Origin of the sequence: Streptomyces sp. NPDC057136 (assembly GCF_042670885.1) — a bacterium.
Classification (GTDB): domain Bacteria; phylum Actinomycetota; class Actinomycetes; order Streptomycetales; family Streptomycetaceae; genus Streptomyces.
In genome coordinates this window covers 1-57671 of sequence record NZ_JBHUUV010000003.1, presented here as the reverse complement: position 1 = coordinate 57671, position 57671 = coordinate 1, and the positions used below count along the sequence as shown (strand labels likewise).

Sequence of the window (57671 nt, the reverse complement as noted above, 5' to 3'; positions counted from 1 at the left end):
CATCCCTCGCGGCGTTGCCAAAACGCCTGAATAGCTCCGCTATTAAGACGCTTCGGCGCCTTGCGATGCACCGCGCCAGACGACGCCGCGTCCTATCCGACCCTGATCCGCCGGCCAGGCCCTGGACCGTCTCGTCGAAGGGCTCGGTGAAGGGCTCGATTCCACCGCCCGGACCAGCTTCAGATAACGGTCCCAGTCCCAGTGCGGTCCGGGGTCCGTATGGTCCGTGCCCGGGACCTCCACGTGCCCGATGATGTGCTCGCGGTCCACGGGGATCCCGTACCGCTCGCATATCGCGGCCGTCAGGCGTGCCGACGAGGCGTACATCTCCGGTGTGAGGTCGCGCGGGCGGTCCACGAAGCCCTCGTGCTCGATGCCGATGCTGCGCTCGTTGTACGAGCGGTTCCCCGCGTGGAACGCCACATCCAGCTCGCGGATCATCTGCGCCACCCGGCCGTCCTGGCCCACCACGTAGTGCGCCGCCGCACCGTGCCCCGGGTCCTGGAAGACCTTGACCGCACTGCGGAAGCTGCCCTGGGTGACGTGGATGATCACCCGGTCTATTCCGTAGTCGTCGGGGCGGTCCGCCATCCGCCAGTTCGCATCCGAGGCCGCCACCCACTGGGCACCCGCGAAATCCAGCTCACCCGGCTTACGGGGCTTCCGTACGCCCGGCACCCGCCACCAGACGCGCTTCAGCTCGTCCCGTGCCAGTGCGGCCGTCCCCACGGCCGTCACCGCGCCGCCGATCAGTACAGCGCGCCGGCCGATGCCGTGCGCGGGCTTCGTGCCCTGCGCTCCGGCGGTCCCTTTGGTCCCCATGTGATCGACAACGCTTATCCGTGAGCATTCGGTTCCCGGCGCCCCGTACCCTGGTGAGGCTATGACTCAGACTTCCCAGCGCCCCCTCCGTGTCCTCGCCGCCATGTCCGGCGGTGTCGACTCCGCCGTCGCCGCGGCCCGCGCCGCCGAGGCGGGGCACGACGTGACCGGTGTGCACCTCGCCCTCTCCGCGAACCCGCAGTCCTTCCGTACCGGGGCGCGAGGCTGTTGCACCATCGAGGACTCCCGTGACGCCCGCCGCGCGGCGGACGTCATCGGCATCCCCTTCTACGTCTGGGACCTGGCGGAACGCTTCCGCGAGGACGTCGTGGAGGACTTCGTCGCCGAGTACGAGGCGGGCCGCACCCCCAACCCGTGCCTGCGCTGCAACGAGAAGATCAAGTTCGCCGCGCTCCTCGACAAGGCCCTGGCCCTGGGCTTCGACGCCGTCTGCACCGGCCACTACGCCACGGTCGTGCTGAACGAGGACGGCAGCCGCGAGCTGCACCGCGCATCGGACATGGCCAAGGACCAGAGCTATGTGCTGGGCGTCCTGGACGAGAAGCAGCTCGCCCACGCGATGTTCCCGCTCGGTGACACCCTCACCACCAAGGACGAGATCCGCGCGGAGGCCGAGCGCCGCGGTCTGGCCGTCGCGAAGAAGCCCGACAGCCACGACATCTGCTTCATCGCCGACGGTGACACACAGGGCTTCCTCGCCGACCGCCTTGGCGGCAAGGCGGAGGGCGACATCCTCGACGAGGCGGGCGCCAAGCTCGGGACGCACGACGGCGCCTTCGGCTTCACCATCGGCCAGCGCAAGGGCCTGCGCATCGGACACCCCGCCGCCGACGGCAAGCCGCGCTACGTCCTGGACATCTCCCCGGTGAACAACACCGTGACGGTGGGCCCGGTCGAGGCCCTCGACGTCACCGCGCTCACCGCCATCAGGCCCCGCTGGTGCGGCACGCCCCCTGAGGGCCCCGGAACGTACACCGCACAGCTCCGCGCCCACGGCGGCGAGACCGAGGCCGGCGCCGAGCTGATCGACGGCACGCTGCACGTCTCCTTCACCGAGCCGGTACGGGGCGTGGCCCCCGGCCAGGCGGTCGTGCTGTACGACGGGACCCGGGTGGTCGGTTCGGCCACCATCGCGACGACGGTGCGCCGGGAGACCGCCCCGGCGAGCTGATCGCCCACCGGGCTACGAGGCCTGGCGCAGGGACATGTCCTTCGCGAAGAAGTCCGCGAGGACCGGGGCGATCACCTGGGGTGCCAGATCGCGTGTCTGGCCTGTCAGCGTGCGATGGCGGCCACGCGGTACCGCGTCCGCGAGGGCTTGGGTCGTAGCACGGACCCGGGCGGGACTGAAACCGCCGCAGATCACCAGGGTGCGGGCCGTGACGGACGCGAGCCGTTCCGCAGGGACGGTGCCGTTGCCGAGCAGGGCGTCGTCGTACGCGAGGGTGTGCGCCACCGACTCCAGGCCGTGCCACAGCGGTGCGTGCCGCATCCGGCCGATCGTCTCGTCCTGGACTCCCGTCATGGACAGGAACAGTTGCACGGCCCCGCCCCGGTCGCCCGCCGACAGGAGGCGGTGCAACCGCGTCGTGCATCGGGCCTTGTACAGCAGGCCGCCGGGTCCCGGCGTGTACGGCGGCTCGTACACCGCGAGCAGATCGACGGGCAGACCCGCGGCCTGGGCCTCCAGGGCCAGCGCCCCGCCGGAGAGCATGCCGAAGACCGAGGCGGCGCCGCCCGCTTCGCCGATCACCGCCGCCAGGTCCTCGATCTCGCGCCCCATCGCGTACGGCCCGCCGTCACCGCTGGAGCCGCGTCCCCGGCGGTCGTACGTGACGACCGTGAAGTGCGGCGCCAGCAGGGCCGCCAGCGGAGCCTCGGTCGCCGCGGTGCTCAGCGCTCCGCCGACCAGGATCAGCGGCGGCCCCCCGCCCTGGCGGCGGTACGCGATCGTGGTGCCGTCGCGCGAGAGAGTCTTGTCCATGTGAGGGTGGACTGCGGCGCCCCGGGAAACTCATCGCTGCGGCCAGTGGTTTTTGAGGAACTTCAATTCCCATGGTCGAATGGGGTGCTGACGATCATTCGGTGACGACCTCGGTGTCGTAGAAGCAGAAGTGGTCCTTGATCGCGGCGACTTCGGCCCTGGGCTCCGGGTAGGTCCACACCAGGTCCGCGGCGCCGGGGCGCGACCAGTAGGAGGCATCTCCCTTGAACGGACAGTGCGTACGGGAGTCCGAAGGCGTCAGCAGATCCGTACGGACGTCCTCCGGCGGCAGGTAGTAGCGGACCGGGCAGCCCGTCTCGCGCAGCACGAGCGGGCGCCGGCTCTCGGCAAGCACCTGTCCGTCGCGCACCGCCCGCACATGCTCGGAGCCGGGCTCGACGGTGATGCGGTGTCCTCGCAGGGAAGTCATGCAGGTATCAGCGGCAAAACCGGCCGGATTCTTCCCCTGCTCGCACCCCACCCCTGTGGAGTGTCAGCGGCGGCTCGTACCGTGAGCGCATGAACATCTGTGTCTTCCTCTCCGCCGCCGATCTCGACGCCCGCTACACCCGGCCCGCCCGGGAATTCGCCGAACTGCTCGGCAAGGGAGGACACACCCTGGTCTGGGGAGGCTCCGAGAGCGGACTGATGAAGGTCGTCGCCGACGGAGTGCAGGAGTCCGGCGGGCGGCTCGTCGGCGTCTCGGTGGACTTCCTGGCCGCCAAGGCGCGCACGAACGCCGACGAGATGGTGATCGCGCGCGATCTGGCCGAGCGCAAGGCGCTGCTCCTGGAGAAGTCCGACGCCGTCGTGATCATGGTCGGCGGGACCGGGACCCTCGACGAGGCCACGGAGATCCTGGAGCTCAAGAAGCACGGCAAGCACACCAAGCCCGTGGTCCTGCTGAACACGGCCGGCTTCTACGACGGTCTGAAGGAGCAGTTCCGGCGCATGGAGAACGAGGGCTTCCTGCCGATGCCCCTCACCGACCTGGTCTTCTTCGCGGAGGACGGCGTGGGCGCGCTCGCCTACCTGGAGGAGTCCGCCGGAGTGCGGTGATGGGAGCATGGGGGCATGCCTACTCATCTCATCACCGGTGCCGGTTCCGGCATCGGGGCAGCCGTCGCCCGCCGTCTCCACGAGCGCGGTGACGAACTCTGGCTGCTGGCCCGCGACGCGGGCCGCGCCAAGGAGCTGGCCGCCCTCCACCCCGGGGCACACACGCTCGTCGGAGACCTCGGCAACCCCGACAGGCTCTCCTGGGCGTTCGGGCAGCAGACCATGCCGGACCGGCTCGACTCGCTCCTGCACATCGCGGGCGTCGTCGAGCTCGGCCGGATCGGCGACCTCACCCCCAAGGCGTGGCACTTCCAGCTCAACGCCAACCTGGTCGCCCCCGCCGAGATCACCCGCCTCCTGCTGCCGCAGCTCCGCGTCGCCCACGGCCACGTCCTCTTCGTGAACTCGGGCGCCGGGCTCAACGCGCACGCCGAGTGGGGTGCGTACGCCGCGAGCAAGCACGGTCTGAAGGCCCTCGCCGACTCGCTGCGCCACGAGGAGCACGAGAACGGGGTACGGGTGACCTCCGTCTATCCGGGGCGCACGGCCAGCCCCATGCAGGCCAAGGTCCACCAGCAGGAGGGCAAGGAGTACGACGCCTCCCGCTGGATCGACCCGCAGTCGATGGCCACCACGATCCTGATGGCGCTCGACCTGCCGCGCGACGCCGAGGTCAACGACCTGACGGTCCGCCCGGGCCGCTGACGGGGCGGCTCACGCGGACACCTGCCGGCCCGTGCCCGCCGGGCCGTAGGCTTCCGGCGTGAGCGAGAAGAGCAAGTTCAGCGGGTGTCCGGCCACCGGAATCGGGTCCATGCCGGGCGGAGACGCCCGGGAGGCGGCGAAGACCGTCGCCGGGTCCTTCGCCGACGGCCAGGGCATGCCGTATCTGGCGGAGCTGCCCGCCCGCGGGCCGGGCGCGGACATGACCGGGCGGACCATCGGGATGCTCGTCGAGATGTTCGGCCATGTCGAGCCCAGCGGCTGGCGGATCAGTGACCGGCCGGGCCGCGACACCCGCCGGGCCCGGTCCTGGCTCGGCGAGGACCTCGACGCGCTGGAGGAGTTCACCCAGGGTTACGAGGGGCTGATCAAGGTCCAGGCCGTGGGCCCCTGGACGCTGGCCGCCGGACTGGAACTGCGGGGCGGCGAGGCCATGCTCGGGGACCCGGGCGCCTGCCGCGACCTGGCGGGTTCGCTGGCCGAGGGACTGCGCGGACACCTCGCCGAGGTACGGCGCAGAGTGCCCGGCGCCGAGGTAGTGCTCCAGCTCGACGAGCCCTCCCTGACCGCCGTGCTGCTCGGGCGGGTCAGGTCGGCGAGCGGCTACCGCACCTACCGGGCCGTGGACCGGCAGGTCGTCGAGGCGGGTTTGCGCGACGTGCTGGCCGTGAACGGCGACGGGCCGACCGTGGTCCACTCGTGCGCGCCCGAGGTGCCCTTCGCCCTGCTGCGCCGGGCCGGTGCCGACGCCGTTTCGTTCGACTTCTCGCTGCTCACCGAGCGTGAGGAGGAGACGATCGGGGAAGCCGTCGAGGGCGGCACCCAGCTGTTCCTCGGAGTGGTGCCCGGCACCGACGCGGCCTCGGACGGATTGTCAGACCCTGGCGGTAGCGTCATGGGTGTCAGGACGCTGTGGAGCAGGCTGGGGCTGAATCCGGGGACTCTTACCGAGTCCGTCGTGGTCACCCCGTCGTGCGGGCTCGCGGGGGCTTCGCCCGCGTACGCGCGTGCCGCGCTCGCCCACTGCGCCCGGGCCGCGAGATCGCTCGCAGACAACCCTGAGTAACGGGGCACGGGTCAACGGGAGGACAGGACGATGGCCGGCGAACAGCAGGCGCAGCAGATCGCGGTGCCGGCGCAGGCACAGGAGCGGCACGCACTCCTTGCCGAGCAGGTCGAGGAGCACCGCTTCCGGTACTACGTGAAGGACCAGCCGGTCGTCAGCGACGCCGAGTTCGACCGGCAGATGCGCGAGCTGGAAGCACTCGAGGAGCAGTATCCGCAGCTGCGTACGCCGGATTCGCCGACCCAGAAGGTCGCCGGGCCGTACCGGACGGAGTTCACCTCCGTCGAGCACCGCGAACGCATGCTCTCCCTGGACAACGCCTTCGACGACCTGGAGCTGGCGGCCTGGGCCGAGCGCGTCGCCAAGGACGTAGGCAGCAGCGGCTACCACTTCCTGTGCGAGCTCAAGGTGGACGGCCTCGCCGTGAACCTCACCTACGAGCACGGCAGGCTGACCCGCGCGGCGACCCGGGGCGACGGCCGCACCGGCGAGGACATCACGCCCAACGTCCGTACGATCGCCGAGATCCCGCACCGGCTGAAGGGCGAGCGGATTCCCGAGCTGGTCGAGATCCGCGGCGAGGTGTTCTTCCCGATGGAGGCCTTCGAGGGGCTCAACGCCCGGCTGGTGGAGGCCGGCGACAAGCCCTTCGCCAATCCCCGCAATGCCGCGGCGGGTTCCCTCCGCCAGAAGGAACCCAAGGTCACCGCCACCCGCCCGCTGCACATGGTGGTGCACGGCATCGGAGCCCGCGAGGGCTTCGACATCGACCGTCTCTCGCAGGCCTACGAGCTGCTGCGCGAGTGGGGCCTGCCCACCGCGAAGTACAACAGGGTCGTGGACTCCATCGACGGCGTACGGGAGTTCATCGCCTACTTCGGCGAGCACCGGCACTCCGTGGAGCACGAGATCGACGGCGTCGTCGTCAAGCTCGACGAGATCCCGCTCCAGGGCAGGCTGGGCTCCACCTCGCGCGCTCCGCGCTGGGCGATCGCCTGGAAGTACGCGCCGGAGGAGGTCAACACCAAGCTGGTGAACATCCGGGTCGGCGTCGGACGTACCGGCAGAGTCACCCCGTACGCCCAGGTCGAGCCCGTCGAAGTGGCGGGCTCCGAGGTCGAGTTCGCCACCCTGCACAACCAGAACGTGGTGAAGGCGAAGGGCGTCCTCATCGGCGACACGGTGGTGCTGCGCAAGGCGGGCGACGTCATCCCGGAGATTCTGGGACCGGTGGTCGATCTGCGTGACGGCAGCGAGCGGCCGTTCGTGATGCCGTCCGAGTGCCCCGAGTGCGGGACCGCGCTGCGCCCCATGAAGGAGGCCGACATCGACCTCCGCTGCCCCAACGCCCGTTCCTGCCCAGCCCAGTTGCGTGAGCGCGTCGCCTATCTCGCGGGCCGCAAGTGCCTGGACATCGACCACTTCGGCTATGTGGCGGCAGCCGCCCTGACCAAGCCGCTGGAGCCGGCCGAACCGCCCCTGCTGGACGAGGGCGACCTCTTCGGCCTGACGGTCGAGCAGCTGTTGCCGATCCGGGCCTATGTCCTGGACCAGGACAGCGGACTGCCCAAGCGTGACCCGAAGACCGGCGAGGAGAAGATCGCGACGGTCTTCGCCAACCAGCAGGGCGAGCCGAAGAAGAACGCCCTGGCGATGCTGGAGGGGATCGCCGCGGCCAAGGCGGCGCCGCTGGCCCGCATTCTCACCGGGCTCTCGATCCGGCACGTGGGACCGGTCGCCGCCGAGGAGCTGGCCCGTCAGTTCCGTTCCATCGACCGGATCGACGAGGCGTCCGAGGAGGAGCTGGCCGCTGCCGACGGGGTCGGTCCCATCATCGCCGCCTCGGTCAAGGAGTGGTTCGCGCAGGACTGGCACCGCGAGATCCTGCGCAAGTGGCGGGAGTCCGGGGTCCGGATGGAGGACGAGGGTGCGGGCGAGGACCAGGGGCCCCGCCCGCTGGAGGGGCTCACCTTCGTCGTCACCGGCACGCTGGCCTCCCACACCAGGGACGGCGCGAAAGAGGCGCTCCAGACCCGCGGGGCGAAGGTCACCGGGTCCGTTTCGAAGAAGACCTCCTTCGTGGTGGTGGGCGACAACCCGGGCTCGAAGTACGACAAGGCGATGCAGCTGAAGGTGCCCGTGCTCGACGAGGACGGCTTCGCCGTCCTGCTCGAACAGGGCCCCGACGCGGCGCGCGAGGCAGCCGTTCCGGCCGAGGGCTAGGGCCTCTCGTTTGGATCATGCCGGGCTCGCGGGGTCCGGCACGCGCTCCGCCGAGCTCTCGGCTTCTTCCCCAAGCTCTCAACTTCGTTCGAGCAGGGGAGACCCCATTGAGCAGGGAGGGGCCCCCTCCGGCGTTGTCGTCAGTCACCAACTCCCCCGAGGCCTTAAGGGCCAGGGGGGACCCCCTTCGCGTTGCCTCAATCCTCCGCCTTGCAGCTGCACGCACCGGAACCCGCTCCCTGATCCGGCCTGATCCACACGAAAGGCCCTAGCCGGAACGGATATCCGGTCGGATTCGGGGGCCGATCGATATGTCATCGACATGCCGTCAGGGAGTGGCCCCGGGGGGAGAGGGGAAGAAAGCGGACAAGAGGGCGCGAGTGGTCCTGCCTGTCGGCCGATGTCACCCGTTCGGCGCATAGCGGAGGCTGACGGGTCGCCGGTTCGCATTCGGGCAAGAGCTGTAGAGCGCTGCCCGTGGAGGCCTTCGGCGGCCTACTGTTGAACGTGCACCTGCCGAGCACGGCTGCGTGGTGGGAAATGGGTCGTAGCGGCATGACAGCGGCGGCCATGGTGTGACATCTGCACTGCCGGCTGTGAGAGGGACGGAATGAAACCGACCGAGAGCGCCGCACCGGTGTCGCGGCTACAAGGTTTCGTCGGCCTCACGCCCCGGGTGGGAGCCGTCGTTGTGGCGGTCGCGACCCTTCAGCTCGCGACCGGGTTCTACCGGACGGTGCACGACGATCACGCACTCTTCCCGAACGGCACGGCGGGCTGGTCGCTCGCCCTGCTCACCGGAATCATCGTCGGCCATCTGGTCGCGCTCGGACGCGACCGCTGGTGGGGCGGCACCGGTTCCGGGGCCGCCCTCACCCTGGCCGTGCTGCTCGTCTACGGCTGGGTGCCCGCGGGCCTGGTCAGCCTGGTCGTCGTGGTGCTCGTCGGGACGGCCCGCCGCCACCGCTGGTGGCAGGGGATGATCCACGGCGCCGTCGACATACTGGGCATCGGCGCCGCCGCGCTCGTCCTCGCCGCCTTAGGCGAGGTGCCGACCGTCGAAAGGCCCTGGCGGCCACTCGACTGGGGCATCGACGCCCTGCCGGAAGTCCTGCTCGCCGCCTCCACCTATCTCCTCGTCACCCGCGTCCTGCTGTGGTATGCCAGGGCTCCGCAGGGCGGCGGGCTGCCGACGATCGCCCGTACGGCACTGCTCCGCCAGGGGCTCGTGGCGGTCGCCGTGCTCGGGATCGCCCCGCTGATCTGCGTCGTCGCGGTGGCCATGCCCGTACTGCTGCCGCTCTTCGCGGTTCCGCTGATCGCCCTGGACTCCACGCTCTGGATCGCCCGCGCACGGGCCGAGGAGCAGCTGCGGGACCCGCTGACCGGACTGCCCAACCGCCAGTGGCTCCTCGAAAGGACCTGGACGGCACTGGAGGAGGCCGAGAGCATCGGCGCCAGGTCCGCACTCGTCCTGATCGACCTCGACCGGTTCCGTGCCGTCAACGACACCCTCGGCCATCTGGCCGGGGACCGGCTGCTCCTGCAGATAGCGGACCGGCTACGGCTCGCCCTGCCCCGGGGTGCGGAGGTCGCGCGACTGGGCGGCGACGAGTTCGCCGTACTGCTGCCGGCCGCGGACTCCACGACGAGTGCCCAGCGGATCGCCCGTCACCTGGTCGCGGAGCTGTCGTCGCCGCTCGACCTCGACGGCCTCACGCTGGTGCTCGAGGCGAGCGCCGGGGTCGCCGTCTACCCCGATCACGCGCTGGACGCCGAAGGGCTGCTCAGACGCGCGGACGTGGCGATGTACCAGGCCAAGCGGGACCGTACGGGCGTCGAGGTGTACGAGTCGAAGCGGGACAGCAACACCCCGGACCGGCTCGGCCTGCTCGGCGACCTGCGCCGCGCCCTGGACGCGGGCGAGGTGGAGCTGCACTACCAGCCCAAGGTGCGCTTCGACGGCCAGGTCGCCGGTCTGGAGGCCCTGGTCCGCTGGGTGCACCCGGAGCGAGGGCGGGTCCCCCCGGACGAGTTCATCGCGATCGCCGAGTCCTCCGGCCTGATGCCGCACCTCACCGAGTACGTCCTGGAGACGGCGCTGGCCCAGGTCGCCCGCTGGCGGGCCCAGGGGCTGTTCGTCCCGGTCGCGGTCAACGTCTCCCCGCGCGACGTCCACACCCCCGGCTTCGCGGGGAGCGTCGCCGCCCGGCTCGCCCGGCACGGCGTCCCGGCCGGCGCCCTTCAGCTGGAGATAACGGAACATGTCCTCCTGGAGGACCCGCAGCGCGCCGCCGACACCCTCGCCGGGCTGACCGCGCACGGCGTGAAGATGTCCCTGGACGACTTCGGCACCGGCTACTCCTCGCTGGTCCATCTCCGGAAGCTGCCGGTCAGCGAGCTCAAGATCGACCGCTCGTTCGTCGCCCGGCTGGCCATCGACAACGAGGACGCGGAGATCGTCCGCTGCACCATCGACCTGGCCCATTCGCTCGGCCTGCTGGTCGTGGCGGAGGGCGTCGAGGACGACGAGACCTGGGAGCGGTTGCGGGATCTGCACTGCGACGCCGTGCAGGGCTGGCTGGTGGCGGCCGCGATGCCGCCGCAGGAGACGACGGCCTGGCTGCGGGCGCGCGGCGAGCACGGCTGGCGGCGTCCGGCGGAGCTGGAGGCCGCGGCCAGGGCCGCGGCGGCGGCCGGTGCGGCCGGCGCCGCGACCGGGGTTCCCGAGCTGGAGCACCGCCCCACGGGGCGCGCGGTGTCGGGCCCGGCGACAGCCTGAGCGGTGGGCGGGGCGGGTCCTGCGGGGGTGGACCGGGCACACTCGGTGGCCGTTTTGTCCTCAATCTCCGGACGGGCTCGAATGGGTGCGGACCGGCATGCTCCGCCGAAGGCCGACCGGGGTGTTCCACGGGTGGCGGTAGTGGATGCGGGTGACCCCATAGGATTGGGCCAAAACCACACACCAAACCCTGAGGATCGCTGCATGCCTGGCATCACGCGCGAGGAGGTCGCCCACCTCGCCCGGCTGGCGCGTCTGGAGCTGAAGGGCGAAGAGCTCGATCACTTCGCCGGTCAGCTCGACGACATCATCGGCGCGGTCGCCCGCGTCTCCGAGGTCGCCGACCAAGACGTACCGCCGACCTCCCACCCGCTGCCGCTGACCAACGTCATGCGCGCGGACGAGGTCCGTCCGTCGCTCACCCCCGCGCAGGCGCTCTCCGGCGCCCCGGCCCAGGAGCAGCAGCGTTTCAAGGTGCCGCAGATCCTGGGGGAGGACTAAAAGTCATGACGGACATCAGCACCATCATCAAGCTGACCGCCGCCGAGATCGCCGCGAAGATCGCTTCCGGTGAGCTCACGGCCGTCGAGGTCACCGAGGCCCACCTGGCCCGGATCGACGCGATCGACGAGAAGGTCCACGCGTTCCTGCACGTCGACCGCGAGGGGGCGCTCGCGCAGGCCCGCGCCGTCGATGCGAAGAGGGCCGCGGGCGAGAAGCTCGGCCCGCTGGCCGGCGTCCCGCTCGCGCTGAAGGACATCTTCACCACGAAGGACATGCCGACCACCGTCGGATCGAAGATCCTCGAGGGCTGGATTCCGCCGTACGACGCGACGCTGACGCAGAAGCTCAGGGCCGCCGACGTCGTCATCCTCGGCAAGACCAACATGGACGAGTTCGCCATGGGGTCCTCCACCGAGAACAGCGCCTACGGACCGACCGGCAACCCGTGGGACCTCACCCGGATTCCGGGCGGCTCGGGCGGCGGCTCCTCGGCCGCGCTCGCCTCGTACGAGGCCCCGCTCGCCATCGGTACGGACACCGGCGGTTCCATCCGCCAGCCCGCGTCCGTCACCGGCACCGTCGGCGTCAAGCCCACTTACGGCGGCGTCTCCCGGTACGGCATGGTGGCGTTCTCCAGCTCCCTCGACCAGGGCGGCCCCTGCGCCCGTACGGTCCTGGACGCGGCCCTGCTCCACGAGGTCATCGCCGGACACGACCCGATGGACTCGACGTCCATCGACGCCCCGGTCCCGCCGGTCGTCGAGGCCGCGCGCAACGGCTCCGTGGAGGGCATGCGGGTCGGCGTCGTCAAGCAGTTCGCGGGCGAGGGCTACCAGGCCGGTGTCGTCCAGCGCTTCAACGAGTCGGTCGAGCTGCTGAAGCGGCTCGGTGCCACGATCGTCGAGCTTGACTGCCCGTCCTTCGACCTGGCCCTGTCGGCGTACTACCTGATCGCGCCGTCCGAGTGCTCCTCGAACCTGGCCCGCTTCGACGCCATGCGCTACGGCCTGCGGGTCGGCGACGACGGCACGAAGTCCGCCGAGGACGTCACCGCGCTCACCCGCGAGGCCGGCTTCGGCGACGAGGTCAAGCGCCGCATCATCCTCGGTACGTACGCGCTCAGCTCCGGCTACTACGACGCGTACTACGGCTCGGCGCAGAAGGTCCGCACCCTCATCACGCAGGACTTCGAGAAGGCGTTCGAGCAGGTGGACGTCATCGTCTCGCCGACGACGCCCACCACCGCCTTCCCGATCGGCGAGCGCGCCGACGACCCGATGGCGATGTACCTCGCGGACCTGTGCACCATTCCGACCAACCTCGCCGGCAACTCCGCCATGTCGCTGCCCTGCGGCCTGGCCCCGGAGGACGGCCTGCCGGTCGGACTGCAGATCATCGCCCCCGCCATGAAGGACGACCGGCTGTACAAGGTCGGAGCCGCCGTCGAGGCCGCCTTCGTGGAACAGTGGGGACACCCGCTGCTTGAGGAGGCTCCGTCGCTGTGAGTGCCATGGCAAAGAAGGCCAAGAACTTCAAGAAGTCGAAGACCGGGCTGTACGTATCGCTCGGCAGCACTGCGTTCGGTGCGATCAGCGTCGCCAAGCAGGCGAAGCTCGCGCGCAACGACAACGACGTGCTGCGGCTGATCGACGCCGCGGTGTCCGCCGCGGCCATCGTCACCGGCCTCGCGATCCTCTATCGCGAACTGAAGCGTCTCGGCGACGACGACGTCCTGCTGGGCTGAGAGGGAAAGTTTCACCGTGACTGTCATTGACCTGGAGTCGTACGAGGACGCCCTCGCGACGTACGACCCCGTCATGGGCCTCGAAGTCCATGTCGAGCTCGGCACCAAGACCAAGATGTTCTGCGGCTGCTCCACGGAGCTCAAGCAGGACGCCAACTCGCAGACCTGCCCGGTCTGTCTCGGGCTGCCCGGCGCGTTGCCGGTCGTCAACGAGATCGGCGTCGAGTCCGCGATCAAGATCGGCCTCGCGCTGAACTGCGAGATCGCCGAGTGGTGCCGCTTCGCCCGGAAGAACTACTTCTATCCGGACATGCCGAAGAACTTCCAGACCTCCCAGTACGACGAGCCGATCGCCTTCAACGGCTATCTGGACGTCCAGCTGGAGGACGGCGAGATCTTCCGTGTGCAGATCGAGCGCGCCCACATGGAGGAGGACACCGGCAAGTCGACGCACGTCGGCGGTGCCACCGGCCGTATCCACGGCGCGTCCCACTCCCTGCTCGACTACAACCGCGCGGGCATCCCGCTCATCGAGATCGTCACCAAGCCGATCGAGGGTGCCGGCGCACGCGCTCCCGAGGTCGCCAAGGCGTACGTCGCCGAGCTCCGCGAGCTCATCAAGGCGCTCGGTGTCTCGGAAGCCCGCATGGAAATGGGGCAGATGCGCTGCGACGTGAACCTGTCGCTGCGGCCCCACGGCCGGGAGGCGTTCGGTACGCGCTCCGAGACGAAGAACGTGAACTCCCTGCGTTCCGTCGAGCGTGCCGCCCGCTTCGAGATCCAGCGCCACGCCGCGGTGCTGAACTCCGGCGGAACGATCGTGCAGGAGACCCGGCACTTCCACGAGGAGGACGGCTCCACCACGGCCGGCCGCATCAAGGACAACGCCGAGGACTACCGCTACTTCCCGGAGCCGGACCTGGTGCCCGTCGCCCCGGCCCGTGAATGGGTCGAGGAGCTCCGCAAGGGCCTCCCCGAGCTGCCGCGGCTGCGCCGCGCGCGGCTCAAGGAACAGTGGGGCGTCTCCGAGCACGACATGCAGTCCATCCTCAACGCAGGCGCGGTCGACCTGATCGTCGCCACGACCGAGGTGGGCGCTCCGGCGGACCAGGCCCGCAAGTGGTGGATGGGCGAGCTCGCCCGTAACGCCAACGAGACCGGCCGCGCCCTCGACGAGCTGGGTGTCACTCCCGCGCAGGTCGCCAGGGTCGCCGAGCTCGTCGCCAGGGGTGACCTCAACGACAAGCTGGCACGCCAGGTCCTCGAGGGTGTCCTCGCGGGCGAGGGCGACCCGGACGCAGTCGTCGAGAAGCGCGGCCTGAAGGTCGTGTCGGACGAGGGCGCGCTGGGCACGGCCGTGGACGAGGCCATCGCAGCCAACGCGGCCATCGCGGACAAGATCCGCGGCGGCAAGGTCGCGGCGGCGGGCGCGCTCGTCGGCGCGGTCATGAAGGCCACGCGCGGCCAGGCGGACGCGGCGCGCGTGCGCGAGCTGATCCTGGAGAAGCTCGGCGTCGAAGGCTGACCCGTCGGCGTACTGAGGTACGCGAAGGGGCGGTGCACCCGGATTTCCGGGCGTACCGCCCCTTCGCGCGTCCGTGACGCCGAGCCTGCGAGCGTCCCGTGACGCGGCTCCTGCGAACGTGCCGAACCCGGGGCGGACCTGGACTTTCGGGGTGGCCTGTTGGACGTTCACCGCTCTGCCGTACGGCGGTCTTCCGGCCGCCACCTCGTTTGACTAGCTTCCCGCTGTACGACCGATTCGGGAGGCTCACTTGACCACGGACATTTCACGGCGACGGCTCTTCGCCCTCGGGGGCGGCGCGCTCGGCGCAGCGGCGGCCGGATCGTTCCTGCCGCCATCGCTCCAGGCCGCCATCGCTGCGCAGCCCGCCCGCCCGGCGGGGTCCGGTGGCGGGCTCGACGAGATCAGGCATGTGGTGATCCTGATGCAGGAGAACCGGTCCTTCGACCACTACTTCGGGATGCTGCGCGGTGTACGCGGCTTCGGCGACCGCAATGCCGTCGAACTCCCCTCGGGGAAGCCCGTCTTCGAGCAGCCGGGCCCGCTGGGCACGTCCGTGCTGCCGTTCCCGGTGCGCGAGGCCGCCGAGACGCAGAAGAAGGATCTCCAGTACATCGGCGCACTGGACCACTCCTGGAGCGGCGGCGGCCGGGCCTGGGCCGGTGGGTGGATGAGCGGCTGGGTCACCACGAAGACGGCCGCCACGATGGCGTACTACGACCGCCGTGACATCCCGCTGCACTACGAACTGGCCGACACCTTCACGGTGTGCGACGCCTACCACTCCTCGATCCACACCTCGACCAGTCCCAACCGCAACCACCTGTGGAGCGGGAAGACGGGCTTCGAGGCGAACGGCAAGCGGGCCGTCGGCAACGACGCGTACAACGAGGGCACGCACCCCGGGTACGACTGGAGCACCTACGCGGAGCGGCTGGAGGCCGCGGGGCACAGCTGGCAGACGTACACGGAGTGGGAGAACTTCACCGACAACCAGAGCGAGTTCTTCGCCACCTTCAAGGCGATCGCCCGCAAGGCCCTCGCGAAGACCGGCGGGCACACGTTCATGGAGTCCTTCTACGCGGTCGTCCGTGACACGGACGACGCGAGCGAGCGGGAGCGTCTGCTCGGTCTGCTGGAGGAGGGTGTCGCGACCCTGTCCGAGGCAGAGCGGAGCCTCTTCGAGCGGGGGCTGCGGCGGGTGGAGACGGGCACGCTGGCCGACCGGTTCGCCGAGGACGTGGCGGCGGGGACGCTGCCCGAGGTCTCCTACCTGGTGCCGTCGGCCGTGGACTCCGAGCACCCGAGCGTCTCCTCCCCGGTCCACAGCGCGACGATCCTCTACAAGGTGCTCGACGCGCTGGGCAGCCACCCCGATGTGTGGCGGCACACCGCGGTCCTCATCAACTACGACGAGAACGACGGCTTCTTCGACCACGTCCCGCCGCCGGTCGCGCCGCCCGAGGTGACCGAGGAGCACTGGGACGGCAAGCCCACCGGTCTCGGGGTGCGGGTGCCGATGCTGGTCGTCTCGCCGTGGACCATCGGCGGCTACGTCTGTTCCGAGGTCTTCGACCACACCTCCGTGATCCGCTTCCTGGAGCGGTGGACCGGGGTGAAGGAGCCGAACATCGGCGACTGGCGGCGCACGGTCACCGGCGATCTCACCTCTGCCTTCGACTTCTCGCGGGGCGGGCGGCAGCCGGAGGTGGACCGGCCGGCGGCCATTCCGGCCTTCAGCGGACGCTGGCAGCCGAAGCCGCCGGCCGTCCAGCGGATGCCCGTACAGGAGCCCGGGACGCGACCTGCCAGGGCGCTGCCCTACCAGCCGGACGCGCAGGCGTGGGTCACGGACGGGGCGGTGCAGGTGGGCCTCAGCAACACGGGGCGCTCGTCGGCGCACTTCACGCTCTATCCGTACGCCGGTGAGTTCCCCGCCCCGCAGCACCGCGATGTAAGGGGCACGGCGCAATGGACGGTGCCCCTTACCGGGGACGCCTACCGGTTCACGGTCACCGGGCCGAACGGCTTCCGTCGTGAGTTCGAGGGCACGGCCGGGGGCGACGCGGAGGTCGGCACGCGGCTCGACGCCCGCGAGCGCGATCTCTATCTCACGCTGCGCAACACGGGACAGCGGACGCTGGCCTTCACCGTGCGGCCTCTCGGGTACGTCGACGAGGAGGACCTGCGCGGCTGGACCCGGCGCATCACGGTGAAGCCCGGACGCAGCCGTACGGTCGTGCACTCGGCGGCCGACGCGCGCGGCTGGTACGACCTGGCGGTCACGGTCGACGGGGATACGGCCTTCCGGCGGCGGCTGATGGGCCACATCGAGAACGGCAGGGCGAGCGTCTCGGGCTGAGGCGAAACCACTCAGTGGGCGGGCACCGAATCGGTGCCCGCCCACTGGTGTCCCCGAGGGGCTGATGGGACCGGTGGGGCGTGTAGGGGAAATATCAAGCCCTGTGAGCATGGCCACGAAAGGGGCAAAGGATCAAGTTTGGCTGTCAGAGTGACGGTTCAGGTCATGAGTTCTTTAACGGGAAGTTCCGGTTATCTCCCGACAAAGATCCACGAACCCTCAGGGAGCATGTCCGTTGGCTGCTATCGCCCGCTGGTGTCTCAGGCACCGGCTCGTCGCCGTCCTCATCTGGCTGTTCGCCCTCGGCGGCGCGGCCACCGCAGCGGGCTTCGCGGGTTCGGCCTACTCCAACGACTACGAGGTGCCCGGCACCGAGTCCGGTCGTGCCACCGCACTCCTCCAGCAGGGCTTCAAGGATCTCGGCGGTGACACCGACACCGTGGTCTGGCACACCAGCGGCTCCAGCGTCCGGGCCACCGACGTCGAACAGACGATGACCAGGACCCTCCACGCGATCGAGGAGCTGCCCGGAATCGGCGGCGTCACCGGCCCCTACGGCTCGGCAGGCGCCGGACAGATCAGCGCGGACGGCAACACCGCGTACGCCACGGTCACCTTCGACCAGCAGGCCGACGACATACCGCCGGAGCAGGCACAGGCCCTCGTCGACACCGCGAAGGCGGCGGAGAGCGACGGACTCCAGGTCGAGCTCGGCGGCACGGCCGTCGCCCTCACCGAAGCGCCCTCGGTCCACCTCAGCGAGGCCATCGGGGTGGTCGTCGCCGCGGTCGTCCTCTTCCTGGCCTTCGGCTCGCTCGCCGCGAGCATGCTGCCCATCGCCACCGCACTCGTCTCCGTCGGCACGGCCTACGCGGGCATCGTCCTGCTCGGCCATGTGATGACGGTGGCCGACTTCGCACCGATGCTGGGCATGCTGATCGGGCTCGGCGTCGGCATCGACTACGCGCTGTTCATCGTCACCCGGCACCGCAGAGGACTGCGGCGCGGCCTGTCGGTCACCGACGCGGCGCAGAACGCCGTAGCGACGACCGGGCGCGCCGTCGTCTTCGCCGGGGCCACCGTCTGTATCGCGCTCCTCGGCATGCTCATCCTGCGGCTCGGATTCCTCAACGGTGTCGCGATCGCCGCCTCGCTCACCGTCGTACTGACCGTCGCCGCCTCCGTGACCCTGCTGCCCGCGCTGCTCTCCTTCATCGGGATGCGTGCGCTGAGCCGGCGCGAGCGCAGGCAGCTGGCCGAGAAGGGGCCGCAGCCCGAGCTGACCACCGGCTTCGCCGCCCGCTGGTCCGCGTTCGTCGAACGGCACCCCAAGCTGCTCGGGGCGGTCGCCGCCGTTGTGATGCTGGTCCTGGCCCTGCCCACCTTCGGGCTGCATCTGGGCACATCCGACCAGGGAAACAACCCCGCCACGGCCACCACCCGGCAGGCGTACGACCTGCTGGGCGAGGGCTTCGGGCCCGGGGTCAACGGACCGCTGACGATCGCCGCGCAGCTGGACGGCGCCGACGACCGGCTCGCCCTGGACGCGCTGCCCGCCACGCTGCGGGACACCGAGGGCGTCGCATCGGTCAGCCATGTGGCGTACAACAGCAGCGGCGATACGGCGTTCGTCACCGTCGTTCCGGACTCGGCGCCGCAGTCGCAGCAGACCAGTGAACTGGTCGACCGGCTGCGGGCAGAGGTGCTGCCCGAGGCGGTGGACAACACCTCGCTCCAGGCGCATGTGGGCGGTGTGACAGCCAGTTACGACGACTTCGCCGAGATCATCATCGGCAAACTGCCCCTCTTCGTCGGTGTGGTCATCGGGCTCGGCTGTCTGCTCCTGCTGCTGGCCTTCCGCTCCCTCGGCATTCCACTGAAGGCCGCCGCGATGAACGTGGCCGCCGTCGCCTCCTCCTTCGGCGTCGTGGTCGCGGTCTTCCAGTGGGGATGGGGGAGCGAACTGCTGGGGCTCGGCAGCGCGGGCCCGATCGAGCCCTTCCTGCCGGTGATCATGGTCTCGGTGCTCTTCGGACTCTCGATGGACTACCAGGTCTTCCTGGTCGGCAGGATGTACGAGGAGTGGCTGGAGACCGGCGACAACCGGCGGGCCGTCCGCGTCGGCCTCGCCGAGACCAGCCGGGTGATCAACTCGGCCGCGGTGATCATGATCTCGGTCTTCCTCGCCTTCGTGCTCAGCGGTGACCGCGTCATCGCGATGTTCGGCATCGCGCTCGCCGCGGCGGTCGCGCTGGACGCGTTCGTCCTGCGCACGCTGCTCGTGCCCGCCCTGATGCACATGCTGGGCGGTGCGAACTGGTGGCTGCCGGGCTGGCTGGACCGGCGGCTGCCGCGCATCAGCATCGAGCCGCCCGACTGTGGCGTGGGTCATGCGACGATCCCGGGGATGCGTTCGAGGGGGGAGGGCGAACCGGTGCCCGGGCCCGTCAGGCCCGAGCCCGTCGAGCCCGTTCACTGATGCCGAAGGAGCACGATGTTCGCGATATCCCTGGGTGACGACGGGGCGGAGCTGCGTCCGCTGGAGACCTGGCAGGCGCAGGAGTTCCTGAGCCATGTGGACCGGGCGCGCGAGCTCGTGGATCCGTGGATTCCGTTCGCCGCGGCCGCCACCGACCTCGATTCGGCGCGGGCCCTGCTCCAGCGGTACGCGGACAGCCAGGCGGCGGACACCGGCCGGCTCTACGGCATCTGGCTGGACGGCACGCTGGTCGGCGGCGTCCTGTTCCGGACCTTCGAGGCCGGGAGCGGCAACTGCGAGGTCGGCTGCTGGCTCGAAGCGGCAGGGGAGGGGCGCGGCCTGGTGACCCGGGCGATGCGCAAGCTGATCGACTGGGCTGTCGACGTGCGGGGCATGCACCGGGTGGAGTGGGTCGCCTCCTCGGCCAACACGCGCAGTGTCGCGGTCGCGAAGCGGCTCGGGATGACGCGCGACGGGGTGATGCGCGAGAGCTACCTCTACCGGGGGAAGCGGCACGATTCGGAGATCTGGTCCGTCCTGGCGCCGGAATGGCGTGCTCAGCGCGGCTGAGCGCCGGACGGGGGCCAAACGTTAAGAGGGTTCTCATCCTGGACACCTAGCGTGCCGCGCATGAACACCTCCACCTCCAAGACCTCCACCGCTCCCGCCGTCGACGACGACCGCGAGGAGAAGACGCCGACGGACAAGAGTGCCGTGAAGGACACGAATGACCCGAAGGGCACGGCCGAGGCCTCCGGCACCGGCACGGCCGTGAACGACGACGTGATCGATGACGAGGCCGCCGATGACGCGGCCGCCGCCGACGACGCGGACGCCGACGCGGACCTGGAGCTCGACGCGTACGACGAGGCCGAGGCGGCATCCGCTTCCGGTCTCGGCGCCGGCGCCGCGGCCGTCGTCGCGGCCGGGCTCGGCATCGTCTCGCTCACCGGCGCCTGGACCGGCCGGGTCGCCGCCGAGCGGGAGACCCTGATCGGCCAGATCAAGACCTCCGGCGGCGGCAGCGCGGCCCAGCAGATCTCCGAGATCTACGCGGACGCATGGCACACCACCGCCCTGGTCAACGGTCTGTTCGCCCTGCTCGCCCTGTTGGTCGGCGTCTTCGTCCTCGTACGCCCCGCCTTCGGTGCGCCCGCCGAACGCCCGCAGCCCGGCTGGATCCGCGCCGTCGCCCTGGCCGGTGTCGTGCTCGGCGTACTCGGTGTATTCATCTCCGCCGGCATGTACTTCGACCTGTTCGTCTCGCTGCCCAGCGCGGCCGCCACGACCGGCGGCTGACGCCTGCCCTTGAGGCACCGGCCGGAGCCGAGGTCCGGCCCCGCGTCCGGTGTCCTGGTACGCGACCGCTGCCCGAGATCTCCCGGGGACGACTCTTCGCGCTATCGTCGATGGTTGACATCGATGTGAGGGTCGAGCCGGGATCTCGGGGCGGCCGGCCGGTAAGCGAAGGGTGATCACATGCGCATCGGGGAGCTCGCCGCCCTCACGGGCACGCCCACGCGATCGTTGCGCTACTACGAGGAGCAGGGTCTCCTGGTACCCAGGCGGATGCCGAACGGCTACCGCGAGTACGACGACTACCTCGTCGACCGGGTCGTCCAGATCCGCGGACTTCTCGACGCCGGGCTGCCGACGCGGATCATCAAGCAGATCCTGCCGTGCCTGGACAAGCCGCGCACGATCCACTTCAGCGACGCCACTCCGGAGATGATCTCCACCCTGGAGACCGAGCGCGACCGGATGAGCGAGCGCATCGGGTGCCTCACCCGAAACCGTGATGCGATCAGCGACTACCTCGAAGCCGTGAAGTGAGCGGCACCCTCCGGTGTTGACATTGACATTAATGTGAAGGTACGAGCATGAGCGGGACGCCCTGTCCGCCCTCGTGAAAGTGCTCTCATGACACTGTTCGATCCTCGTGACCGCATCGACCCCCAGGTCCGTACCGGCCTCGATGCCATGCTCGAAGCCACCGGCCCCGGCGGCTACCGGAACCACCCGCTCCACACCCGGCGAGAGATGTACGAGGCAGGGAACGCCGCAGCGCTCGCGGCGACGCCCGTCGATGACACGGTCCAGCAGCGGGACGAGTGGATTCCCGGCCACCGGGGCGACTCGATCCGGGTACGGGTCTACGAGCCCAGGAACCGACGCGCGAACGAACTGCCCGTCATCCTCTACCTCCACGGCGGCGGACTGAACCACGGAAGCATCGCGACCGACGAGCGCCAGGCCCGCCCGCTGATCCGCGCGGGGGAGGACGGGGCCGTCGTGGTCTCGGTCGACTACCGGCTCGCGCCGGAGCATCCGCATCCCTACCCGGTCGAGGACTGCTACGCGGCGCTGATCTGGGTCGCCGACCATGCCGTCGAACTGGGCATCGACCTCTCCCGGATCGTCCTCTACGGCGGAAGCGCGGGCGGCGGCCTCGCGGCGGGCGTGAGCCTGCTCGCCCGGGACCGGGGTGGCCCGGCCATCGCCTACCAGATGCTGCTGTACCCCATGCTCGATGACACGAACGAGACGCCGAGCAGCCGGCTCATCACCGACGTCGGCATCTGGGACCGCGACCTCAACATCGAGGCGTGGCGCTTCCTCCTCGGGAACGCCGCCGACGCCGACGAGATCAGTGAGTACGCGGCTCCGTCGCGGGCCCGGAACGTGGAGGGGCTGCCGCCGACCTATATCGACGTCGGTGAACTCGACCTCTTCCGCGACGAGGACATCCGGTTCGCCGCGCGGCTGCTCGAATCCGGCGTCCCGGTGGAGCTGCATGTCTACCCGGGCGGCATCCACGCGAGCGAACTCCTCGCACCCGACGCCGAACTCAGCCGGCGCATAGGGCGCTACCGCGACGAGGCCCTTGAGCGCGCGCTCGGCGCGCACCGGCCGAAGACTCCTGTGCCGGACCAGCGGTGAGGCCGACGCGCGCAGCCCTCCCGGAACCTTTCTAGGGCATCTGCCCCGGGTCCCCGGTGCTGCATACGGCATCGGCCGTGCCTGCCTAAGGCCCCCGCCCCGCAGAGATGCGGCACTCGCCCGATGCGGCGACACCCCCTGGCGAACGACAGTTGGTGCACGGCCGGAACCGGCCCCCGGCCACCGGCCGGACAGGCCCTCACGGGCCGTCACCACCAGGGAGAGAGCCATGTACGCGTACGAACTCCACCAGATCCAGTCGGCCGAACTGATCCGCCGGGCCGAGGCGCAGCGCACCGTGCGGCAGGCGGTGCTCGCCCGTCGCGCGGCGCGGCGTACCGGACGGAACGACGCCGAAGGGCGGGTGAGCGCGGACCCGAGCCACTTCGTCCACGCCGCATAGCGGTGGCGGCCCGCTTTCCGGCTGCCGTGGCATCGGACTTGTGTGCGATGCTCGGCGACGTGGAGACCAAGTCCGTCAGCCCCGTGTTCATCGGCCGCGCCGACGAGCTCGCCCTGCTCACAGACGCGCTCGTACGGGCCTCGGACGGCGAGCCGCAGGCGCTGCTCATCGGGGGAGAGGCGGGCGTCGGCAAGACCCGTCTGGTCGAGGAGTTCCTCGCGGTGGCCGACCGCCGCGAGGCCGTCGTGGCCATCGGCGGCTGCGTCGAAATCGGGGCGGACGGGCTGCCGTTCGCCCCGTTCTCCACGGCGCTGCGCGCCCTGCACCGCACCCTGCCGGACGAGCTGACCGAGGCACTGGCCGGCCAGGAGGGCGAGTTGGCCCGCCTGCTGCCCGAACTCGGCGAAACCGGCCGCGAGTCGAACGACGAGCACGGCACCGCCCGCCTCTTCGAACTCACCGCCCGGCTCCTTGAACGCCTCTCCGCCGAGCGCACCCTCGTCCTCGTACTGGAGGACCTGCACTGGGCCGACGCCTCCACCCGGCACCTCCTCGCCTACCTCTTCCGCACCCTGCGCAGCGGCCGGATCACGGTTATCGGCACCTACCGCGCCGACGACATCCACCGCCGCCACCCCCTGCGCCCGCTCCTCGCGGAAATGGACCGGCTCCGCGCCGTACACCGCATCGAACTCGCCCGCTTCACCCGGGGCGAGGTCCGCCGCCAGCTCACCGGCATCCTCGCGGCCACCCCCGAGGCCGCCCTCGTCGACGAGATCTTCGACCGCTCCGACGGAAACGCCTTCTTCGTCGAGGAGCTCGCCCGCAGCCTCGAATGCTGCGGCGACAGCTCCGGACTCTCCGACTCCTTGCGTGACCTGCTCCTCGTACGGGTCGAAGCCCTGTCCGACGACGCCCAGAAGATCGCGAGGATCGTCGCCGAAGGCGGCTCCACCGTCGAGCACGAACTGCTCGCCGCTGTCGCCGGACTGGCCGATGACGACCTGATCGAGGCACTGCGCACCGCCGTCGGTGCCAATCTGCTGCTCCCCGCCCCGGACACCGGCGGATACCGCTTCCGGCACTCCCTGGTCCGCGAGGCCGTCAGCGACGACCTGCTGCCCGGCGAGCGCTCCCGCCTCAACCGCCGTTACGCCGAGGCCCTGGAAGCCGACCCCACCCTCGTCCGCGACGACGAACGCGCCACCCGCCTCGCCAGCTACTGGTACGCCGCCCGCGACGCCGCCAAGGCACTGCCCGCCGTGCTCAAGGCCTCCGTCCAAGCCCGCCGCCGCTACGCCCACTCCGAACAGTTCCGTCTGCTGGAACGGGCCATGGAGCTCTGGGACGACGTCCCCGAAGACGTACGCCGCACCCTGCGCCCGCTCGACTACGCGGAGGCCTACCCGGCCTGTGGATGCGACCCCGAGACCACCCCGCTCCGCTATCTGGACCTGATGGCGGAAGCCACCGTCGCCGCCCGCTTCGGGGGCGACCGCGAAAGGGCCCTGGCCATCTCGAAGAAGGCCGTGCGGGTGCTGGACGGCGAGGACGACCCGCTGCGCGCCGCCTGGTTCTGGGTGCAGCGCTCCCGCCTGATGCAGGACCTCACCCGCGGCGACGGCCGCCAGGAACTGGCCATCGCCCAGGACCTGGTCCGTGGCCTGCCCCCGTCCGCCGTGCACGCCGACGTCCTCACCAGCGTCGCCAGCTGGGGAGCCCTGCACCGGCCGGGCGCCGAGACACTCGCCGCCGCCGACCGCGCCGTGGAGTACGCGCGGCTCGTCGGTGACGAACACATCGAGCTGTACGCCCGCCTCACCCGCGGCTGGCTCATCGCCGACGCCGGCAGCGTCGACGAAGGCATCGCCGAGCTGTACGCCGTCCGCGACCGTGCCGAGGAACTGCACCTCGTCGGGATCATGGGCCGGGCGAGCATCAACCTCCCCTCCACCCTCGAGTCCATGGGCCGCTCCGTCGAAGCCGTGGCCGCCGCCGACCACGGAATCGAGGTCTGCCACAGCCACGGCATCGCCGATACCGAAGCCTGGGTCCGCTCCAACCAGTCGCAGTCCCTCTTCTCCCTCGGGCACTGGGACGAGAGCGCCAGAGCCGCCGACGCGGCCGCCCTGGTCGCCCGCTCCCGCAAGGCCCGCGGTCTCGTCGCCGCCCGCCGTACCGAACTGGCACTCGCCCGCGGCGACTACGCCGAAGCGGACATACAACTGGCCCTCACCCGACGTCATTTCGGTCACCTCGATCCGCAGCCCCAGCACCTGATCACCCCCGCCCGTCAGACCATGGCCCTTGCCGCACAGCAGGGCCGCCTCCCCGAGGCACGGGCCGCATTCCACGCGCAGGCCGAACTCGGCTTCCCGCCGGGCACCCAGCGCTACGCCCTGCCGCTGCTCCAGGTCGCCGCGGCGACGGAGGCCGACGCACGCGGCCTGCCCGCCGCCGACCCCGGTCGCCCCGCGATCCTGGAACTGATCCGCACCCACCTCAAACGACTGCCGATGCTCGTCCCCGTATGGGCCGCCTACGGTGTGCTCGTCGAAGCCGAACTGGCCCGCGCCGAAGGGTCCGACACCCCCGGCCACTGGTCCCGCGCAGCGACCGCGTTCGCTCCGCTCCAGCGGCCCTACGAACTGGCCCAGATCCGCCACCGCTGGGCGGAAGCCCTCCTCACCGTCCAGGGCGACCGCCCTTCCGCGACCCCGCTGCTGCGCGAGGCCCACGCTGCCGCGCTGCGGCTCGGAGCACGGCCGCTCACCGAGACCATCGAGCTGCTGGCCGGCCGCGCCCGCATCACGCTCACCGCTCCCGAGCGGACCCCCGAGCCGCAGATCCACCCCGCCGTCCTCGTCCCGGCCGCCGACGGAGCCACCGGCACGGACCGGGCCGACGCCGACGCCGTGGCCACGGAGGAGCAGGACCCCGCGGCCGCCGCCGTCGAATCCTTCGGGCTGACCCCGCGCGAGCGGGACGTGCACGAGCTGGTGGCCGCCGGTCACACCAACCGAAAGATCGCCGAGGAGTTGTACATCTCGCCCAAGACCGCGAGCGTGCACGTCTCCAACATCCTCGCCAAGCTGGGCGTATCCAGCCGGGGCGAGGCAGCCGCCCTCGCCCACCGCCTCCGCCTCTACCCCGTGCGCAGCACGCCGTAGCGCGGCGCCAGGGCCGCGGTACCCGCCGACCATCTGTCCGGTGGTGCTAGCGCACCTCCAGCAGCAGAATCCTGTCGTCTCCCGGCTTCGGGGTGGCACGGCCGTCCGTATTGCTGGTGACCAGCCACACTCTGTCGCCGCCCGCAGCGAGCACGGTCCGCAGCCGGCCGTACTTCCCGTCGAGGAACGACTGCGGTGCCGCCAGCGGTTCCTGGCCGGCCTTGCCCGAGAGCGGAATGCGCCACAGCCGCTCACCGCGCAGCCCCGCCATCCAGATCGATCCGCCGGCGAACGCGATCCCGCTCGGCGAGGCCTCCGCGGTCTCCCACTGGGCCACCGGGTCGACGAATCCCTTCTCGCCCTTCTTGCCCTCCACATCGGGCCAGCCGTAGTTCCTGCCCGGCTCGATCAGGTTCAGCTCGTCCCAGGTGTCCTGGCCGAACTCGGCCGCCCAGAGCCGCTTCTGCCCGTCCCAGGCCAGCCCCTGCACATTGCGGTGCCCGTACGAATACACCACCGAATCGGCCTCGGGGTTGCCATGCACGGGCTCGCCGTCGGGCGTCATCCGCAGGATCTTGCCGCCCAGCGACTCCTTGTCCTGGGCCAGCCCCGTATCCCCGGTCTCGCCGGTGCCCGCGTACAGCATGCGGTCCGGGCCGAACGCGATACGGCCGCCGTTGTGGACGGTGCCCTTCGGGATGCCCCGCAGGATCGTGTCCGGGGCGCCCAGCTGTTGCCCGGCCGGCTTCCGCTCCTCGTACAGCATGCGGGCGATGCGGTTGTCGGACGCGGTGGTGAAGTACGCGTACACCAGACCGTCCGCGCCGAACGTCGCCGAGACGGCGAGGCCGAGCAGCCCGCCCTCACCGCCGGGCGACACCCCCGGCACGGAGCCCAGCAGCGTCTTCTTCCCGCTCCTGCCGTCGATCCGGGTGATCGTGCCGTCGTCGCGGGAGGCCACCAACAGGTCGCCGCCGGGCAGCGCCGCCAGGCCCCACGGACTCGCCAGCCCCTCCGTGAGCGTGGAGACGACCTTCACCGACCCCTTGGCGGGCGGCAGCTCCGAGGCCGCCGCGGAAGCGGAGGCAGCGGACGAGGGGGCGGACGAGGAGGCGGACGGCGGCGACGAGTCGCCCTCCCGGCCCCCCGTACTCCCCGAGCCGTCCTCGGACGTGCAGGCCGCGGACACCATCAGCGAGGCCGCGGCCAGCGCGGCCACCACCCCTTTACGCACAGCGGGGGAGAGAGCAGATCCGAACACAGCAACGATCCTTTCGACGGCCGCATGACTACTGTTCCTACACCGCAGCCCCGCCCCAGGTTCCCGATCCCCGCCAATTCTCTCGCGGCGCCCTCGGTCCCACGACCCGCAGGCACCCTCGGTCCTACGCCCGCAGGCACCTCAGTCCCACGACCCGCGCGCCCGCGGCAGCCCCGCGATCTCCGCCAGATCCGCGTTGTCGAGCTCCAACCGCGCGGCGCCCGCGTTCTCCACCGCCCACTCCTCCCGCTTCGCGCCCGGTACGGGCACCACGTGCGGCCCCTGCCGCAGCACCCATGCCAGCGCCACCTGCGCCGGAGTGGCGCCATGGCGTTCCGCGATCCGCCGGAGCCCGGACACCACCGGCTGGTTCGCCGCCATCATCTCGGCCGTGAACCGCGGGTGCCTGGCCCGCGGATCGTCCGGCTCGAAGCCCTGCCCCGGCGTCAGCGTCCCCGTCAGATAGCCGTTCCCGAGCGGCATCGCAGCCAGCAGTCCCACCCCGCGCGCCGTGCACCACGGCAGCAACGATTCCAGCGCCTCCGGCGACCACACCGAAAGCTCTGCCTCGACCGCGCTGACCGGAAAGACCTGCTGTACGCGCTCCAGTTGACGGATCGTTCCGTCATGCAGCCGCGAGCCCGGCCTGCGCGAGGCGCGCGCCCCCACGGCGCACAGTCCGAGCGCCCGCACCTTCCCCGCCGCAACCAGATCCGCCATCGCCCCCCAGGTCTCCTCCACCGGCACCTCGGGGTCGGCCCTGTGCAGTTGGTACAGGTCGATCACATCGGTCTGCAGCCGCCGCAGCGAGGCATCGCAGGCCCGCCGCACATAGCCGGGACGCCCGTTGGCGACGATGTGCTGATCACCCACCAGCAGCCCGCACTTGGTGGAGAGGAAGGCCTCGCTCCGCCGCCCCTTGAGAGCCCTCCCCACGAGCAGCTCGTTGGTGAAGGGGCCGTACATGTCCGCCGTGTCGAGCAGCTGGACGCCCGCTTCGAGCGCCGCGTGCACCGTCCGCACCGAGCGGTCGCCGCGCTGCTGCGACGTGCTGTATGCCCAGCTCATCGGCATACAGCCCAGCCCGACCGCACCCACGGCGAGCGCCGCCGCACCGATAGTCCTGCGCTCCAACTCCCCGAACCCTCCCTCGGTCCCGCGGTCACGGGACCACACCGCACCCCAAAAGTAGCCTCTGCCCCCACGGAGCCGCCGAGCAGCCGTCGCCTAGCCTCCTGAGCATGACTTCGAAGAACACCACCGACGTATGGCTGCCGATTCCGGCCGATGAGATCGACGGGCTCCCAGAGGGTCTCGACTACCACTTCTGGGACGGCGGCCAGGACTTCCCCGCCGACCCCGCGGACTGCGCCTTCTACGCCGTTCCCTATATGAAGGGCCCGCAGGTCGCGACCCGTCCGCTCGACGCCATGAGCGCGGTACAGGTCGTGCAGACGCTCTCCGCGGGCATCGACCACGTGGAGCCCGGCCTCGGCCTGCTCCCCGCCGGCGTACGGCTCTGCAACGCCAAGGGGGTGCACGAGGCATCCACCGCCGAGCTGGCCCTCGCCCTGATCCTCGCCTCGCTGCGGGGGTTCCCCGGCTTCGTGCACGGCCAGGACAAGGAGGAGTGGCGGGCCGGGTTCTATCCCGCGCTCGCCGACAAGTCGGTGCTCATCGTCGGATACGGATCGATCGGTTCGGCCATCGAGGACCGGCTCGAACCCTTCGAGTGCGCGCGGGTGGCGCGCGTCGCGCGCTCTGCGCGGACGACAGCACGCGGCCCCGTACACACGCTCGACGACCTGCCCGCGCTGCTGCCCCAGGCCGACATCGTCATTCTGTCCACCCCGCTGAACGCGTCCACACAGGGCCTGGTGGGGGCGGAGTTCCTCGAGGCGATGCGGGACGGTGCGCTCCTCGTCAACGTGGCGAGGGGGCAAGTCGTGGACACCCAGGCCCTGTTGTCCGAACTGGAGAGCGGTCGGCTGCGCGCCGCACTCGATGTCACCGACCCGGAACCGCTCCCCGCAGGACACCCTCTCTGGCATGCTCCCCATGTCCTGATCACCCCTCATGTGGGCGGCAGTACCTCGGCGTTCCTGCCCAGGGCCAAGCGTCTGCTGGCAGGGCAGCTCACCCGCTTCGCCGCGGGCGAGCCGGTGCGAAACGTCGTACTCACCACCGACTGAACACGCTCCGGAGTACGTTCGTCGCAGTGGGTTCCCGCAACGCCCGCAGATCGTCACGGAGAGTAGACGAACTATGTCCCTGAGTGACGGGTCTGGTGTATCGTCCAGAACGGGGGGCTGCGTCGTGGAAGCGGCGGCGCGGGGGAGGAAGTAGAACGCGAGGGGGCGACGGGCGATGTGCGGCCAATGGAGAGACGATCCGACGCGGCAGGGCGAGCGACGGCGGTCATCGGTACTGACGCCGGACAGGTCTCGGCCCCGACCACACCCACGGCGAGCAGCGGGCCGAACCCCGGGGGTGCCGTACGCGACCCGGGGAGTTCCACGGTGAGCGCCGTCGGGGCCCCGCTCTCCCGGCAGTCGGTCACCGGCGAGGGCTCGGGCCTGCGCTCCCAGATCACCCTGGCGACGGTCTGCGCCGGGTACACCCTCGGTGCGGCCGTCGGCTGGGGCTCGCCGCAAGTGGCCCTGTTCATGGGTGACTTCGGGCTCAGCATCGCCGCCCTGGCCGCGGCGCTCTCCTGCTTCCTGTACGCGCGGGGCGACGTTTGCCGGTTCCGGCCCGCCTGGCTGCTCTTCTCGCTCTCCTCCCTCATGGCCGCCTGCGGCAACGCGGTCTGGGGGTGGTACGAGGTGGTGCTGGACCTCCCCGTACCCACGCCGTCCCTCGCCGATCTCTTCTTCCTCTGCTTCGCGCCGCCCGCCATCGTCGGGCTGCTCGTCCTCGCCAAGCGCCCCGTCACCCGGGCCGGCTGGGTGTGCCTGGCGCTGGACTCCTGGCTGATCGGCGGATCGCTGCTGACGCTCTCCTGGAGCCTCGCCCTCGCCCACACCGCCCACGCCGCCGACCCGGAAGGCGAGAGCGTGGCCAGGGCCGCGCTCTCCGTCGCCTATCCGCTGCTCGACATCGTCCTGGTCTCCATGGTGCTCGCGCTGCACTTCCGGCGGTCCAGCATCAACCGCTCCGCGGTGAACACGGCCGTCGCCGCGCTCGCCCTGACCGTCCTGTGCGACACCGTGTTCACCTCGCCGCTGCTCCGCTCGACGTACCACTCCGGCCAGCTGCTCGACGCGGGCTGGTTCACCGGTTCGCTCCTCCTCGCGTACGCCCCCTGGAGCGCCCGGTGCCGCGATACCGACGCCCTGCGGCCAGGTTCCACGGCGATGCGCACTACCAGCCGCCCCATCGCCGGCTCACTGGCCGCGCTGACGCCCTATCTGGCCGCGGCGGTCTGCACCCTGGGCATCCTGTACAACGTGGTCGAGGGCCGCAGAGTCGACCGGGTGGTGATCTTCACCGGATGCACGGTCGTGCTCGCCCTGGTCGTCCGGCAGGGCATCATGCTCCTCGACAACATCTCGCTCACCCAGGAGCTGGCGCAGAAGGAGAACCACTTCCGCTCGCTGGTGCAGGGATCGAGCGACGTCATCATGATCGCCGCCCCCACCGGCATACTGCGCTACGTGAGCCCCGCGGCGGCCGGGGTGTACGGGCGCGAGGCGGACGATCTCGTCGGCTCCGAGCTGGCCTCGATCATCCATCCCGAAGACCTCGGCAGGGTGGTCCATGAGGTACGGCGCTTCCTGGCGGCATCGCCCCACGAAGAACCCACCACCCGCATCGAGTGCCGCTTCAGTTCGGGCGCGGGTGACTGGCTCAACGTGGAGTCCACCGTCAACCGGCATCAGGGCGGCCTGCTCCTCAACAGCCGGGACGTGACCGAACGGGTCCGGCTCCAGGCCCAGCTGCAGCACAACGCCGAACACGACCCGCTCACCGATCTGCCCAACCGCGCGCTGTTCACCGACCGGGTCCGCCGCGTGCTCGGCGGCCGGCGCTCGGGCGACTCGGGCACCGCCGTCCTCTTCGTCGATCTCGACGGCTTCAAAGCGGTCAACGACACCATCGGTCACCAGGCCGGCGACGAACTCCTCATCCAGGCCGCCCGCCGCCTCGCGGACTCCGTGCGGACCGGGGACACCGCGGCCCGTCTCGGCGGCGACGAATTCGCCGCGCTCATCGTCGGCGACGGCACCCGCGACCAGGGCGCCCGTGAGTACCAGGTGCACGAGATCGCCGACCGGCTGCGCCTCACGCTCTCCCAGCCGTACCGCATCGGGGCCAGCGAGGTCCGGGTGGCCGCCTCCATCGGCGTCGCGTTCGCGGAGCCCGGCATCACCCCCACCGACCTCATGCGCAACGCGGACCTCGCCATGTACCGCGCCAAGGCGGGCGGCAAGGACCGGGTCGAGCTGTACGCCCCGCAGATGCAGGCCGATGTCGTACGCCGTTCCGAGCTGGCCGCCCGGCTGCGTACGGCCCTGCGGGACGGTGAATTCGCGCTGCTGCACCAGCCGGTCGTCCATCTCGGCAGCGGCACCGTCGCTGCCGTCGCGGCGCAGGCGCGCTGGCGCTCGGCGCAGGGCATCCTCTTCACCCCCGCCGAATTCCTCCGGGTTTCCGACGACAGCGACCGCACCGCCGAGCTCGGCCGCTGGCTCCTGGAAGCAGCCGTCGAGCAGGCCGCCGAGCGCGCCAGGGCCGGACACCCGGTCTCCGTCTCCGTGCGTCTGTCCGCCGGCCGGCTGCTCGACCAGGCACTGCCCTTCGGTTCCATCGAAGCGCTCCTGACCCGGCACGGGCTGCCCTCCGGCGCTCTGATGATCGAAGTCGCCGACAGCGACCCCCGGATCTCCTTCGACGACCTGGAGCAGCGGCTGGTCGCACTGCGCCGCCTCGGTGTACGGATCGCGCTCGACGGCTTCGGCAGCGGTTACGCGGCGATCAACGCCCTGCGCCGGCTCCCCATCGACGTACTGAAACTGGACCGCGGTCTCGTCGAGGGAGTGGTGGAGTCCGCCCGGCTGCACAAGATCACCAGCGGGCTGCTCCGTATCGCCTGCGATCTCGGCATGCAGTCCGTGGCCGACGGCGTCGACGTACCGGAACAGGTCCTCGCGCTCCGCGCCATGGGCTGTACGCACGGCCAGGGGATGGCCTTCTCCGGGCCGCTCGACGAGTACCGGCTGCGCCGCGCCCTGGTGCGGGGAGAGTTCCCCGTACCAGGCAGTCCGGCCGCCCAGCCCGTCCTGGCGGGCGGCTCGATTCCGCTCCTCAGCGGCTCACATGCTGAGACGCCCATCCCACCTACTTGACACCGTACGCGTGCCGGAGAGAGGGTCAATGCCATGCGCACCCGAATTCTCGTACTTGGAAAGCGCGTCGGCTGAAGCAGAGTTCCTCGTTGACACTCTGCAGACCGCACCGGCGCGCTCCCCTCGCTTGCCTCACGGCACGAGGGGTTTTTTGTTGCACTGACACTTCCCAAAACCCCGCAAAAACCCTCAGCTTCGAGAAGAGAATGCCGATGACCGAGCAGGCCACCGGGGCCCACCACCCGCAGCCGCGGGCCCGTCACAACGGACCGTCGTCCGCCACCGTCGAGCACGTCACGGGCGCCCAGTCCCTCATCCGTTCTCTTGAGGAAGTCGGGGCCGACACCGTATTCGGCATTCCCGGCGGTGCGATCCTTCCGGCGTACGACCCGATGATGGACTCCACCCGGGTGCGCCACGTTCTGGTCCGGCACGAGCAGGGCGCGGGCCACGCGGCCACGGGCTACGCCCAGGCCACCGGCAAGGTCGGTGTCTGCATGGCCACATCGGGGCCCGGTGCGACCAACCTCGTCACGCCGATCGCCGACGCTCACATGGACTCGGTGCCGCTGGTCGCGATCACCGGCCAGGTCGCCTCCAAGGCGATCGGCACGGACGCCTTCCAGGAAGCCGACATCTGCGGCATCACGATGCCGATCACGAAGCACAACTTCCTGGTCACCAAGGCCGAGGACATCCCGCACACCATCGCCGAGGCGTTCCACATCGCGTCCACCGGCCGCCCCGGCCCCGTCCTCGTCGACATCGCCAAGGACGCCCTCCAGGCGCGGACGACCTTCAGCTGGCCGCCCACCCAGGACCTGCCCGGCTACCGGCCGGTCACCAAGCCGCACGCCAAGCAGATCCGCGAGGCGGCCAAGCTCATCACGCAGGCCAAGCGCCCCGTGCTGTACGTCGGCGGAGGCGTCATCAAGGCGGGGGCCACCGCCGAACTCAAGGTCCTCGCAGAGCTCACCGGAGCGCCCGTCACCACCACACTGATGGCGCTCGGCGCATTCCCCGACAGCCACCCGCTGCACGTGGGAATGCCGGGCATGCACGGTGCGGTCACCGCCGTCACCGCGCTGCAGAAGGCCGACCTGATCGTCGCCCTCGGAGCCCGCTTCGACGACCGGGTCACCGGCAAGCTGGACAGCTTCGCGCCGTACGCGAAGATCGTCCACGCCGACATCGACCCGGCCGAGATCGGCAAGAACCGTACCGCCGACGTCCCGATCGTCGGGGACGCCCGCGAGGTCCTGGCCGACCTCGTCCAGGCCGTCCAGGCCGAGCACACCGAGGGTAATACCGGCGACTACGAGGCGTGGTGGAAGGACCTCAACCGCTGGCGCGACACCTACCCGCTCGGGTACGACCTGCCGGAGGACGGCAGCCTCTCCCCGCAGCAGGTCATCCAGCGAGTCGGTCAGCTCGCCCCCGAGGGCACGATCTTCGCGGCGGGCGTCGGCCAGCACCAGATGTGGGCCGCCCATTTCATCGACTACGAGAAGCCCGCCACCTGGCTGAACAGCGGCGGCGCCGGAACCATGGGATACGCGGTCCCGGCCGCGATGGGCGCCAAGGCCGGCATGCCCGACCGCACGGTCTGGGCCATCGACGGCGACGGCTGCTTCCAGATGACCAACCAGGAACTCACCACCTGCGCGCTCAACAACATCCCGATCAAGGTCGCGATCATCAACAACGGCGCCCTCGGGATGGTCCGCCAGTGGCAGACCCTCTTCTACAACCAGCGGTACTCCAACACCGTGCTGCACTCCGGCGCCGACACCGAGGGCACTCCGGCGAAGGGCACCCGGGTGCCGGACTTCGTCAAGCTGTCCGAGGCCATGGGCTGCTACGCGATCCGCTGCGAGAGCCCTGCCGACCTGGACAAGGTCATCGAAGAGGCCAACTCCATCAACGACCGCCCCGTCGTGATCGACTTCATCGTCCACGAGGACGCCATGGTGTACCCCATGGTCGCCGCCGGCACCTCCAACGACGAGGTCATGGCCGCCCGCGGTGTCCGCCCCGACTTCGGCGACAACGAAGACGACTGAGAGACAGAGAGAGACCGACTCCATGTCCACCAAGCACACACTCTCCGTCCTGGTCGAGAACAAGCCGGGTGTCCTCGCCCGGATCACGGCTCTGTTCTCCCGGCGCGGCTTCAATATCGACTCACTTGCGGTCGGTACCACCGAGCACCCCGACATCTCCCGCATCACCATCGTCGTGAATGTCGAGGACCTGCCCCTGGAGCAGGTGACCAAGCAGCTCAATAAGCTGGTCAACGTCCTGAAGATCGTCGAACTCGAGCCCGCCGCTGCGATCCAGCGCGAGCTCGTCCTGGTGAAGGTCCGCGCCGACAACGAGACCCGCTCCCAGATCGTCGAGATCGTTCAGCTGTTCCGCGCCAAGACCGTGGACGTCTCCCCGGAGGCCGTCACGATCGAGGCGACCGGCGGAGCCGACAAGCTGGAGGCCATGCTCAAGATGCTGGAGCAGTTCGGCATCAAGGAGCTCGTCCAGTCCGGCACCATCGCCATAGGGCGGGGCTCGCGGTCGATCACCGACCGCTCCCTGCGCGCGCTCGACCGCTCGGCGTAGGAACCGGCGGCTCCGCCGCTCGCATGGCGAGACCTGACAACGCATTCGACGCACCCCGCCGTACGGTGGGACGCAACACCTGCACACCAAGGAGAAGACCCAGTGGCCGAGCTGTTCTACGACGACGATGCCGACCTGTCCATCATCCAGGGCCGCAAGGTCGCGGTCATCGGCTACGGCAGCCAGGGCCACGCCCACGCGCTGTCGCTCCGTGACTCCGGCGTCGACGTCCGCGTCGGTCTGCACGAGGGCTCGAAGTCCAAGGCCAAGGCCGAGGAGCAGGGCCTGCGTGTGGTGACGCCTTCCGAGGCCGCCGCCGAGGCCGACGTCATCATGATCCTCGTCCCGGACCCGATCCAGGCCCAGGTCTACGAGGAGTCCATCAAGGACAACCTCAAGGACGGCGACGCGCTCTTCTTCGGCCACGGACTGAACATCCGCTTCGGCTTCATCAAGCCGCCGGCCAACGTCGACGTCTGCATGGTCGCCCCCAAGGGCCCGGGCCACCTGGTCCGCCGTCAGTACGAGGAGGGCCGCGGCGTCCCGTGCATCGTGGCCGTCGAGCAGGACGCCACCGGTAAGGGCCTGGCCCTCGCCCTCTCGTACGCGAAGGGCATCGGCGGCACCCGCGCCGGCGTCATCAAGACGACCTTCACCGAGGAGACCGAGACCGACCTGTTCGGTGAGCAGGCCGTCCTCTGTGGTGGCACCGCCGCCCTGGTCAAGGCCGGTTTCGAGACCCTGACCGAGGCCGGTTACCAGCCGGAGATCGCGTACTTCGAGTGCCTCCACGAGCTGAAGCTCATCGTGGACCTCATGTACGAGGGCGGCCTGGAGAAGATGCGCTGGTCCATCTCGGAGACCGCCGAGTGGGGCGACTACGTCACCGGCCCGCGGATCATCACGGACGCCACCAAGGCCGAGATGAAGAAGGTCCTCACCGAGATCCAGGACGGCACCTTCGCCAACGCCTGGATGGCCGAGTACCACAACGGTCTGCCCAAGTACAACGAGTACAAGAAGGCCGACAGCGACCACCTGCTGGAGACCACGGGCCGTGAGCTGCGCAAGCTCATGAGCTGGGTGAACGACGAGGACGCGTAGGTCATCCGCCGCGGGGGCGGGCCCATGGCCCGCCCTCGCGGAACACCGCCCGTCTCGGCTTCCGTGTCACTGCGGACAGAAGAGGTGGAAGCGGCTGCATCGAATGTGTGTACAAGTCGTCCACCCTCGTGTGGGTGATCCTTCCACCGGGGCGCATTACGTGTCCCGTTGCATGACTACACTTCTCAACACATACACGCGTCAGGGCCCACAGTGTCGTGCGTCTCCACGCGGCTAGCCCCTCCACCGCCTGCGGCCGTCGGGACGGCCGTCCGCACTGGACATGTGAGGACTCTCGTGAGCTCGAAACCTGTCGTACTCATCGCTGAAGAGCTGTCGCCCGCCACGGTCGACGCTCTGGGTCCGGATTTCGAGATCCGGCACTGCAACGGCGCGGACCGCGCCGAACTTCTCCCCGCGATCGTCGATGCCGACGCCATCCTGGTGCGCTCCGCCACCAAGGTCGACGCCGAAGCCATCGCCGCGGCCAAGAAGCTGCGGGTCGTCGCCCGCGCCGGTGTCGGTCTGGACAACGTCGACGTCTCCTCGGCCACCAAGGCCGGCGTGATGGTCGTCAACGCCCCGACCTCCAACATCGTCACCGCCGCCGAGCTCGCCTGCGGCCTGCTCGTCGCCACGGCGCGCAACATCCCCCAGGCCAACACCGCCCTGAAGAACGGCGAGTGGAAGCGCTCCAAGTACACCGGCGTCGAGCTCAGCGAGAAGGTCCTCGGCGTCGTCGGCCTCGGCCGTATCGGTGTCCTTGTCGCGCAGCGCATGTCGGCCTTCGGCATGAAGATCGTCGCGTACGACCCCTATGTGCAGCCCGCGCGTGCCGCGCAGATGGGTGTCAAGCTCCTCACCCTCGACGAGCTGCTCGAGGTCGCCGACTTCATCACGGTGCACCTGCCCAAGACGCCGGAGACCCTCGGTCTGATCGGCGACGACGCGCTGCACAAGGTGAAGCCCTCGGTGCGCATCGTCAACGCCGCCCGCGGTGGCATCGTCGACGAGGAGGCGCTCGCCTCCGCCCTCAAGGAGGGCCGTGTCGCCGGCGCCGGTCTGGACGTGTACACGAAGGAGCCCTGCACGGACTCCCCGCTGTTCCAGTTCGACCAGGTCGTCTGCACCCCGCACCTCGGCGCCTCCACCGACGAGGCCCAGGAGAAGGCGGGCATCGCGGTCGCCAGGTCCGTGCGTCTGGCCCTCGCCGGTGAGCTCGTACCGGACGCGGTCAACGTCCAGGGCGGCGTTATCGCCGAGGACGTCCGCCCCGGGCTGCCGCTCGCCGAGAAGCTCGGCCGGATCTTCACCGCGCTCGCGGGCGAGGTCGCGGCCCGGCTCGACGTCGAGGTGTACGGCGAGATCACCCAGCACGACGTGAAGGTGCTCGAACTCTCCGCGCTCAAGGGCGTGTTCGAGGACGTCGTCGACGAGACCGTGAGCTACGTCAACGCCCCGCTCTTCGCGCAGGAGCGCGGTGTCGAGGTGCGCCTCACCACCAGCTCCGAGTCGCCGGACCACCGCAACGTGGTGACCGTCCGCGGCACGCTGTCGAGCGGCGAGGAGGTCGCGGTCTCGGGCACCCTGGCCGGCCCCAAGCACCTCCAGAAGATCGTGGCCATCGGCGACTACGACGTCGACCTGGCGCTCGCCGACCACATGGCCGTGCTGCGCTACCAGGACCGTCCCGGCGTCGTCGGCGCGGTCGGCCGCATCCTCGGCGAGGCGGGCCTCAACATCGCGGGCATGCAGGTCTCGCGGGCGGACGCGGGCGGCGAGGCGCTGGTCGTGCTCACCGTCGACGACACCGTTCCGCAGTCGGTGCTGACCGAGATCTCCGACGAGATCGGCGCCACCTCGGCCCGTTCGGTGAACCTCACCGACTGATCCTCCGCTGCTCGGACCACGTACCCGGCATATAGACACCCGTCTTACACAGGTGTCTGCATGCCGGGTACGCTGCGTTTATGGGACATCGTGAGGATCTGCTCGAAGGCGCCAAGCGCTGCCTGCTGGAAAAGGGGTACGCGCGGACGACGGCACGCGACATCGTGGCCGCGTCCGGCACCAACCTCGCCTCCATCGGCTACCACTACGGCTCCAAGGAGGCCCTGCTCAATCTGGCCTTCCTCAAGGTGACGGAGGAGTGGGGCGACGTCATCACGGACGCTCCGGACCGGACCGAGGCGGAGCCCGGGGACGCTCCGCAGGACGCCTTCGAACAGTTCCGTGAGGTCTGGGAGCGGGTCATCGGTTCCTACGGAGAGACCCGCTCCGTCTGGCAGCTCCAGATGGAGGTCATCTCGCGGATCGACACCGACCCCAAGCTCCAGAAGGCCCTGGCGGGTCCGCAGGGCGATGCGCGCAACGGGCTCGCCCAGAACATGCTGGGCATCGACCCTGAAACCGATCCGGAGAAGGCGCGGGTGGCGGGTCTGTTCTGTCAGGCGCTGCTCGCCGGCGTGATGGTCCAGTGGATGATCGACGGGGAGTCCGCACCGTCCGCGCAGGACCTGACGGACGGCCTCAGGGCCGTACTGGAGGGCCGGGTCTCCTAGGACGCTTCACGTGTGGGCGGCGCGGTTCGCGCGTCGGCGGCGGGGGCCGTGACCCAGCCCGTCTACGAAGAGGGCCGTCGGACCATCGACCCGGTCATCCAGGGCAACGACCTGACGTACACCCGCGTCGTCACGCGCAAGACCTCGGTGGACAACGGTCAGGTCACCGTGGTGGCACGCGGTCCGGGCGACCGGCGTGAGCCCGATGTCGCACCCTCACCACCTGCGCGTGAAGACAACCACTGTTCCATGACCGGCCGGGCCGGGTCCGTCGCTCCATGACGGGCCCGGCCCGCAGTGCGTGGCCGGCGGGTATGGGCCCTTGGTTGGGCCCTGGGGCCCACGACTGCGCACCGGGTCCGGGCCTAGCGTGAGAGATCCTCATTTCGCTTACTGGCTGCACTGGTTGGGGTCACGCATGTCTGCGATCGGTGGCATACCCGCACAGGGCGGCGCCGTCCCCGCGCCGGGGTCGGGGCGGCGCGAGATGCCGCGTGCGCTGGGCGCGGCCCGCATGCTGGTCCATGTCCTCCTCGCCGCGACGGCGCTGGGCGGGTTCGGCCTGCTCGCCTCCGCGCTGGCCGCCGACGCGATGGGTGCCCGGCTCTTCGGTATAGCCGTGTACGCGGCGGTGCCCGGGGTGGCCGGCTGGCTGCTCTCGCGGCGCGCCTGGAGCGGCGGCAGGCGTGTGTGGTGGGGCCTGGTCGCCGTACAGGTGTGGCTGTTGCTCGGCGGTGTCGCCAACATCGGTGACGGGTCGGCGCACGGCTTCACCCAGCTGTTCCTGCCGATCCTGATCCTGGTCTTCCTCTCTCGGCCGCAGAGCCGGGAGTGGTTCCGTCTGCCGGTGCGGGAGCGCGCGGACAAGCCGGAGTTCTCGCTGCCGCACATGATCACCTGGCGGCGCGACCGGGGGCAGTCGGCGGTGGAGTACGTCGGGCTGGTCATGCTGGTCGCCGCCATTGTCGTGGCCCTTCTGGTCACGGGTGTCGGCGGCTCCATGGCGGACGGCTTCCGGTCGGCGATCTGCTCGGTCACGGGCACGGCGTGCCCGGCGGACGGCGACGGCAGCGGCACGGTGGAGGCGGGCCGGGGCCAGGACGGCGGCGCCACGGGGGGCGCGGACGAGGGCTCGACGGTGACGGGCGGCACCGGTTCCGGTTCCGGTTCCGGTTCGGGTTCCGGCGCGGGGGGCGCTGACGGTGGGGCCACGGGGGCCACGGGGGCCGGGGGTGCCGACGGGGCGTCCAGTGGCACGGGTGGCGCTGGGGCAGGGGGTTCGACAGGTACGGGTGGTGCTGACGGAGGTTCCACCGGCACGGGAGGTTCCACCGGCACCGGGGGTGCCGACGGTGGGTCCGGGGGCGATACGACGGGCGGGCCCGACGGCGCCGGCGACGACACCTACCCCGAGACCAGCGACGAGCCCGAGGCGACGTACGACGACATCCCCGCATCGGACGAGGGTGACGACGGCGAAGGCGACGGCGACGACAAGGCCGAGGAGGAGGACTGCGGAGGCTGGGGCTTCTTCGGCTGCGCCTGGGACCGCACCACACAGGTCGTCAAGGGCGTGTTCGTCGACGGCATCTGGGGCGACGTCACCGGCATCATCGACCTCTTCAAGCCCGAGACCTGGACCGGTATCGCCGACTACGGCAAGCAGCTGGGCGACCAGTGGGTGGAGGACTCCAAGGACGCCGCGGACAAGTGGAGCGACGGCGACTACCTCGGCGCGCTCGGTGACTGGGGCGGAGCGTCGCTCAACACCGTGATCAAGGTCGGCGACGACGTGTTCGTCGGTGACGAGGTGCGGGAGCGCTGGAACAACGGCGAGAAGACCCGGGCCGTCACCGATGTGATCTGGAACGTCGGTTCGCTCTTCATCCCCGGCTACGACGTCGCGAAGGTCATCGGCAAGGTCGGGAAACTCGGCAAGATCGGCAAGGTCGCGGAAGAGGTGGCCGAGGCCGCGTCCGACGCGGGCGATGCGGCCCGCCGCGCCCGCAAGGCAGCCGAGGCCGGGGACATCGACGGAGTCCGGCAGGCGGCGAAGGAGGCCGACGAGGCGGCGGACGCGGCCGAGGACGCGGCCCGGAAGACCGGCTGCACCATCGCCTTCGGCCCCGGGGTGCGCTACGGCGGCACCGGCGGAGTGGCCGGGTCCGGTACCGGAGTACTGGCATCGGGACCGCCGGACCGGGTGATCCTCGCCGACAGCGGCTGCGACGAAGCGGCCAAGGCCAAGGCGAAGGAGGCCCGCGACCAGGAGCGGGCCGCCCACCTGGAACAGAAGCGGGCCGAGGAGCCCGAGCGTGCGCGCCAGGCCGAGCTGAAGAAGAAGCAGTACCCGGAGCCCCAGCGGAACGACACATCCGACCCGCGCAACTACAACCCGCCGGACTGGGCCGAGGACCTCGACACGCCTACGCTCGGCGACGCCGACCTCGGTGACGGCTACTGGGCGAGCCGCGACCGCAACCCCCCGCCCAACTGGGAGAACGAGTCCTGGCTCCGTTACCAGGAACAGATCACCGGCACCAACCGAGGCAGCGAGTACGTCGTGCCGCATCCCGACGACGGTGTGCCGGCCGTGGAGTACGACGGCTGGGACTCCGGCCGGCAGACATTCCTCGAAGCGAAGAACGGTTACGACAGCTATCTGTCCAAGAGCGATCCGGGCACGCTCACCGAGTCGGGCCGCAAGAAGTTCATCGACGAGGCGCAGCGCCAGGTCGACGCGTCCGGCGGCCGGGCCATCGAGTGGCACTTCTCCAACCCGGACGTGGCCCAGGCCGCGCGCAAGGCGTTCCGTGACGCGGGGCTTCCGATCAAGGTCATACCCACCCCGCAGAAGAAGGCGGGCGGGCCGCGGAATCCCGAGGCATTCGACCCGAAGCCGAACTGAGCGGTAGCCGGGAACGACAGGCCCTAGGGTGACAGCGGCTGGACCTGAGGAAGAGAGCGGCACGAGGTACGGAGGCAGGACATGCGGCGTGTGGTGCGGGGATTCTGGGGTCCCAGGCAGGAGTCCGCGGAGGCGCTGGCCCGGCGGTGGAAGCAGACGCTCGACCGGCTCGCCGGACTGCTGCCCGAGGTGTGCGCGGTGGCGGGGAACGAAGGGACCTGGCGGAACGTGCCGGGTTCCGGTCCTGCCACCGCCCTGCGGCCGGACGAGGAGTCCCTGCTCGCCGCCGTTCGCGCGGCGCAGGCCGCGGACGGCTGGTCGGACCGTACGGGCAGCAGCATGCAGTTTGCCGCGGCGGGGGCGCCCGGGTGGAAGGTCGACGTCAGCGGGCGGACTGGCGGCACCTCGGAGTACCTGCTCCAGACGGTCGTCATCGGTATCCGGCAGCCGGACGGTGCCGAGGTGCCCGATGCCGCACTTCTGGCGGCCGTAGCCGAGGTGTGGGAGGCGGACTTCGGGGGCGTGAGCAACGACGACGTGCTCGACGCCCTGGAGGACGACGGGGGATTCGCCCCCGACGAGCCGTCCGTCGGCTGGATCGGCTACCTCTCCTCGGCCCGCGCCGCCCTGCTGCCCGACGACGTCACGGCCGCCCGCAGGGAAGTGGGCTCCCAGGGCGTGCTCCTGGACATCGCCGCACCCGGTGACGCCGCGACGGTGCTCCGGGCCAACCTGCGGCTGCGCGAGGCGGGGGCGCTCCAGGCGCTGCCGCGCCCGATGGACCGGGCCGCGCTGTGACTGCCAGGGCGGGGGAGGAGTTCGACGCCGCACGCGCGGTCGCCGACGTCGACGTGCTGCTGGCCGGGCCGGTGCCTGCGGCCGGGCCGACCGTCGCCGAGGGTGATCCGGCCACGGGGGAGTGGACCACCACAGGCGGCGAGGGCTTCCGGGTCGTCCCGCTGTGGGAGGGTGACTCGCTCACCGGGGTGTACGAGCCCGAATGGAACGAGGCCGTGGGCGCCGCCGAGGCCCACCTCGCCATGCTGGTACGGGAGTTGGACGACCGCTGGGGTGCGCACCGGCGGGTGGCAATGCATGTGCCGCTGTTCCGGAAACAGCGGGGAGCACCTTTGCCGCCGCTGTTCGACGCCCTGCTGGCGGAGGACTGCTACGGAGATCTGACGGTGTGGGGGCCCGTGACCGTCGAGGGGCCCGGGGCCGTGCAGCGGTGGGTGGCGGTGAGCGCCGGGCACAGCCACGGCGACGCGCCCGTGGTCATGGCGGCCGCCGTCAGCGACCGGCCGATCGTCGAGCTGCCGGAGGAAGACGTCTAGGGTGCGAAGCCGAGAGCTTGGGGGCGCGCGTGCCAGGCCCCGCGAGCCCGGCATGATCCAAACGAGAGGCCCCAGGGCGCGCTCGTCACAGCCGCGCCGCCTTCAACGCCATATGCAGCAGCAGCCTGTCCTCGCCGTCGTTCAGATCGAGTCCCGTGAGCTGGTGGACGCGGGAGAGCCGGTAGTAGAGCGTCTGGCGGTGGATGCCCAGCTCGGCGGCCGTCCGGCCGGCCTGGCCCGCGCAGTCGAGGAACACCTCGGCGGTGCGGGCCAGTTCGCTGTGCGGCGGGGTCAGCAGGGTGCGCACCGCATGGTCCGGAGCGGCGTCCGCGGACCGGGGGAGCGAGGTCAGCAGCCGGTACGGGCCGATGGCCCGCCAGTCGGCGACCCTGCCGAAGCGGGTCTCGGCCGTGGCGGCGCGGGACGCCGACACGGCCTCGTGCCAGGAGACGGCCAGCTCCGCCAGGCCCCGGCGCGGGACCGCGATCCCGGCGGTGGCGGCCGGGCCCGCGGCGGAGCGCAGCCGGTCCGCGGCCGTCGTCGCGGGGTCAAGCACGTCGGACGAGCGCAGCCTGACCAGGGCGGCCAGTGACACGGTGCCCGAGCCGGGCGGGGGCTCTCCCGTCGACGAGACCGCTGACGAGACCGCTGACGAGCCCGCCGACGAGACCGCCGCCCCGGCCGCGTACGCGACCGTGGACAGGGCCGCCGCCGACGGCACCGTACGTACAGAGGGGGTCTCATCGGCCCACGGGGTCACGCATACGACCGTGTGCAGGCCGTCCGCGTCCGGGCCGAGCGCCTCGCGCAGCGCGGCCACCGCCATATCGCGCTGCCAGCCGCGCGCCGCCGTGAGGACCGCACCGAATTCCCGGGACAGGTCCGTCCCCGCCCGTGCCTCGTCGGAGAGCAGCGCCCCGATCCGGGACGCCACGTCCATCGCCGCCGTCAGCTGGTCGTCGGTCGGGCCGGGGTCCGCGTCGAGCAGCCACACGTAACCGAGCACGACACCCCGATGGCGTACCGGAAGGCAGATCCGGCCCCGGAAGACACCGGCCTCCGGGGCGGCCGGAATGCGGACAGGGCCGGTCGCCCGGGCGATGCCGAAGCCCTCGAACCAGGCCCGGACCGCCGGTGTGGACCGCCGGGTCAGGATCGACCGGGTGCGGACCGGGTCCATCGCCATGTCGTCGTCGCTGTCGTGGGCCCCGAATGCGACCAGACCGAAGTCCCGGTTCTCCAGGGTCGCCGGAGCGCCGAGGAGTGCGGAGATTTCGTCTACCAGCTCCTGGTAATCGCCTTTCACCCACTCATTCTCGCACCCCTTCAGACATATGTCTGAGGTGGCGGCCACAGATGCGTGACAGGTGTCGATGGCACAGGATCGGAGAGATCCTTAGATTTCACGGTGGTTCTCCGTGCTGTACCGGTCCGTGTCACTTCGTGCCTCTACAGCCTCGTTCGTTCATTCCGTGGAGGTGCCCCGTGCTGGGTCCCGTGATTCTCGCCGCGTCCCGCAGCGACAAGATGCGTCGTTTCATCTCGGCAGCGCCGGGCACGAAGCAGGTCGTCGACCGGTTCATCGCCGGTGAGACCGTCGAGCAGGTCGTCCCGATCGTCAAGGACGCCACAGGCAAGGGCCTGGAGGTCACCCTCGACGTGGTGGGCGAGGACATCACCACGCCCGAGCAGGCCTCCGCCGCGCGCGACGCCTACCTGGAGCTGATCGGCCGGCTCAAGGAGCTGGGCCTCGGCACCAAGGCCGAGATGTCCGTCAAGCTGTCGATGTTCGGCCAAGCGCTGGACGGAGGCCACGAGCTGGCCCTCGCCAATGTGCGCCCCGTCGTCGAGGCTGCCGCCGCGATCGGCACCACGGTCACGCTGGACGCCGAGGACCACACCACACTCGACTCGATGTTCGCCATCCACGAGGAACTGCGGATGGACTTCCCGCAGACCGGCTGTGTGATCCAGGCGTACCTGTTCCGCACCGAGGACGACGCCCGCCGCCTGGCCGCCGTCGGCAGCCGCGTGCGCATCGTGAAGGGCGCCTACAAGGAGCCCGCCTCCGTCGCGTACCAGGACAAGGCCGAGATCGACAAGGCGTTCGTCCGCATCATCAAGATCCTGATGGACGGCGAGGGCTACCCGATGATCGGGTCCCACGACCCGCGCCTCATCGCCATCACCCAGGAGCTCGCCCGCAAGGCCGGGCGCAAACTGGACGAGTACGAGTTCCAGATGCTGTACGGCATCCGCAGCGACGAGCAGATCCGGCTCGCGGCCGAGGGCCACCGGATGCGCGTCTACACGGCGTACGGCACCGACTGGTACGGCTACTTCATGCGTCGTCTCGCGGAGAAGCCGGCCAACCTGCTGTTCTTCGGCCGCTCCATCCTCACCAAGGGCTAGGGCCGGTGCGGCGAGGTGCCGCACCAGACGCCGTGACCCCGGCCATGATCCGTCGCACAGGCCCTGGCCTGCCCGGCTGACCCCCACCCCGTGACACAAGGAGACAAGGCACTCATGGACGCTGTTACCCAGGTCCCCGCGCCGGTCAACGAGCCGGTCCGTTCCTACGCCCCCGGTTCGCCCGAGCGCGCCCGCCTCGAAGTGAAGCTCAAGGAGCTCGCCGAGAACCCGATCGACCTGCCGATGACCATCGGTGGCGAGAAGCGGATGGGTGGCGGCGAGCGTTTCGACGTCGTGCAGCCGCACAACCACAAGGCCGTCCTCGGTACCTTCGCCGGTGCCACGCAGCAGGACGCGCAGGACGCGATCGACGCCGCACTCGCCGCCGCCCCGGCGTGGCGCGCGATGGCCTTCGACGACCGCGCCGCGATCATCCTGCGCGCCGCCGAGCTGCTCGCCGGCCCCTGGCGCGAGACGCTGGCCGCCTCCACGATGCTCGGCCAGTCGAAGACCGCGCAGCAGGCCGAGATCGACACCCCCTGTGAGCTCGTCGACTTCTGGCGCTTCAACGTGCACTACGCACGCCAGATCCTCGCCGAGCAGCCCCCGGCCAACTCGCCCGGCGTGTGGAACCGCATGGACCACCGCCCGCTCGAAGGCTTCGTCTACGCGATCACCCCGTTCAACTTCACCGCCATCGCGGGCAACCTGCCCACCGCCCCCGCCCTCATGGGCAACGTGGTGGTCTGGAAGCCGTCCCCCACGCAGACCCACGCCGCCGTGCTGCTGATGCAGCTCCTGGAAGAGGCCGGTCTGCCGAAGGGCGTCATCAACCTGGTGACCGGTGACGGCATCGCCGTCTCCGAGGTGGCGCTGAACCACCGTGATCTGGCCGGTATCCACTTCACCGGTTCGACCCCGACCTTCCAGCACCTGTGGAAGACGGTCGGCAACAACATCGCCAAGTACCGGACGTATCCCCGTCTGGTCGGCGAGACCGGCGGCAAGGACTTCGTCGTCGCCCACCCGAGCGCCGACCCGGCCATCCTGAAGACCGCGCTGACCCGTGGCTCCTTCGAGTACCAGGGCCAGAAGTGCTCGGCGTCCTCGCGTGCGTACGTCCCGGCCTCCATCTGGAACTCCGGTTTCAAGGAGGCGTTCGCGGCCGAGGTGGACGGCATCACCATGGGTGACGTCACCGACCTGACGAACTTCATCGGCGCCGTGATCGACGAGCGTTCCTTCGCGAAGAACAAGGCCGCGATCGACCGTGCCAAGGCCGACCCGACGTGCACGATCGTCGCGGGCGGTACGTACGACGACTCGGTCGGCTACTTCGTCCGCCCGACGGTCATCGCGTGCTCGGACCCGTCGAACGAGGTCTTCACGACCGAGTACTTCGGCCCGATCCTCGCGATCCACGTCTACGAGGACGAGAACTACGACGCCATGCTGGAGCAGATGGAGTCGGCCTCCGACTACGCGCTGACCGGTGCGGTCATCTCCAACGACCGCGCCGCGGCCGCGCACACGATGGAGAAGCTGCGGTACGCCGCGGGCAACTTCTACATCAACGACAAGTCGACCGGCGCCGTCGTCGGCCAGCAGCCCTTCGGTGGCGGCCGTGCCTCGGGTACGAACGACAAGGCCGGTGCGCCGCAGAACCTGCAGCGCTGGACGCTGACCCGCGCCATCAAGGAGACGCTGGTCCCGCCGACCGACTACACCTACCCCCACCAGGGCTGATCCACCCGGGGCGCCGCGCAGGCGCCCCGCCACGATTCCCGCCCCCCGCCCGGCCCCCCAGCCGGCCGGGGGGCGGTTTCCATGTGCGCCCGGGGCTCCGCGACCGCCGGATCAGGCCACGCACCCTTGCGGCATGGGTAATGGGCATGTCAAATTCCTCTCTCGGTACGTACGTCCCCACACGTCATCCGAGAAGGAGCTCCCCCCATGAGACGCACCCTTCGTGCGCGCATCGGCGTTTCCCTGCTTGTCGGCGCGACCCTCGGCCTCGGCGCGACCCCCGCCGGGGCCGAGGCCGGTCCCGCCGTGAGTGCCACCCCGGCCCCGGCCGCGTACGCCCTGGATGCCACGCTCGAACGGCAGCTCGGAGCGGACAGCGCCGGCAGCTACCTCGACGCGCAGACCGGCGGCCTCGTCGTCACCGTCACCAGCGACCGCGCCGCCGAACAGGCCCGTTCCGCCGGGGCCACCGTCCGCCGGGTGACGCGCAGTGCGGCGGACCTCGGCGCCGCGATGGACGCGCTGGAGGCCGGCGCGAAGATCACCGGCACCTCCTGGGGCATCGACCCCCGGACCAACCAGGTCGCCGTGGAGGCCGACGAGTCGGTCTCCGTACGGGAGATGGCACGCATCAAGGCCGTCGCCAACCGGCTCGACGGAGCCGTCCGCATCGCCAGGGTGCCCGGCGTCTTCCACCGCGAGGTCGCGGGCGGCGGCGCCATCTACGGCGGCGGGAGCCGCTGTTCGGCCGCGTTCAACGTCACCAAGAACAGCGCCCGGTACTTCGTGACCGCCGGTCACTGCACCAACATCTCCGCCAACTGGTCCGCGAGTTCGGGCGGAGCGGTGACAGGCGTCCGGGAGGGCACGAGCTTCCCGACCAACGACTACGGCATCGTCCGGTACACCGACGGCTCCGCGCCCGCCGGAAGCGTCGACCTCTACAACGGCAGCTTCCAGGACATCAGCTCCGCCGCCGACGCGGTCGTGGGCCAGGCGCTCAAGAAGAGCGGCTCCACCACCAAGGTGACCAGCGGCACCGTCACCGCGGTCAACGTGACCGTCAACTACGGCGACGGCCCCGTCTACAACATGGTCCGCACCACCGCCTGCTCGGCCGGCGGCGACAGCGGCGGCGCGCACTTCGCCGGCTCCGTCGCCCTCGGCATCCACTCGGGCAGCTCCGGCTGCACCGGCACCAGCGGCTCCGCCATCCACCAGCCGGTCAAGGAGGCCCTGGCCGCGTACGGCGTCACCGTGTACTGACCTTCCCGCGACGACGAGCCCGTCCGGCGAACCGTTCTGTCCTCAGTCGCCGGACGGGCTTGAATTCACAGCGCCCCCGCGTCCCGGGCCGTCCACACCGACGGGTACAGCGGGCGGAAGCCCAGTTCGTCGCGGATCTTCCGGGTGGACGTCAGTCCGTACCAGGGGTCCGCGTCCGGCCGGTCGGTCATGTCGGCGGGGACCGCCACACCGTTGAGCTGGTACAGGTCCACCGTCGTCACCGGCGCGTCGTCGGCCACGTTGTAGCGGCGGCCCGCGATCCCCGGGGCGTACAGCAGCCGCAGGAGTCCCTGGGCGACGTCCGCGTGATGCACCATCGCCAGACGCTGCGTCGCGGGCCAGGAACCCACCCACTGCATCGCGTCCGCGAGGTGCGAGTCGCCCTCGCCGTACACGAAGGGCAGTATCGCCACCCGTACATCCAGCCCGTGGTCCCGGTGCAGGGCCAGCAGCCCCGCCTCCGCCTCCGCCTTCGAGCGGGGGTACGCACCCCACATGGCGCCGCCGGGCACCGTCTCGTCCTCCTCCGTCAACGGCCTGCCGCGCCCGGCGCCGTACGAGAGGTTCGTGGAGACCTGTACGAATCTGCCGGTGCCCGCCTCCACCGCCGCCCGCCCCAGTGCCACGGCCGCGTCCCGGTTCACCGACCACATCTCGTCGTCCGGCACCCCGCGGAACGCCGCCGCGATGTTCACCACCGCGTCCGTCCCCGCCAGCGCCTTGTCCACGTCGGCCGGGTCCCGCAGATCCCCCACCACCACCTCCGCGCCCAGGGCCGCGAACGGCGCGCCCCGCTGCTCGTCCCGCACGATCACACGGACCGTGTCACCGGGCACGGCCCGGTTCAGCAGCCGCGGTACGAAACGCCGGCCGACCTCGCCCGTGGCACCCGTCACCAGAATCTGCATCGTCGCTCTCCTTCACGTTCGCTTCTCGCGTCTTCCGCTCGGCACCCACCCTGCGGCCGCCCGTGGCGCGGCGGGAGAGACGCGGTTATCCAGGGACCGGCAGTCCCTGGATACGGCCTGGATACGGGACCGCGAGCCGTCCATGCTGGAGCGGTGGATCTGGACAGAGCCGAACTCGCCGACTTCCTGCGCCGCTGCCGCGCCCGCCTCGAACCCGCCGCCGTCGGGCTGACGGCCGGCACCCGGCGGCGTACCCCCGGACTGCGGCGGGAGGAGGTCGCCCAGCTCACCGGGGCGTCCGTGGACCACTACACGCGCCTGGAGCAGGGCCGCGGCTCGCGCCCCTCGCGGCAGATGCTCTCCGCGCTGGCCCGTGCGCTGCGGCTGAGCGAGGACGAGCGGGACCATCTCTTCCACCTGGCGGGGGAGGAGCCGCCGCGGGCCCGCCACGGCCCCACGCAGCATGTGCGCCCCGGCCTCCTGCTGGTCCTGGACCGGCTGCACGACGCACCCGCGCAGGTCTACAGCGACCGCGGCGAGCTGCTCGCGCAGAACGCGATGGCGGTCGCCCTGGGCGGCGAGATCGAGCCGGGCGAGAACATGACCCGTAAGTGGTTCACCGTTCCGGCCGTACGGCGGATCTTCCCGCCCGAGGACCACGCCGCCCACTCCCGTACGCATGTGGCGCAGCTCCGCGCGGTGTTCGCCGCCCGCCCCGAGGACGCGCAGCTCGCCGCGCTGGTCAAGGAGCTGCGGGCATCGAGCGAGGAGTTCGACACCCTGTGGGCGGAGCACCGCGTGGCGGTACGGCGTGCCGAGACCAAGCGGTTCCTGCATCCCGTTGTCGGCCTGCTCGAACTGGGCTGCGAGGTCCTGCTCACCGCCGACTGCGGGCAGCGGCTGGTGATCCATACGGCGAGCCCGGGCAGTGAGACGTACGAGCGGCTGCGCCTGCTCCGGGTGGTCGGCATCCAGGAGTTCGGAGCAGCCGGTTTCGACGCGCCCGTCTCAGATAGTAGGAAGTCCGAGTAATTGTGGAGACAGAACGGCCCGCCTGTCCTAGCTTTGTAGAAGCCGAACGACTCGCTCGATCGAGCGACTGGCGGTTGTGAGCGCGTGCCCCGAAGCAGGCAACCCCTGCGGCACGCTCCCCGCCCCTTCCGGCGCCTCGAAATCCCGATCTCGAATCTCGATCTCGAAATCCTCGCGATCTCAAGGAGTCGATCCATCATGGCCGAGACCACTGTCCGCCGCGTCCGTCACGCCCACCGCCCCACCGAGTCCGAGCGCAAGAACGCCGCCGCCGCACTCCAGCGAGCCCTCGACCGCAGGGACAACGGCGGCTCCACCGGCCACTGAAGGCCGGCCGGGCCGCAGTCGCACCATGACACGCTGTCCGCATGGCGGACAGCGGATGTCATGGGATGGGACGACCAGTAGGGTGCCGATATGTCTCGCAGCATCAATCTCGCAGTGATCCCCGGTGACGGTATCGGCCAGGAGGTCGTGGCCCAGGGCCTCAAGGTCCTCAACGCTGTTCTCCCGCAGGATGTGAAGCTGGAGACCAAGGAGTACGACCTTGGTGCCCAGCGCTGGCACCGCACCGGTGAAACCCTCCCGGACGCGGAGCTGGAAGCCCTCAAGAGCCACGACGTCCTTCTGCTCGGCGCGATCGGTGACCCGTCCGTGCCGTCCGGCGTCCTGGAGCGCGGGCTCCTGCTGAAGCTGCGTTTCGCCTTCGACCACTTCATCAACCTGCGCCCGTCGAAGCTCTTCCCGAACACCGCGACCCCGCTCGCCGGCCGCCCCGACATCGACTTCGTCGTCGTGCGCGAGGGCACCGAGGGTCCGTACACGGGCAACGGCGGTTCGCTGCGCACGGGTACGGAGCACGAGGTCGCCACCGAGGTCAGCATCAACACCGCATACGGTGTCGAGCGCGTCGTCCGTGACGCCTTCGAGCGGGCGAACGACCGCCCGCGCAAGAAGCTGACGCTGGTCCACAAGAACAACGTCCTCGTGTACGCGGGCCACATGTGGAAGAACATCTTCGACAAGGTCGCGACCGAGTATCCCGAGGTCACCACCGACTATCTGCACGTCGACGCCGCGACGATCTTCTTCGTCACCCAGCCGGAGCGCTTCGACGTCATCGTCACCGACAACCTCTTCGGTGACATCCTCACGGACCTCGCCGCCGCCGTGACCGGCGGTATCGGCCTGGCCGCCTCCGGCAACATCAATCCGACGGGCACGTTCCCGTCGATGTTCGAGCCGGTCCACGGCTCTGCCCCCGACATCGCGGGCCAGGGCAAGGCCGACCCGACCGCCACGATTCTCTCCGTCGCCCTCCTGCTGCGTCACCTCGGCTACGAGACCGAGGCCGTGCGCATCGAGGACGCCGTCTCCGCCGATCTTGCGGAGCGCGACGGGGTCACCACTCGTACCACCGACGAGATCGGCGACGCCCTCGCGGTACGAGTAGCGAGCTGACCCGACGACTCCACTTCGAAGCCGCCGGGTCGCAACGCACCCGGCGGCTTCTCCTATGCGGTCTCCGGGTGCCACCATCGACCCTGGACCGCAATCACGTCATTTCGCGCACGGCCACCCCCGGGAGATAATCGGACGCGGGGCCGTGGCTCGCGGCGTTGCTCGGACGTCCTAAGACCTGTCTGATATCCGTCGGGCGGGAGCGGGCGTGAGCGCGGTCCATCACACACAAGACCGGTGAAGGACACGCACTCATGACGACGCCCACGATCGAGCTCAAGCCCTCCTCGAACCCGCTGTCCGACGCGGAGCGCGAAGCGATCCTGGTCAGCCCCGGATTCGGCCGCCACTTCACCGACCACATGGTGACGATCAGGTGGACCGAGGGCCGGGGCTGGCACGACGCCCAGCTCGTCCCGTACGGCCCGCTCTCGATGGACCCGGCCAACATGACCCTGCACTACGCGCAGGAGATCTTCGAGGGCCTCAAGGCGTACCGCCAGCCCGACGGCACCGTGGCCAGTTTCCGCCCCCAGGCCAACGCCGAGCGCTTCCAGCGGTCCGCGGCCCGGCTGGCGATGCCGGAGCTCCCGGTCGAGACGTTCATCGCGGCCTGTGACGCCCTCGTCCAGCAGGACAAGGCATGGGTTCCGGAGCACGGCGGCGAGGAGTCCCTCTACCTGCGCCCGTTCATGATCGCGGCCGAGGTCGGCCTCGGCGTGCGGCCCGCCAACGAGTATCTCTTCATCGTCATCGCCTCGCCCGCCGGCGCGTACTTCCCCGGTGGCGTGAAGCCCGTCTCCATCTGGCTCTCCGAGAACCGCGTCCGCGCCGTCCCCGGCGGCGTGGGCGACGCCAAGACCGGCGGCAACTACGCGGCGTCCCTGCTGGCCCAGGCCGAGGCCGCCGCGAAGGGCTGCGACCAGGTCGCCTACCTCGACGCCGTGGAGCACAAGTGGGTCGAGGAGCTCGGCGGTATGAACCTGTACTTCGTGTACGGGCAGGAGAACGGCAAGAAGCGCATCGTCACCCCCGAGCTCACCGGCTCGCTGCTCGCCGGTGTCACCCGCGACTCGCTGCTCAAGGTCGCCCGTGACCTCGGTTACGAGTCCGAGGAGGGTCGCGTCTCCATCGACCAGTGGAAGGCCGACACCGCGAACGGCACCCTGACCGAGGTCTTCGCCTGCGGCACCGCCGCCGTCATCACGCCCGTCGGCACCGTCAAGTCCGCCGACGGCGAGTGGGTCCAGGGCGACGGCATGCCCGGCGAGGTCACGATGAAGCTGCGTGACCGCCTGCTGGACATCCAGCGCGGCATCGCCGAGGACACGCACGGCTGGATGCACCCGCTCGGCTAGACCGCGCCTGTCCTCGATCGCCGGACGGGCTGGATCTTCAAGCCCGTCCGGCGGTCGAGGACATCTTTTTGAGCCGGTTCGGCGATTGAGGACGCGGCCACCGAGTCGGCGCCGGAGTCGGCCACAGGCCGCTCGCGCCGGGTCAGGACGGTGTACGACACTCCGCCCACCAGGCCCGAGAGGATGAAGCTGCAGTCCACGCCGCCCGTGAGGGCGAGCAGCGGGCCTTCGTGGACCGTGGTGGAGACCGCCGCGAGTCCGACCGCCGCGCCCAGCGCCCAGGACACCGTGGCGCCGATGTTCCAGCCCGCCCGGTACCAGTAGATGCCGCCCTTGGCGCGTCGGTTGAAGACCTGCAGGGCGTCACGACCACGGTGGCACCGGTACGGGTGGCCTTCGGCAGGATCGCGTCCAGGTCGAGGCCCATCGAGTACAGCATCAGGCCGGAGTTGCCGACGACCCGGCCGAGGCCGCCAGGAGCAGCGGCACCAGGTACCAGAAGGGTGCGGCGGCGACGAGCGGTCCCGCGTAGTCCGGGCCGGTGCGAGGACGGTGTACATCAGGGCCCGGGGGCCCCGCCGTCCGGCAGTCCGACGAGCCGGTCCAGGGTCCCGACCATCACGTCGCCGCCGATCCACAGCGTGAGCGCCGGGTACCCGAGGGAGAGCAGCAGGCCGACGACCGAGCCGACGAGCCGGCCGCGTACGCCGAACTGGGCACCGCTGGACGACTCTGCGTTCTATCGGCATGAGGCCGCCCTTGACGCTCGACTGTTTGAGTGCCGCTCAATGTGACGCAGGAAGTGGCATCCGTCAATGTCCCTGTCCATGCTTTCCAGGTGCGGGAGGACATGGTTAGAGTGGTGTTCAAACATGGAGGTGTGGTGACGTGAGACTGACCCCGACCGAGCGCGACCGGCTGCTGCTCTTCGGAGCCGCCGAACTGGCGCGGGCACGCCGGGCACGCGGGCTGAGGCTCAATGTCCCCGAGGCGACCGCGCTCATCGCGGACACCGTCTGCGAGGCCGCCCGCGACGGGCGGCGGCTCGCGGAGGCCATCGAGGCCGCGCGTGCCGTACTGGGGCCCGACGACGTCCTGCCCGGAGTGGCGGACGTGGTCACCGAGGTCCATGTCGAGGCCGTCTTCGACGACGGTTCCCGGCTGGCGGTCGTGTCCGCGCCCATCGGAGGCGGGGGCCTCGGTGACGGGGCGCCCGGCGCCGTACTGCCCGCTCCGCCGCACGCCGAGCGCGAGCCCGCGCTGCGACTGACCGTGCACAACACCGCGACCGTCCCGATCAGCGTCACCTCGCACTTCCACTTCTTCGAGGCCAACCCCCGGCTCGACTTCGACCGTGCCGCGGCCTACGGCATGCGGCTGGCGGTGCCCGCCGGATCATCGGTCCGCTTCGGCCCGGGCGACGAGGCCGAGGTCGGCCTCGTGCCGATCGGCGGCGCGCGGATCGCGATCGGCTTCGCGGGCCTGGTCGACGGCCCGCTGGACGCGCCCGGCGCGAAGGAAGAGGCCCTGCGGCGCGCGGCGGCCTGCGGCTATCTCGGAGCGGAGGACGCCTGATGGACCCCTACGAATACGCCTCGGTCCACGGGCCGCGCGCCGGAGACCGGGTCGTCCTCGGCGACTCCGGCCTGGTGGTGCGCGTCGAATCGGACGCGCAGCGGCACGGCGACGAGTTCCTCGCCGGATTCGGCAAGACCGCGCGCGACGGGCTGCATCTGAAGGCGGCCGCCGTACGCGACACCTGTGACGTCGTCATCAGCAATGTGCTGGTCATCGACGCCGTCCTGGGAATCCGGAAGGTCTCCATCGGTATCCGCGAGGGCCGCATCCACGCGATCGGGCGGGCCGGGAACCCGGACACCCTCGACGGCGTCGACGTCGTCGTCGGCACCGGGACCAGCATCGTCTCCGGCGAGGGCATGATCGCCACGGCCGGCGCCGTGGACACCCATGTCCATCTGTTGTCGCCGCGCATCATGGAGGCCTCGCTCGCCTCCGGCGTCACCACCGTCATCGGCCAGGAATTCGGCCCGGTGTGGGGGGTCGGCGTCAACTCGCCGTGGGCGCTGCGCCATGCCTTCAACGCCTTCGACGCCTGGCCGGTCAACATCGGCTTCCTGGCCCGCGGTTCGTCGTCCGACGGCGCACCGCTGGTGGAGGCGCTCGCCGAGGGCGGCGCGTCCGGCTTCAAGGTCCATGAGGACATGGGCGCCCACACCCGTGCACTCGACACGGCCCTGCGTGTGGCCGAGGAACACGATGTGCAGGTCGCCCTGCACAGCGACGGGCTGAACGAGTGCCTGTCCGTCGAGGACACCCTGAGCGTCCTGGACGGCCGGACGATCCACGCCTTCCACATCGAGGGCTGCGGCGGCGGACACGTACCGAACGTCCTCAAGATGGCGGGCGTGCCCAATGTCATCGGCTCCTCCACCAACCCGACCCTGCCCTTCGGCCGGGACGCGGTGGCCGAGCACTACGGGATGATCGTCTCCGTACACGACCTCAAGACCGACCTGCCGGGCGACGCCGCCATGGCGAGGGACCGGATCAGGGCGGGCACGATGGGCGCCGAGGACGTGCTGCACGACCTGGGCGCGATCGGCATCACCTCCTCGGACGCACAGGGGATGGGGCGTGCGGGCGAGACCGTGCGCCGTACCTTCGCGATGGCCGGGAAGATGAAGGCCGAGCTCGGCCCGATGGAGGGCGACGGTCCGCACGACGACAACGCCCGGGTCCTGCGCTACATGGCGAAGCTGACGATCAACCCGGCCATCGCACACGGTCTCGCGCACGAGATCGGCTCGATCGAGGTGGGTAAGCTCGCCGACATCGTGCTGTGGAAGCCGCAGTTCTTCGGGGCGAAGCCCCAGCTCGTACTGAAGTCGGGCTTCCCCGCGTACGGAGTGACGGGCGACCCCAACGCCGCCACCGACACCTGTGAACCGCTGGTCCTGGGACCGCAGTTCGGAGCGTACGGAACGACCCCCGCGGACATCTCGGTGGCCTTCGTGGCCAAGGCCGCGACCGAGCTGGGCTCCGACCTTATGCCCACCCGGCGCCGCAGGGTCGCCGTGCGCGGCACCCGGGGCATCGGTCCTGCGGACCTTCGCCTCAACTCCCGGATCGGTGCGGTCGGGGTGAACGGGGACAGCGGTCTGGTCACGCTGGACGGCGCTCCGGTGCGCTCCGAGCCGGCCGACTCCGTCTCCCTCAACCGGCTCTACTTCCTTTAACCACACGTCCCTTGGAGTACGACGACATGAGCTTCCGTATGCCGCCCGAGTGGGCCCCGCACGAGCGGACCTGGATGGCGTGGCCGGGCCCCAACGTCACCTTCTCCGGTGACGACCTCGCCGAGTCCCGCGAGGCATGGGCCTCGGTCGCCCGGGCCGTACGCCGCTTCGAGCCGGTGACCATGGTCACCGGCCCCGGCCAGTCGGAGGAGGCCCGCGGTCTCCTAGGCCCGGACATCGAGGTGGTCGAGCGCGAGCTGGACGACGCCTGGATGCGCGACATCGGCCCCACCTTCGTCACCGACGGCACCCGGCTGGCGGCCGTGGACTGGGTGTTCAACGGCTGGGGCGCCCAGGACTGGGCCACCTGGGAGCACGACGCGAAGATCGCCCGCCATGTCGCGGACCTCGCGGGCGTGCCCGTGCACAGCTCGGCCCTGGTCAACGAGGGCGGCGGCATCCACGTCGACGGCGAGGGCACGGTGCTGCTCACCGAGACCGTGCAGCTCGGCCCCGAGCGGAACCCGGGATGGACCAAGGAGGAGGTCGAGGCCGAGATCAACGCCAAGCTCGGCACCACGAAGGCGATCTGGCTGAAGCGCGGCCTGACCGGCGACTACCCGCCCCACGGCTTCGGCACCCTCGGCCATGTCGACATCGTTGCCGCCTTCGCGGGCCCCGGTGTGGTCGTCGTCCACACCCAGCCGGACCCGTCCCACCCCGACCACGAGCTCTGCAAGGAGAACGTGGAGATGCTCAGGGCGCAGACCGATGCGCAGGGCCGCAGCCTGGAGGTCGTCGAGGTCCCGGCCCCGACGGTGGTCCAGGACGAGGACGGCCAGTGGGTCGACTACTCCTACATCAACCACTACCTCTGCAACGGTGGCGTGGTGCTGTGCGCCTTCGACGACCCCCGCGACGAGCAGGCCGCGGCCATCTTCCGCCGTCTCCACCCCGGCCGTACGGTCGAGCTGGTCGACGCCCGGACGATCTTCGCGGGCGGCGGCGGCATCCACTGCATCACCCAGCAGCAGCCGGCCGTACGCGGCTGAGCCCTAGGGCCTGTCCGGCGGATCAGGGCCGGGGCCACGCCGCGTCCAACCCGGCCCTGATCCGCCGGCCGCCCCGTGGGGCTCCGCCGGCATCCTGCCGATCTCCTGGTCGTACGTGCGCCTGATGGGCGGCGAGGGCCTCAAGCGCGCCACCCAGGTCGCGGTGCTCGCGGCGAACTACATCGCCAAGCGCCTGGAGCCGCACTTCCCGGTGCTCTACAC

The 57671-nt window shown here is 70.5% G+C and carries 46 protein-coding genes and 2 pseudogenes; 40 read left to right on the top strand and 8 right to left on the bottom strand.

The features are described 5' to 3' along the window. Nucleotides 1–42: 42 nt before the first annotated feature. Nucleotides 43–822, bottom strand: coding sequence for an N-acetylmuramoyl-L-alanine amidase (locus ACFT7S_RS04715; protein ID WP_382726927.1), 780 nt, complete (start codon nt 820–822; stop codon nt 43–45). Nucleotides 823–883: 61 nt separating this feature from the next. On the opposite strand from ACFT7S_RS04715, the gene mnmA reads away from it, so the two are divergent. Further along, nucleotides 884–2014: a tRNA 2-thiouridine(34) synthase MnmA gene (gene mnmA / locus ACFT7S_RS04710; protein WP_382726924.1), complete on the top strand. Its 1131-nt coding sequence runs from the start codon at nt 884–886 to the stop codon at nt 2012–2014. Nucleotides 2015–2026: 12 nt separating this feature from the next. Here the strand turns inward: mnmA and ACFT7S_RS04705 are convergent, their stop codons facing one another. Beyond that, nucleotides 2027–2827 carry an alpha/beta fold hydrolase gene (locus ACFT7S_RS04705; protein ID WP_382726921.1) on the bottom strand — a complete coding sequence of 267 codons (801 nt, stop codon included), beginning with the start codon at nt 2825–2827 and terminating at the stop codon, nt 2027–2029. A 94-nt stretch (nt 2828–2921) separates the two neighbouring features. Next, complete coding sequence (locus ACFT7S_RS04700) at nt 2922–3257, bottom strand: DUF427 domain-containing protein (protein WP_382726918.1); 336 nt, start codon at nt 3255–3257, stop codon at nt 2922–2924. 89 nt (nt 3258–3346) lie between these two features. On the opposite strand from ACFT7S_RS04700, the gene ACFT7S_RS04695 reads away from it, so the two are divergent. The 17 genes from ACFT7S_RS04695 (at nt 3347) to ACFT7S_RS04615 (ending at nt 25807) form a co-directional block, all read left to right on the top strand. Then, nucleotides 3347–3886, top strand: coding sequence for a TIGR00730 family Rossman fold protein (locus tag ACFT7S_RS04695; RefSeq protein ID WP_382726915.1), 540 nt, complete (start codon nt 3347–3349; stop codon nt 3884–3886). Nucleotides 3887–3901: 15 nt separating this feature from the next. Continuing rightward, nucleotides 3902–4591 carry an SDR family oxidoreductase gene (locus ACFT7S_RS04690; RefSeq protein WP_382726912.1) on the top strand — a complete coding sequence of 230 codons (690 nt, stop codon included), beginning with the start codon at nt 3902–3904 and terminating at the stop codon, nt 4589–4591. Nucleotides 4592–4649: 58 nt separating this feature from the next. Further along, nucleotides 4650–5675: a methionine synthase gene (locus tag ACFT7S_RS04685; protein ID WP_382726909.1), complete on the top strand. Its 1026-nt coding sequence runs from the start codon at nt 4650–4652 to the stop codon at nt 5673–5675. 30 nt (nt 5676–5705) lie between these two features. Beyond that, nucleotides 5706–7898 carry an NAD-dependent DNA ligase LigA gene (ligA, locus tag ACFT7S_RS04680; RefSeq protein WP_382726906.1) on the top strand — a complete coding sequence of 731 codons (2193 nt, stop codon included), beginning with the start codon at nt 5706–5708 and terminating at the stop codon, nt 7896–7898. 610 nt (nt 7899–8508) lie between these two features. Continuing rightward, on the top strand, nt 8509–10680 hold the full coding sequence (locus ACFT7S_RS04675) for a putative bifunctional diguanylate cyclase/phosphodiesterase (RefSeq protein ID WP_382726904.1): 2172 nt from the start codon (nt 8509–8511) through the stop codon (nt 10678–10680). A gap of 204 nt (nt 10681–10884) precedes the next feature. Further along, on the top strand, nt 10885–11181 hold the full coding sequence (gatC, locus tag ACFT7S_RS04670; RefSeq protein ID WP_003966094.1) for an Asp-tRNA(Asn)/Glu-tRNA(Gln) amidotransferase subunit GatC: 297 nt from the start codon (nt 10885–10887) through the stop codon (nt 11179–11181). A gap of 5 nt (nt 11182–11186) precedes the next feature. Further along, the gene (gene gatA, locus ACFT7S_RS04665; protein ID WP_382726901.1) at nt 11187–12689 is read left to right on the top strand and encodes an Asp-tRNA(Asn)/Glu-tRNA(Gln) amidotransferase subunit GatA; all 1503 of its coding nucleotides are present in this window, start codon (nt 11187–11189) and stop codon (nt 12687–12689) included. A gap of 5 nt (nt 12690–12694) precedes the next feature. Continuing rightward, nucleotides 12695–12928: a hypothetical protein gene (locus ACFT7S_RS04660; protein ID WP_073727053.1), complete on the top strand. Its 234-nt coding sequence runs from the start codon at nt 12695–12697 to the stop codon at nt 12926–12928. Between the two features lie 16 nt (nt 12929–12944). Then, nucleotides 12945–14453 (top strand): Asp-tRNA(Asn)/Glu-tRNA(Gln) amidotransferase subunit GatB, encoded by a 1509-nt coding sequence (gene gatB / locus ACFT7S_RS04655; RefSeq protein WP_382726899.1) that lies wholly within the window; start codon nt 12945–12947, stop codon nt 14451–14453. 250 nt (nt 14454–14703) lie between these two features. Further along, nucleotides 14704–16815, top strand: coding sequence for a phosphocholine-specific phospholipase C (locus ACFT7S_RS04650; protein ID WP_382726896.1), 2112 nt, complete (start codon nt 14704–14706; stop codon nt 16813–16815). 235 nt (nt 16816–17050) lie between these two features. After that, complete coding sequence (locus tag ACFT7S_RS04645; RefSeq protein WP_382726894.1) at nt 17051–19294, top strand: MMPL family transporter; 2244 nt, start codon at nt 17051–17053, stop codon at nt 19292–19294. Nucleotides 19295–19309: 15 nt separating this feature from the next. Then, nucleotides 19310–19864: a GNAT family N-acetyltransferase gene (locus ACFT7S_RS04640; protein WP_382726892.1), complete on the top strand. Its 555-nt coding sequence runs from the start codon at nt 19310–19312 to the stop codon at nt 19862–19864. A 60-nt stretch (nt 19865–19924) separates the two neighbouring features. Beyond that, nucleotides 19925–20593 (top strand): hypothetical protein, encoded by a 669-nt coding sequence (locus ACFT7S_RS04635; protein WP_382726890.1) that lies wholly within the window; start codon nt 19925–19927, stop codon nt 20591–20593. Between the two features lie 180 nt (nt 20594–20773). Beyond that, nucleotides 20774–21127, top strand: a complete 354-nt coding sequence (locus ACFT7S_RS04630; RefSeq protein WP_382726887.1) for a MerR family transcriptional regulator — start codon at nt 20774–20776, stop codon at nt 21125–21127. Between the two features lie 87 nt (nt 21128–21214). Next, complete coding sequence (locus tag ACFT7S_RS04625) at nt 21215–22234, top strand: alpha/beta hydrolase (RefSeq protein ID WP_382726885.1); 1020 nt, start codon at nt 21215–21217, stop codon at nt 22232–22234. 229 nt (nt 22235–22463) lie between these two features. Continuing rightward, nucleotides 22464–22637: a hypothetical protein gene (locus tag ACFT7S_RS04620; RefSeq protein ID WP_382726883.1), complete on the top strand. Its 174-nt coding sequence runs from the start codon at nt 22464–22466 to the stop codon at nt 22635–22637. A gap of 47 nt (nt 22638–22684) precedes the next feature. After that, entirely contained in the window at nt 22685–25807 is a 3123-nt protein-coding gene (locus tag ACFT7S_RS04615; RefSeq protein WP_382727664.1) for an AAA family ATPase, read from the top strand. A gap of 46 nt (nt 25808–25853) precedes the next feature. On the opposite strand, the gene ACFT7S_RS04610 is transcribed toward ACFT7S_RS04615, so the two are convergent. Next, nucleotides 25854–26999 (bottom strand): PQQ-dependent sugar dehydrogenase, encoded by a 1146-nt coding sequence (locus ACFT7S_RS04610; protein ID WP_382727661.1) that lies wholly within the window; start codon nt 26997–26999, stop codon nt 25854–25856. A 210-nt stretch (nt 27000–27209) separates the two neighbouring features. Then, nucleotides 27210–28166 carry an aldo/keto reductase gene (locus ACFT7S_RS04605; protein ID WP_382727658.1) on the bottom strand — a complete coding sequence of 319 codons (957 nt, stop codon included), beginning with the start codon at nt 28164–28166 and terminating at the stop codon, nt 27210–27212. Between the two features lie 143 nt (nt 28167–28309). Here ACFT7S_RS04605 and ACFT7S_RS04600 point away from each other — a divergent pair, with 143 nt between their 5' ends. The 11 genes from ACFT7S_RS04600 to ACFT7S_RS04550 all read left to right on the top strand — a co-directional run bounded on the left by ACFT7S_RS04600 (nt 28310) and on the right by ACFT7S_RS04550 (nt 42936). After that, entirely contained in the window at nt 28310–29260 is a 951-nt protein-coding gene (locus ACFT7S_RS04600; RefSeq protein ID WP_382726880.1) for a 2-hydroxyacid dehydrogenase, read from the top strand. 327 nt (nt 29261–29587) lie between these two features. Then, nucleotides 29588–32416, top strand: coding sequence for a putative bifunctional diguanylate cyclase/phosphodiesterase (locus tag ACFT7S_RS04595; protein ID WP_382726877.1), 2829 nt, complete (start codon nt 29588–29590; stop codon nt 32414–32416). A gap of 206 nt (nt 32417–32622) precedes the next feature. After that, on the top strand, nt 32623–34479 hold the full coding sequence (locus tag ACFT7S_RS04590; RefSeq protein ID WP_382726874.1) for an acetolactate synthase large subunit: 1857 nt from the start codon (nt 32623–32625) through the stop codon (nt 34477–34479). Between the two features lie 22 nt (nt 34480–34501). Further along, nucleotides 34502–35029 carry an acetolactate synthase small subunit gene (gene ilvN, locus ACFT7S_RS04585; RefSeq protein ID WP_328906022.1) on the top strand — a complete coding sequence of 176 codons (528 nt, stop codon included), beginning with the start codon at nt 34502–34504 and terminating at the stop codon, nt 35027–35029. A gap of 102 nt (nt 35030–35131) precedes the next feature. Then, nucleotides 35132–36133, top strand: a complete 1002-nt coding sequence (gene ilvC, locus ACFT7S_RS04580; RefSeq protein WP_328906023.1) for a ketol-acid reductoisomerase — start codon at nt 35132–35134, stop codon at nt 36131–36133. A gap of 297 nt (nt 36134–36430) precedes the next feature. Beyond that, nucleotides 36431–38023 carry a phosphoglycerate dehydrogenase gene (serA, locus tag ACFT7S_RS04575; RefSeq protein ID WP_382726870.1) on the top strand — a complete coding sequence of 531 codons (1593 nt, stop codon included), beginning with the start codon at nt 36431–36433 and terminating at the stop codon, nt 38021–38023. A gap of 80 nt (nt 38024–38103) precedes the next feature. After that, a complete protein-coding gene (locus tag ACFT7S_RS04570; protein ID WP_382726867.1) occupies nt 38104–38694 on the top strand; it encodes a TetR/AcrR family transcriptional regulator in 591 nt (196 codons plus the stop codon). A gap of 12 nt (nt 38695–38706) precedes the next feature. Further along, nucleotides 38707–38976 (top strand): hypothetical protein, encoded by a 270-nt coding sequence (locus tag ACFT7S_RS04565; RefSeq protein WP_382726865.1) that lies wholly within the window; start codon nt 38707–38709, stop codon nt 38974–38976. A gap of 136 nt (nt 38977–39112) precedes the next feature. Further along, nucleotides 39113–41602, top strand: coding sequence for a Tox-REase-5 domain-containing protein (locus ACFT7S_RS04560; protein WP_382726863.1), 2490 nt, complete (start codon nt 39113–39115; stop codon nt 41600–41602). Between the two features lie 81 nt (nt 41603–41683). Continuing rightward, on the top strand, nt 41684–42400 hold the full coding sequence (locus ACFT7S_RS04555; protein ID WP_382726860.1) for an Imm52 family immunity protein: 717 nt from the start codon (nt 41684–41686) through the stop codon (nt 42398–42400). Then, nucleotides 42397–42936 (top strand): hypothetical protein, encoded by a 540-nt coding sequence (locus ACFT7S_RS04550; RefSeq protein ID WP_382726857.1) that lies wholly within the window; start codon nt 42397–42399, stop codon nt 42934–42936. The genes ACFT7S_RS04555 and ACFT7S_RS04550 overlap by 4 nt, the downstream gene beginning before the upstream one ends. 85 nt (nt 42937–43021) lie before the next feature. Here the strand turns inward: ACFT7S_RS04550 and ACFT7S_RS04545 are convergent, their stop codons facing one another. Further along, complete coding sequence (locus ACFT7S_RS04545) at nt 43022–44242, bottom strand: PucR family transcriptional regulator (RefSeq protein WP_382726855.1); 1221 nt, start codon at nt 44240–44242, stop codon at nt 43022–43024. Between the two features lie 179 nt (nt 44243–44421). Between ACFT7S_RS04545 and ACFT7S_RS04540 the strand changes: the two genes are divergently transcribed. The 3 genes from ACFT7S_RS04540 to ACFT7S_RS04530 all read left to right on the top strand — a co-directional run bounded on the left by ACFT7S_RS04540 (nt 44422) and on the right by ACFT7S_RS04530 (nt 48360). Continuing rightward, the gene (locus ACFT7S_RS04540; RefSeq protein WP_382726853.1) at nt 44422–45348 is read left to right on the top strand and encodes a proline dehydrogenase family protein; all 927 of its coding nucleotides are present in this window, start codon (nt 44422–44424) and stop codon (nt 45346–45348) included. 114 nt (nt 45349–45462) lie between these two features. Further along, the gene (pruA, locus tag ACFT7S_RS04535; RefSeq protein ID WP_382726850.1) at nt 45463–47094 is read left to right on the top strand and encodes an L-glutamate gamma-semialdehyde dehydrogenase; all 1632 of its coding nucleotides are present in this window, start codon (nt 45463–45465) and stop codon (nt 47092–47094) included. Nucleotides 47095–47301: 207 nt separating this feature from the next. Next, nucleotides 47302–48360, top strand: a complete 1059-nt coding sequence (locus ACFT7S_RS04530; RefSeq protein WP_382726848.1) for a S1 family peptidase — start codon at nt 47302–47304, stop codon at nt 48358–48360. A 65-nt stretch (nt 48361–48425) separates the two neighbouring features. On the opposite strand, the gene ACFT7S_RS04525 is transcribed toward ACFT7S_RS04530, so the two are convergent. Then, complete coding sequence (locus ACFT7S_RS04525) at nt 48426–49289, bottom strand: NAD-dependent epimerase/dehydratase family protein (protein ID WP_382726846.1); 864 nt, start codon at nt 49287–49289, stop codon at nt 48426–48428. Nucleotides 49290–49448: 159 nt separating this feature from the next. On the opposite strand from ACFT7S_RS04525, the gene ACFT7S_RS04520 reads away from it, so the two are divergent. The 4 genes from ACFT7S_RS04520 to ACFT7S_RS04505 all read left to right on the top strand — a co-directional run bounded on the left by ACFT7S_RS04520 (nt 49449) and on the right by ACFT7S_RS04505 (nt 53140). Further along, nucleotides 49449–50321: a helix-turn-helix transcriptional regulator gene (locus ACFT7S_RS04520; RefSeq protein ID WP_382727656.1), complete on the top strand. Its 873-nt coding sequence runs from the start codon at nt 49449–49451 to the stop codon at nt 50319–50321. Nucleotides 50322–50519: 198 nt separating this feature from the next. Next, on the top strand, nt 50520–50648 hold the full coding sequence (locus ACFT7S_RS04515) for a hypothetical protein (RefSeq protein WP_328906033.1): 129 nt from the start codon (nt 50520–50522) through the stop codon (nt 50646–50648). 90 nt (nt 50649–50738) lie between these two features. Then, the gene (locus ACFT7S_RS04510; protein WP_382726843.1) at nt 50739–51782 is read left to right on the top strand and encodes a 3-isopropylmalate dehydrogenase; all 1044 of its coding nucleotides are present in this window, start codon (nt 50739–50741) and stop codon (nt 51780–51782) included. Between the two features lie 254 nt (nt 51783–52036). Further along, nucleotides 52037–53140, top strand: a complete 1104-nt coding sequence (locus tag ACFT7S_RS04505) for a branched-chain amino acid aminotransferase (protein WP_382726840.1) — start codon at nt 52037–52039, stop codon at nt 53138–53140. On the opposite strand, the pseudogene ACFT7S_RS04500 reads toward ACFT7S_RS04505, so the two are convergent. Continuing rightward, a pseudogene (locus tag ACFT7S_RS04500) lies at nt 53137–53879 on the bottom strand (cytosine permease); the annotation flags it as partial. The gene ACFT7S_RS04505 and the pseudogene ACFT7S_RS04500 sit on opposite strands and share 4 nt — an antisense overlap. A gap of 149 nt (nt 53880–54028) precedes the next feature. Here ACFT7S_RS04500 and ureA point away from each other — a divergent pair. The 4 genes and pseudogenes from ureA to ACFT7S_RS04480 all read left to right on the top strand — a co-directional run. Continuing rightward, on the top strand, nt 54029–54715 hold the full coding sequence (ureA, locus tag ACFT7S_RS04495; protein ID WP_382726838.1) for an urease subunit gamma: 687 nt from the start codon (nt 54029–54031) through the stop codon (nt 54713–54715). Beyond that, a complete protein-coding gene (locus ACFT7S_RS04490; protein ID WP_382726836.1) occupies nt 54715–56397 on the top strand; it encodes an urease subunit alpha in 1683 nt (560 codons plus the stop codon). The genes ureA and ACFT7S_RS04490 overlap by 1 nt, the downstream gene beginning before the upstream one ends. Before the next feature lie 26 nt (nt 56398–56423). Further along, on the top strand, nt 56424–57449 hold the full coding sequence (locus ACFT7S_RS04485; RefSeq protein WP_382726834.1) for an agmatine/peptidylarginine deiminase: 1026 nt from the start codon (nt 56424–56426) through the stop codon (nt 57447–57449). A 16-nt stretch (nt 57450–57465) separates the two neighbouring features. Then, nucleotides 57466–57671, top strand: a pseudogene (locus tag ACFT7S_RS04480) (hypothetical protein); the annotation flags it as partial.

Coding starts and splice junctions, on each gene's coding strand:
- ACFT7S_RS04615 (WP_382727664.1), top strand. CDS start 22,685: ATGCTCGGCGACGTGGAGACCAAGTCCGTCAGCCCCGTGTTCATCGGC.
- ACFT7S_RS04715 (WP_382726927.1), bottom strand. CDS start 822: ATGGGGACCAAAGGGACCGCCGGAGCGCAGGGCACGAAGCCCGCGCAC.
- ACFT7S_RS04485 (WP_382726834.1), top strand. CDS start 56,424: ATGAGCTTCCGTATGCCGCCCGAGTGGGCCCCGCACGAGCGGACCTGG.
- ACFT7S_RS04505 (WP_382726840.1), top strand. CDS start 52,037: ATGACGACGCCCACGATCGAGCTCAAGCCCTCCTCGAACCCGCTGTCC.
- gatA (WP_382726901.1), top strand. CDS start 11,187: ATGACGGACATCAGCACCATCATCAAGCTGACCGCCGCCGAGATCGCC.
- ACFT7S_RS04560 (WP_382726863.1), top strand. CDS start 39,113: ATGTCTGCGATCGGTGGCATACCCGCACAGGGCGGCGCCGTCCCCGCG.
- ACFT7S_RS04600 (WP_382726880.1), top strand. CDS start 28,310: ATGACTTCGAAGAACACCACCGACGTATGGCTGCCGATTCCGGCCGAT.
- ACFT7S_RS04690 (WP_382726912.1), top strand. CDS start 3,902: ATGCCTACTCATCTCATCACCGGTGCCGGTTCCGGCATCGGGGCAGCC.
- ACFT7S_RS04630 (WP_382726887.1), top strand. CDS start 20,774: ATGCGCATCGGGGAGCTCGCCGCCCTCACGGGCACGCCCACGCGATCG.
- ACFT7S_RS04510 (WP_382726843.1), top strand. CDS start 50,739: ATGTCTCGCAGCATCAATCTCGCAGTGATCCCCGGTGACGGTATCGGC.
- ACFT7S_RS04490 (WP_382726836.1), top strand. CDS start 54,715: ATGGACCCCTACGAATACGCCTCGGTCCACGGGCCGCGCGCCGGAGAC.
- ACFT7S_RS04620 (WP_382726883.1), top strand. CDS start 22,464: ATGTACGCGTACGAACTCCACCAGATCCAGTCGGCCGAACTGATCCGC.
- ACFT7S_RS04640 (WP_382726892.1), top strand. CDS start 19,310: ATGTTCGCGATATCCCTGGGTGACGACGGGGCGGAGCTGCGTCCGCTG.
- ilvN (WP_328906022.1), top strand. CDS start 34,502: ATGTCCACCAAGCACACACTCTCCGTCCTGGTCGAGAACAAGCCGGGT.
- ACFT7S_RS04675 (WP_382726904.1), top strand. CDS start 8,509: ATGAAACCGACCGAGAGCGCCGCACCGGTGTCGCGGCTACAAGGTTTC.
- ACFT7S_RS04610 (WP_382727661.1), bottom strand. CDS start 26,999: ATGGTGTCCGCGGCCTGCACGTCCGAGGACGGCTCGGGGAGTACGGGG.
- ACFT7S_RS04555 (WP_382726860.1), top strand. CDS start 41,684: ATGCGGCGTGTGGTGCGGGGATTCTGGGGTCCCAGGCAGGAGTCCGCG.
- ACFT7S_RS04515 (WP_328906033.1), top strand. CDS start 50,520: ATGGCCGAGACCACTGTCCGCCGCGTCCGTCACGCCCACCGCCCCACC.
- ACFT7S_RS04700 (WP_382726918.1), bottom strand. CDS start 3,257: ATGACTTCCCTGCGAGGACACCGCATCACCGTCGAGCCCGGCTCCGAG.
- ACFT7S_RS04530 (WP_382726848.1), top strand. CDS start 47,302: ATGAGACGCACCCTTCGTGCGCGCATCGGCGTTTCCCTGCTTGTCGGC.
- pruA (WP_382726850.1), top strand. CDS start 45,463: ATGGACGCTGTTACCCAGGTCCCCGCGCCGGTCAACGAGCCGGTCCGT.
- ACFT7S_RS04705 (WP_382726921.1), bottom strand. CDS start 2,827: ATGGACAAGACTCTCTCGCGCGACGGCACCACGATCGCGTACCGCCGC.
- ACFT7S_RS04695 (WP_382726915.1), top strand. CDS start 3,347: ATGAACATCTGTGTCTTCCTCTCCGCCGCCGATCTCGACGCCCGCTAC.
- ACFT7S_RS04570 (WP_382726867.1), top strand. CDS start 38,104: ATGGGACATCGTGAGGATCTGCTCGAAGGCGCCAAGCGCTGCCTGCTG.
- ACFT7S_RS04660 (WP_073727053.1), top strand. CDS start 12,695: ATGGCAAAGAAGGCCAAGAACTTCAAGAAGTCGAAGACCGGGCTGTAC.
- gatC (WP_003966094.1), top strand. CDS start 10,885: ATGCCTGGCATCACGCGCGAGGAGGTCGCCCACCTCGCCCGGCTGGCG.
- ACFT7S_RS04525 (WP_382726846.1), bottom strand. CDS start 49,289: ATGCAGATTCTGGTGACGGGTGCCACGGGCGAGGTCGGCCGGCGTTTC.
- ACFT7S_RS04625 (WP_382726885.1), top strand. CDS start 21,215: ATGACACTGTTCGATCCTCGTGACCGCATCGACCCCCAGGTCCGTACC.
- ACFT7S_RS04590 (WP_382726874.1), top strand. CDS start 32,623: ATGCCGATGACCGAGCAGGCCACCGGGGCCCACCACCCGCAGCCGCGG.
- mnmA (WP_382726924.1), top strand. CDS start 884: ATGACTCAGACTTCCCAGCGCCCCCTCCGTGTCCTCGCCGCCATGTCC.
- ligA (WP_382726906.1), top strand. CDS start 5,706: ATGGCCGGCGAACAGCAGGCGCAGCAGATCGCGGTGCCGGCGCAGGCA.
- ACFT7S_RS04635 (WP_382726890.1), top strand. CDS start 19,925: ATGAACACCTCCACCTCCAAGACCTCCACCGCTCCCGCCGTCGACGAC.